Source organism: Polaribacter sp. Z014 (assembly GCF_023555435.1).
Lineage (GTDB): Bacteria > Bacteroidota > Bacteroidia > Flavobacteriales > Flavobacteriaceae > Polaribacter.
Genome location: NZ_JALCZP010000005.1, coordinates 173,014 through 229,445 on the forward strand (window position 1 = coordinate 173,014; position 56,432 = coordinate 229,445).

The window sequence follows — 56,432 nt, forward strand, 5'->3', positions numbered from 1 at the left end:
CATTCATCTATAAATTGTTTAAAAGCAGTGGTATTACCATAATATTTGTCTAAAGCCATGTGAAAAGAAGGATTGTAGCCCCAAGATTCATTGCCGTCAAATTCCATAACTGGTAAAAATTCGATTGCATTAATGCCTAATTCTTCTAAATAATCTAATCTTGCTTTTACAGCATCATAAGAATGCAAGGCATCAAAATCTCTTATTAAAAGTTCGTAAATAACTAGGTCTGTTTTTGCAGGTTTTGTAAAAGAAGTGTTTTGCCAAGCATAAGGAGTGTCTCCTGTTTTTAATAAAGTTACTGCGTGGTTTGTTTTTCCTGTTGGATAACTTGGTAAGTTGGGATATGTAGTTGCGTTTATATATTGATCGTTAGATTCATCTAAAATAACGGTAGAGTATGGGTCTGCAACTCTTAAATCGGCATTAATTATATATTGATACATATAATCTGTTTGCGGAGTTAAACCTGTTAATTCAATCCAAAAACGATCTTTAATACTGTCTTTTTTTAATAAATAAGTATTGTTGATTTGCCAGTTGTTAAAACTACCAATTATATGTACAAACTCCTTATTAGGCGCATAAAACACTAAAGTAGCTTTTGTATTGTCTGATGTGTTTAAGTTAATTCCGTCTTTCATACCTGCAGGAACAGCGGCTTCTGAAACCGTTGGTTTTACAATTGCTTGAAACGTTGTGCTTTTTGTTTCTCCGTTATTTGTAGCTTCTAAAATATAAGTAGTATTTTCTGTTACGGTAGGAGTGAAGCTATATGATGTTATGTTATTTTGTTGATTAATAACAGCTCCATTTGCTTTTAAACTAAAGTTTGATGATAACGAAGTTGTTGCAGCAATTGGTAATGTTTCTCCAGAATTTAATATTGTTTTAGTTGTTGCAGGTGAATTTAAGGTTAATTGATAAGCACCAACCTCAAAATATTGGTCTTGAGATTTTTTATCACCAGAACCATCTTTTGCCTTTACTAACATTCCAATTCGTCCAAGACCTGTTCTGTTATAAAAGGTGGTTGGTGTAAAAGTTATAGAGTAAGTGCCATTGTTATTGTTTGTTAGTTTTTGAGCTTCGTTAGAGCTAGACCAGCTTCCGTTTGTTGGAGAATCCATAGAATTGGCATCCTCATTATCATAAGACCAAGACCATAAATAGATATCTGAAACTCCCCATGAAGCAGCTGTAATATTAGATACTGTAATTGTTATGGGATCAGTTTCATTAAAAGTAGCAGGAGAAACAGAAAAAGTAACATTTTGCACCTGGCTAAAAGTAAAACTGGTTATAAATAAGATTAAAAAAGTAATTTTTTTCATAAAAAAGGCTTTTTAAAGACAAAGGCTACCTTAAGGGTAGCCTTTGTAAAGTTTTATAAAATTATTGAACAGTTACTGTTCCTTTATTATAGTCTACAGTAATCGTATATGTACCATCTCCAGGAGATTTTACATTATTTTCATCTTCTCTAACAATCATACCAGGGTATGTTTTACTCTCTCCCCAATCATTATCCCAAGCTCCTTGTTGCGGTAAGAACTTAAATTCATCTGTAGATGTTAAAGTTTGAGTTAATTCAAACAATCCTTCAGATACTTTTGTGAAAGCAGGAGCTGTTGCATTGTCCCAACCATTTGGAGAACCTACTAAATAAAGATTTGTAGGGATTTCTAAAAGATTAAAAGTTAAAGTATTAAAATCTAGGGTAACCATATAAGTACCTGCATTTTCTACTTTAATATTTTGTTCTTCATCTAATTCTAAAGTTCCAGCAGTCGTTTTATTTTCTCCCCAATCTCCGTCCCAAGAGCCAGATGTTGGTAATAATTTAAATTCATCATTTGCAGAAAAAGCTTGAACTTTTACAAAAACTCCATTTCCAGAGGTGTTAAATTGTTGCGTAGCATCGGCATTATTCCAACCATTGTGAGCACCTACCATAAACATGGTGTCTATGTTTTGTAATCTAAAACTAAGTGTATTAAAGTCTATCATAACCAAATACGTACCTGTTGTTGTAACTTTTATGTTTTGTTCTCCTTCTTGCACTATTTTACCAACATTATTTGGGTCTTCACCATAATCTCCATCCCAAGCGCCAGAAGTTGGTAATAATTTAAACTCATCACCTGCAGAAAAAGCTTGTACTTTAGTAAATACACCATTTCCAGTAGTATAAAGTTTTTGTGTGGCATCAGCATTGTTCCATTCATTATGGGCACCTACCATAAATAAATTATCTGGTATTGCTGCTTTAAAGGCAGTTAAGGCAATGGTTATAGCATCTGAAGTTCTTTCTAAATCTCCTGAAGCCGATTTTGCAATTGCTTTAATTCTAAAATCGAAGTTTGTGGCAACATCTGCAACTCCTCCATTGGCAATTACTAAATCATTTAAGTCTTTATAAGAAATTTCGAATGTTGTAGAAGTTGATGAACCAATATTTGCAAGCGCAGCAAAACTTGTTCCTGCTTCTGCCATTTCTATTTCATAACTAATAGCTAAACTACTTGTCTCTCCAATTTCAGGATCGTCCCAAGTAATAGTTAAAGCTGTTTCATCAGGATTCACATCTGTTAATACTTGAGAAAAAGTATTATCTGGGCTCGTAATTACTGGTGGTTTCACTGCAAATTTAGAAATTTGAAATAAAATTACATTAGACATTGAGCTACCTGTAGATAATCTTACATAGATTGGTGTATCTGTATAAGATTTTACATCCGTATTTTCTAAAGCTTTATTTAATTCAGCAACGGTTATGGTAAAGTTCTTTTTATCTGTTGTACCTAATTGAATAGGAGCATCAAAAGTACTTTCTAAATCCATTTCTACGGTATAGGTTGCAGAAGGATTAATTTCATCGATCCAAGTAATTGTAAACGCAGGGTTATCTAATAATTCTGAATTTAAAAACACGGTACTAATTCCTGGTGTTACTAACTCAAAAACAGCATCTGGACTTGTTATTGTTAAGCTCTCTTCTGTCTCACAAGCACCTAAAAAAAGTGTTAGTGATAAAAATAAGTAGCTTAATCTTTTTATATAAGTTTTCATTTTTTATCTATTTTTAAGTTATTATAAATTTAAAGGAATTAAGATATAACGACCAGTTAAATCATTAAACCAAACATCATAATCATCTTCTACAATTACTGGTATTGCACCACCACCATCGGTTGCTACACCAGAAAAAGAAGTAGAGCTTCCCCATTTAGCACTAGCACCTGTAACAAATTCTACTTCGCCAGGAGTTAAATGTATTTTAGTAGCAAACCAAATATGACCATCAAAAGCAAGAGGTGTCATTGCTGTGTTGGCAATACTAGATCCTTGTATTTCTAATGATGTAGGACTTATAATTCCTGCTTCATTAAAAGATTCTATAGAAAACTCTTTAGAAGCAAAGTTTATTTTAAAAGTATAAAAACCATCAGATTTTACACCAAATCTTCCTGGATCGGCTTCTTGTGTTGCAGGGTTACCAGCAATATCTCCTTCAGTTTCTATTGGGTCTTCGTTATCTGGGTATGTAGTTCCCCATTGATTAGTCCATTCTCCTTTCGTTTCAATAACTTTAAATCTTCCTTCACCATCATCGGCAGAAGATTTTGAGAAATAACCAGTATAGTAAAAAGTATTACTATCTGTTTCGTCTCTAAATAAAGCGGGATTGTTACCTGTAGCTAAATTATCCCAACCAGGTGCAGTTGCATTACCTACTAAATAATAATCATTAAAAGAGTAATTAAAGTAAGGGTATACACTAAATTGAACTGTATTTGATGCAGCTGTTTCGCTATTTTGAGTTCCTAAAGAAGAAACAATTCTTATATAGATGTCTGACCAATTAAATGGATTGATTCCTGCGTTACCTGCCGCCGCATTTACCTCATTGATAGATAATGTAACCGAAGTTTTACCTGAAATAGTAGACGCAGTAACGGGTTCTGTAAAAGCATCATCTTTAGAAAATTGAATGGCATAATTAACAGCCGCTTGAATTCCATAATCGGCTTCATCCCAATTTAAAGTTAAAGCTGGGTTTGATGTATTTACAGCGTCTAATTCTAATTGTGTGAAATTTAATTCAGCTAGAGTAGGAGCTGTTGGTGCTGATATCGTAAATGTATCAGAAGTGTCATCGCAAGATTGGAAAAATAAAAGTATTAGACCAATGATACTAACTGCTGAAAATCTTTTTATGTTTTTCATCATTTGTAATTTGTTTTTAAATTAATACCCAGTATTTTGAGTTAAATTAGGGTTAGAAGCTAAACTTGCAGTAGGTATTGGGTATACTTTCATGTAAGCTGGTAAAGCAATACCGTTGCTACCGTTTCCTTTCCAAGCCCAATTGTAATTACCTCCAGTAAATTTACCAAATCGAATTAAATCTTGTCTTCTGTGTGCTTCCCAATGTAATTCTCTTGCTCTTTCATCTAAAATAAAATCTAACGAAATGTCTGATGCTGTTAGGTTATTTTGAGGATTGTTTGCTCTTGTTCTTAAGGCGTTTATATAAGAGATCATATCTGCATCTGTTCCTCCAGAACCTCCTCTTAAATGAGCTTCTGCGTACATTAAATACACATCTGCTAATCTAAATAAAGGGAAATCTGTATCTACAAAAGTTTGATCTGATCCAAAGGTTCCTGTAGAGGTAGCATTCGAATATTTTTCTATTACATACCCTTGGTCTTTATCAGAAATGTCTGTAATATCAATACTTCTAGTTCCAGAAATAATGGTATTTCTAGTATCTCCAGAAAAAATACCGCCATTAAATAATTCTGCAAATTGTTTTCGAATTCTTAAAGCGCCTCCCCAACCTGCGGCACCAACACCTAAAGGAATTCCGTTTGCTTCTAAACTCCCTATTTCACCATTTACCATTACTGTTGTTGGTCCGTAGTTCTGTGTGATTAAACCATCTGAAATTAAGGGGAAAATAATTTCATTATTAGCAGAGTTCGTGTTGTTATCTGCCATAAATAAATGTGTATAATTGGTTGCTAAAGAAAATCCACCACCTAAAATTTTTGTACATTCAGCTAAACATTCTGTATATTTTGGCTCACCAATATAAACATCTGCATTTAAGTATATTTTAGCTAAAATCATCCACGCAACTGCTTTGTCTGCTCTACCATGTAGATTAGTTCTTGGAGCCATTAAATCTGCATCAATTGCTAATAATTCACTTTCTATAAATGTAAATAATTCCGCTCTATCCGCTTGCGGAGGATTAAAACCAGCAATTGGGTCAGTTTCTATAACCATAGGAGCTTTACCGTACAAGTCCATTAAGTTATAATAAGACAAAGCTCTTAACAAACGGGCTTCTGCTCTATAAGTAACAATGTCTGCTTTTGTATTGGCAGATACGTTTCTTGCATTTAATTTTTCTGGGGTTGTTTCTCTTAAGAAATTGTTAGCAAATGCTACGGTTACCATCGCTCTACTAAACATACCTAATATTACTGGATTTTGTGCAGTCCAAATATTACGTTGAATTTCTCTTGTACCAGGGTCATTCTCATAAGACCAAATCATTTGGTCTGCAGAAAGAGTTTGCAAATACAATAATGTTCTACCATATTGACTAGTACCTGCATCTAAACCTTTAATATTAGAACTTTCTGGACCATCAACTCCGGTTAAAGATAAGTTGGCATAAGTTCCGGCTAATACTTCTAAATAAGCGCTTTCATTTTCAAAAAGTGCTTCGCTTAAAACCGTTTGATCATCTTCTGGTACAATATTTAAATCGTTTGTACAAGAAGTAACTACTGATGTTAACAAAATAACAACGAATAGATTTTTTATTGTTTTTATATATTTTTTCATCTTGTTTTTATTAGAATTTAATATTAGCTCCAACTAAGAAGTTTCTAGATCTAGGATAAATTAAATTATCAATTCCATCAAACACTTCTGGGTCTAAACCAGAGTAGTTTGTTAAAGTAAATACATTTTGAACCCCAGCCCATAAGCGAATACTGCTGTAAGAGAATTTTTTAATTGGGTTGTTAAAAGTATATCCTAGAGTAACATTGTCCATTCTTAAATAAGAAGCATTTTCTATATAAATATCAGAATTTATAACGTTAGACGTTCTTAAGAAATCTGTGTTTAATACAGAGGTAGGCAAGTTTCCTAAAACAGCGTTGTCTTGTAATAATTCGTATTGTGCTCTAGAAGAGTTTACGTTATTATATACATAATTACCAAGGCTTGCTCTTAAGTTAAAACCTAAATCGAAATTTTTGTAATTAAAACTAGATTGAAAACCTAAAGTTACATCTGCATTTGGGTTTTCTTTTAAATAACGATCTTCATCATTAATAATACCATCATCATTTAAATCTGCATATGCTCCTTCTATTGGTTTGCCTGCAGTGTTGTATAGTTGTTTATATACGTGAAAAGAGTTTGGTGCAAAACCTTCTCTTAATAATTGAATGGTATTTCCTGTTCCACCAGAAGTACCACCAGTTCTAACGTCTTGGTTATTTGCAAGCTCTGTAATTTTTCTATCTAAATACGTCGCGTTAAATGTAAAGTTCCAATTATAATCTTCACTTTTAAGGATGTCTCCATTTAAAGTAAACTCTAAACCTTTAATTTGTAATTGACCAATATTCTGAATTGTACTGTTACCAAAGTTTGTACCATCTGCTAAAGCAGCATCAAATAATAAATCATTAGATGTTTTTTGAAATGCACTTACAGATCCACTAAATTTATTATCAAACAAACCATAATCTACACCAAACTCTATAGTTGTTGTTTCTTCCCACTTTAAATTAGGGTTTACAACAGAAGGAATGGTAGATTTTATGGTGGAGTTTCCAAACAAATATCTAGAAGTTTCATTACCAAAACGGTATCTATCTAAATACAAATCATTAACACCAGGTATGTTTTGTTGTCCTGTTAAACCAACACTAGCTCTTAATTTTAAGTTTGAAATTACTTTAGAATCTTTTAAGAAATCTTCATCACTAATGTTCCATGCTAATGCAGCACCACCAAAGTTACCCCATTGATTGTCTGAACTAAAACGAGAAGTACCATCTCTTCTAAAATTTAAAGTAAGTAAATATTTTTGGTTGAATTTAAATTTAGCTCTACCAAAGAAACCAATATTAACAACATCTGGATCTGCAAAAGTTGTAGATATATTTTCTGGGTTATTTCTATTTCCAGAATTGGCACCAAAATTTTCGAATCGTTGATAAGAATAACCAGTGGTAAGATCTACATTAAAGTTATTGTAATCTTTTATATAGTTAAAATAAGTATCAAATAATTTATTACCTCTTTCTTGTGTATTAAATGCATTATTACCCAAATATAAAGCGTTAGACTGTGCAGGTGCTAATTTAGATGTTACATCACTATTTTCTGAATTAATTTTATCGAAACCAACATTTACAACAGCTCTTAATTCTGGTAAAAAATGAAATTTATAATCGAAATTTAAGTTTCCGTATTGTCTAAAAGCATATCCAGTATTGTTTCTTTGCAATAAAGATGCTACCGGGTTGGTTGTTCCATTTGCAATTTCTCCGTTAGAAAAGTGTTGGTAATACCCACCAAACCTAGAAGAAGAATCATACACAGATTGTGTAGGGTCGTAACGTAAAGCAGCACCTATTTGTCCGGAATCTCCAAAACGACTGTCTTCAAAAACTCTGTTATAATTTAGGTTGATTTTTAAATGATCTTTAAATAAAGAAGGATTCATAGATAAGGAAATAGTTTTTCTATCAAACTGAGAAGTTAACAAAGCACCTTCTTGGTTTGCAAAACCTATAGATAATCTTGTAGGTATTGCCCCAAAAATTTGTCCTTTTGCAGTAAGATTATATAAAGAAGACGTTGTAGAACGTAATACTTTATCTTGCCAATTTGTATTAGCACTACCTAAAGCAGCAACATCTCCAGGTCTTTTTGCGGTAATTAAATTTCTATAATCATCAGCAGAAAAAACATTTACTTTATCTAATACTTCTCCAAAAGTATATTGCATATCAAAATCTAACGTAAATTCTTTTCTACCTTTTTTAGTAGTAATGATTATAACACCATTAGAAGCTCTAGAACCATAAATAGCGGTTGCAGAAGCATCTTTTAAAACAGAAAAAGACTCTATGTCATTAGGGTTAATGTTTGCTAATAAACCACGAGAACCAGCAATAGAAGCATCACTATTTTCTATAGGTAAACCATCAATAATAATTAAAGGACTGTTAGAAGCACCGATAGAAGAACCCCCACGAATTGTAATCTGAGATCCAGAACCAGGTGCACCACTTGTAGTAACACTTACCCCAGAAACCCTGCCACTTAATAAATTTTCTGGTGTTACAATGTTTCCTTTTGTAAAATCTTTAGAGGTAATAGACTCTACAGAACCAGTAGCGTCTTTTACAGTAGTTGTACCATAACCTACCACTACAATCTCATCTAACGATTCTGCAGATTCTTCTAATACTACCGTAAGGTTATAATTTGTACCAATAGTAAGCTCTTTATCTGCAAAACCTAAATATCTAAAGACAAGAATGTCTCCTTTATTTATTTTATTAATACTAAAGATTCCATCAAAATCGGTTTGTATACCTTTTGTAGTACCTTTAATTACTACACTAACACCAGGCAAAGGATCACCAGATGTTTTATCTTTTACAACACCTTTAACTGTTTGTTGTGCAAACATGCTAAAAGAAGTAGTTAAAAGAATTCCAATTAACAATAATTTAAATTTTTTCATGTATATTTTGTTAAATTATAACTGTAAATTTGAGTTTGTGATTTTACAATAAATTTACATTCCACTCTGTAAATATACCTATTAGAGAGATATTTACAGCATGATATAAATCACGAAAACGTTTTCGTGTTAACAACTTTCTTTGAGTTATTATTACATAATTAATGAAATTTAACACTAATATTTTACTTTTGATAAATAATGAAGCAAAAAATAACCATAAAAACAATTGCTAAGGAATTAGGTGTTTCTACATCTACTGTTTCAAAAGCTCTAAAAGACAGTCATGAAATTAGTAAAGAAACAAAAGAGAAAATTCAAGCTTTTGCAGATTACTATAATTACAAACCTAATAGTTTAGCATTGCAACTTCGCAATCAGAAAACAAAAGTAATTGGCGTTATTTTACCTAAAATAGTACACCATTTTTTCTCTACAGTTATTATGGGGATAGAAGAAGGAGCTATAGAAAAAGGGTATCATATAATGGTGTGTTTTTCGAATGAATCCTATAAAAAGGAGGTAGAGACTCTAAAAGTTTTATCAAACGGAAGTGTAGATGGTTTAATCGTTTCAATAGCGAATGAAACTCTAGAAAATAAAGACTTTAAACATTTTCAGGATTTAGTATCAGAAGAAATTCCATTAGTATTATTTGATAGAGTTGTAGATGAAATTCTATGCGATAAAGTAGTAGTAGATGATGTTGGAGCTGGGTTTAAAGCTACCAAACATTTGTTAGAAATCGGAAGAAGTAAAATTGCTTTATTAACAACACCAAAACATGTGAATGTAGGTACTTTAAGAAGGCAGGGATATGAAAAAGCTTTGATTGAAGCTTATATTAAAACAGATCCTAAATTAATCATAGAGATTGATGAAAGTATTAATATCTGTAATCAAATAGAAAAAATATTTGAAGAAGATATCGATGGTATTTTTGCGGTAAATGAAATTTATGCAGCAAAGGCAATGAAATTAGCTAAAGATAAAGGTTTAAGGGTTCCTGAAGATATTGCAATCATTGGTTTTACAGATGGTTTAATCTCTAGGTACTCATCTCCATCTATTACCACTGTTGCGCAACATGGTTTTGTTATGGGTAAACAAGCAGTAGAACTTTTAATAGAAAGAATTGAAAAGGATTCTGAAGTTTACAAACCTAAAAAAATTGTTATTTCTAGCGACTTAAAACTACGAGAATCTACGAAAACGTCGTCGTAGATAGTTTTATTACTTTTCCATAAATTCAGATAAAATATCTACTTTTGTTTCATTAATCTGATTTATCAATAAATTACATTCCACAAAATTTATGAATTGATAAGTCTAGTCGCTTATCGTAATAGTTACTTAATAGAATACGATAATGGAAAAGCGTAAGTTAAGCTTCTGGCAAATCTGGAACATGAGTTTTGGATTTCTAGGAATACAATTCGGGTTCGCCTTGCAAGGTGGATTCATGTCAAGAATTTTTCAAACTTTAGGAGCCGGTAAGGAAGAAATTCCGATGCTTTGGATAGCCGCACCTTTAACAGGGTTACTTGTACAACCAATTATTGGTTATATGAGTGATAGAACTTGGAGTATAAAATGGGGGAGAAGAAAACCTTACTTTTTAGTAGGTGCTATTTTAAGTTCTTTAGCACTGTTTTTTGTACCTCATTCTCCTGTTTTATGGGTTGCTGCTGGTTTTTTATGGATTTTAGATGCATCTATAAATGTTTCTATGGAACCCTTTAGAGCTTTAGTAGCAGATAAATTACCACAATCTCAACGATCTTATGGTTTTGTTGTACAAACATTAATTATAGGTATTGGAACTTGGATTGCAAGTAATTTACCTTGGATGGTTTCTCAATTTGGTGTTAGTAATGAAGCGGCATCTGGTGTTGTACCAATGTCTGTAAAAATTGCTTTTGCTATTGGAGCATTTGTTTTTATGGCAAGTATTTTATATACCGTTTTTACAACGGATGAATATCCGCCAGAAGACATGGTAGAATTTGAAAAAGAAAAGGAGAAAAAGAATAATTTTATTCCAGATATCTTAAACAATATTGGCAGCATGCCAACCACAATGAAAAAATTGGGAGTGATTCAGTTTTTCTCATGGTTTGCTTTTTTTACCATGTGGTCTATGGCAAACCCTGCTTTAACAGAACATGTGTTTCATACGCCAGCTCCTATAGAAGCCGCTTTTAATATGGCAGATACGGTACAAGCAGAAGCGTTTAAAATAGCCAATACAAAATTTCAAGAATCATCTAATTCAGTAGGTTCTGCAATGGGAATTTACGGATTGTCTTCAATGGTATTTGCTTTGTTATTAACCTTATATACTTCCAAAAGAAACATCAACAGAAAATATGTACATATGTTTTCTTTAATTATTGGAGGTGCAGGTTTTTTAGCGATGAGTTATGCATCACCAGAAAATTTAAAATATTGTTTTGTATTAATTGGTTTTGCCTGGGGTAGTATATTATCCATGCCATATGCGATGTTATCTAGTTCTGTAGATCCAAAGAAAATGGGAGTAATTATGGGGATCTTTAATATGTTTATTGTAATTCCGCAAATTATTGCCGCATTAGGAGGGATTAATTATGTCTCTAATTTATTAGGAGAAGATGCTATTAATGCTATGACAGTTGCAGGAATTAGTTTAATAATTGCAGGTTTATGTAATTTATTAATTACCAATAAAAACGCAATTAGTTATCAAGAAGAGATTTAAAAATAAAAAGCATATATATTTAATTAGTTGACTTTAAAATTAATTAAATTTCAAAATTAAAATTTAAAAATACATGAAAAAAGGATTTATATTCGATTTGGATGGTGTTATTGTAGACACTGCAAAATACCATTATTTAGCTTGGAAAAAACTAGCAAACGAACTAGGTTTCGAGTTTAGTAAAGAACAAAACGAATTATTTAAAGGCGTAAGCAGAAAACGTTGTTTAGAAATTTTGTTAGAAATTGGTAATAGAGAAGCTACACAAGAAGAGTTTGATACTTGGATGATCGAAAAAAATGTAGATTATTTAAAGTATATCGAAAATATGGATGCTTCAGAAATTTTACCTGATGTACCTAAAGTTTTAGCCTTTTTAAAAGAAAAAAATATTCCTATTGCCTTAGGTTCTGCAAGTAAAAATGCACAACCTATCTTAGAAAAAGTGGGGCTATTGCATTATTTTGATACTATTGTAGATGGTAATAATGTTACGAAAGCAAAACCAGATCCAGAAGTGTTTCTTTTGGCAGCAAAACAGTTAGGAGTAAATGCTGATAATTGTGTGGTTTTTGAAGATGCTGTTGCAGGTATAGAAGCTGCAAATGCTGCAAAAATGATTAGTATAGGTATTGGAGATCAAAAAATACTTTCTGAAGCACAATTTAACTTTTTGGATTTTACAGAAATCAGTACTGATTTTATTCAGGAGTTGATTGATAAATAAGTAGGTCTAGAATAGAAACAATACTAAAAAGAGTCAAGAAACAAGATCAAAAAATAAATTACATAGCAAGAGTCAGTCTAATAGCGTAGCGGTCTAGCATCTTTGCTCTTATATCTTAAAAAAACAAAATGAATCAAGATTATATCATACCAAACGAATGGTCTATTATAGAAGAAGGCTTTAATTCAGAGAAAGTAAAATCATCAGAAAGCTTGTTCAGTATTGGTAATGGCGCCATGGGACAAAGAGCAAATTTTGAAGAAAATTACTCAGGAGAAACTTTTCAAGGGAGTTATATTGGTGGTGTTTATTACCCAGATAAAACACGTGTTGGATGGTGGAAAAATGGATATCCAGAGTATTTTGCAAAGGTATTGAATGCACCAAATTGGATTGGAATTAACGTACTTATCAATGAGGAAAAATTAGATTTAAACACCTGTAAAGAGGTTTCTAAATTTAAGAGAGAGTTAAACATGCAAGAAGGTTGTTTGTCTAGAAGTTTTGAAGCTGTTTTACAAAACGGAATCAAAATTAATGTTGCTACAAAACGTTTTTTAAGTCTAGAAATCGATGAGATTGGTGCTATAAGTTACAATATTACTTTGTTAAATTCCGATGCTAAAATTACATATATTCCTTATATAGATGCAGGAATTACCAATGAAGATACCAATTGGGATGATCAGTTTTGGGATGTTTTAAAAGTTTCTCAAAATAACCAACAATCTTATATTGAGGCAAGAACCATGAAAACACATTTTTATACGTGTACTTTTATGGAATCTCGTTTTTTTATAGATAATAAAGAAGTTGAGGTGAGTGGTAAAAGTGAGCAAACTTCTAACTTAATTTCTTCTACATATCAACAAGATATTAAAGAAAATCAAACATTTACCATTCATAAATTTGGTGGTTATGTGGTGGATAGAGATCATGCTAAAGAAGGATTAGTTGCTGCTGCAAAAGTAGCTTTAGACAAAGCTGTTAGTTTTGGTTTTGATGTTTTATTAGAAAAACAAAAGGAATCTTGGGCACAAATCTGGAGCATGAGCGACATTACCATAGAAGGAGATGTAAAAGCGCAACAAGGAATCCGTTTTAATATTTTTCAATTAAATCAAACGTATTTAGGTACAGATGCTAGTTTAAATATTGGTCCGAAAGGGTTTACAGGAGAAAAATACGGAGGAAGTACTTATTGGGATACAGAAGCATATTGTATTCCTTTTTATATGGCAACCAAAGACCAATCTGTTGCAAGGACCTTGTTAGAATACAGGTACAATCATTTAGATAAAGCGATTGAAAATGCCGGAAAGTTAGGTTTTACTAATGGAGCTGCGTTGTATCCAATGGTAACCATGAATGGTGAAGAATGCCACAACGAATGGGAAATTACTTTCGAAGAAATTCATAGAAATGGAGCCATCGCTTTTGCTATTTATAACTATTATAGATTTACAAATGATTATTCTTACATTCCAGAAAAAGGATTGGAAGTTTTAATTGGTATTGCACGTTTTTGGCAACAAAGAGCCACTTTTTCTTCGGATAAAAACAAATTCATGATTTTGGGTGTTACAGGTCCTAATGAATATGAGAATAACATCAACAATAATTTTTACACGAATTACATTGCTAAATGGTGTATTAATTATGCGTTAGAAAATATCGAAACTGTAAAAACGGATCATGTTTCTGATTACATCAGAATAAAAGAAAAAGTTAATTTCACGGATGAAGAATTGGTGAAATGGAAAAGTGTTGCTGATGGAATGTATTTCCCATATTCAGAAAAAAACAAGGTGTATTTGCAACAAGATGGTTTCTTAGATAAAGAATTAATTACGGTTGCCAATTTAGATAAAAGCCAGAGACCAATAAACCAAAAATGGAGTTGGGACAGAATTTTACGTTCTCCGTACATAAAACAAGCCGATACTTTACAAGGTTTTTATATGTTCGAAGATGATTTTTCTACGGAAGAATTAGAACGTCATTTCGATTTTTACGAACCATTTACAGTACATGAAAGTTCATTGTCTCCTTGTGTACACAGTATTCAGGCTGCAAAATTAGACAGAATGGACCAGGCGTATACGTTCTATTTACGTACTTCTCGTTTAGATTTAGACGATTATAATCACGAAGTAGAAGAAGGGTTACATATTACTTCTATGGCAGGAACTTGGATGAGTATTGTAGAAGGTTTTGGAGGAATGAGAGTAAAAAATAACACGCTTTCTTTTGCGCCTAAAATTCCTAAGGGATGGAAAGCATATTCATTTAAAGTGAATTTTAGACATCAAGTAATTACAGTAAATGTTTCTCAAAAAGGAACTGAATTTATTTTAGCAGGAAAAGAAGCAATAGATATTTTGGTTGATGGAGAACAAGTAACTGTGTCACCAAATAACTAAATATAAATACGAACCTCAAAGGTTTTTAAAACCTTTGAGGTTTACATAATAATCGAATTAAAAATATGGAAAAATATGATGTTTTAGAACCAGACCATTTTTACCATATTTATAATAGAGGAAATAATAAAGAAAATTTATTTGTTGAAGATAGTAATTATTCACATTTTTTAAATTTAGTAAAAAAGCATATTTCACCAATTGCAGATGTATATGTGTACTGTTTGTTGAAAAATCATTTTCATTTATTGATTAAAATAAAGTCAAGAGAAGAGTTATCATTAATTAATAAAATAAATTTAGATAAGTTATCTCAACCTTTTTCTAACTTATTTAATGCTTATACAAAAGCTATAAATAAAAAGTACAACAGAGAAGGAAGTTTGTTTAAAGTTAGATTTAAACGTAATAGAATTACGGATTTAAATTATTTAAGAAATGTAATTTTATATATTCATTTAAATCCTCTTAAACATGGTTTTACAGATAATTATCAAGAATATTTATATTCATCTTATAAATCTATTTTATCATCAAAACCAACAATTTTAAAGAGAGAAGAAGTAATTGTATTATTTGATGATAAAGATAATTTTATTCATGTTCATTATGAAAATGAACAAAGTGATAATTTTGAAGAACTTGAATAAATAGTAACAAAGCAAACCTCAAAGGTTTTTAAAACCTTTGAGGTTTAAATAGGATAAAATGAAACTATTAAAATACATCCTTTTAACTGTTCTTATAATTTTTGTTATCGTATTTTTGTTTTCATGCCAAAAACGAGAACAAAAAAAAATGGAGGTTACTAAAGAAATTACAGCAGTAATAAAAGAAATTGAAAGAGTAGAGCCACCAAATTGGTTTATTGGTTTTAAGGATACTTCACTACAATTATTAGTTAAAGAAGAAAATATTGGGTTTGCAACACCTTCCATTTCTTACGAAGGGGTTTCTATTGAAAAAGTTAACAAAGCTAGAAGTAACAATTATTTATTTATTGATTTAATCATTGATAAATCTACAAATCCAGGTGTATTTAATATTGATTTTAATTTTACTGATGGAGCAAAAAAAACGCATACGTATGAGTTAAAATCAAGAGAGAAAAACGCGGAAGATTATATTGGTTTTAACAGTTCTGATGCTATTTATTTAATTACACCAGATCGTTTTGCAAATGGAGATGATTCTAATAACATTAATTTAGCATTAAAAGAAACAGATATAGATCGTTCTGATAATTATAAGCGCCACGGTGGTGATATACAAGGAATCATAAATCATGTAGATTATATTTACGACTTAGGATTTACAGCTGTTTGGCCAACGCCAGTGTTAATAAATGATATGGCAGAAAGTTCTTATCATGGCTATGCAATTACAGATTTCTATACAGTAGATTCTCGTTTTGGTAATTTATCAGAATATAAAAAATTAGCTGATAAGTTAAGAGAAAAAAATATGAAATTAATCATGGATCAAGTTGCCAATCATTGTGGTATTGGCCATTGGTGGATGGAGGATTTACCTTTTGATGATTGGTTAAACAATCAAAAAAACTATGAAGAGAATATTAATAATTGGAATAATGAAACCAATATAGGATCTAATCATAGAAGAACTACAAATCAAGATATATATGCCGCAAAGGCTGATGTAAAAGGGAATAATGAAGGGTGGTTTTCACCTAAAATGCCAGATTTAAACCAACGGAATCCATTTTTAGCCAAATATATTATTCAAAATAGTATCTGGTGGATAGAAACGTTGGGGTTAGGCGGTATTAGACAAGATACCTATCCATATCCAGATAAAGCCTTTATGAGTAATTGGGCAGGTGCTATTATGCATGAATACCCTAATTTTTCTATCGTTGGAGAAGAATGGAGTTACAACCCCTTAATTGTTGGTTATTGGCAACGAGGAGCTTGTAATAAAGATGGTTATGAGTCTAACTTAAAATCACCTATGGATTTTCCGATGCAAAAAGCTATTGTAGAAGGTTTAAATGATGAAGAATCTTGGGATCAAGGGTTAGTAAAATTGTATGAAGGTTTAGCAAATGATTTTCATTATACAACTCCAAAAGATATTCTAGTTTTTTTAGATAACCATGATAAAACTCGGATATATACAGAACTATGGGAAGATCTTTATAAAGTGAAAATGGGTTTAAGTTATATGTTGACTTTGCCTAGAATTCCACAAATATATTATGGTACAGAAATTTTAATGAGCGATTCTGCAAATCCAGGAGATCATGGTTTAATTAGAAGTGATTTCCCTGGAGGTTGGACAGATGATGTTGTAAATGCTTTTACTGGAGAAGGGTTAAATGAATACCAAAAAGACATGCAATCTTTTATTAAAAAGCTTTTAAACTATCGTAAAAATAGTGCAGCCATTCATGATGGAAAAACAATACATTTTGCGCCTTTAATGGGTGTTTATTTCTTGTTTAGAATAAAAGATGATGAAACCGTAGTGCATATTATCAATAAAAATAAAGAACCTATTACGGTTGATTTAAACCGATTTGAAGAGGTTGGAATGAAAGGAAAAACAGTAAAAAATATTATTACAGACGAAGAGTTTGTATGGGGAAATGAAATTCAATTAACCGATAGAGGTAGTATTATTTTAACAACGAAAATTTAGTTATAAATAAGCAGGTATTCCTTTTTGTAACAAAAACCAAAAGACTTAAAACACATTAATATGAAAACCTATATCATTCTTTTTTTATTATTGTTTATAGCATCTTTTGCTTTTACTCAAAACTCTAAAAGAGTTTTTAAAAAAGCAAGTGTTGATAAAGGAAATTTATTGAAAATTGAAGTGAATGATGGAATTTACCAAATTCAATTTTATAACTCTAAAATTGTAGAAACATCTTTTATTCCAAAAGGAGAAGAATTTAATTCTACTTCTCATGCGGTTGTTTTAAAACCAAATCTGGCAGATGTTCAGTTAAAAGAATCGGAATACTTTGTTGATTTTTCCTCAAAAGGTATTTCCGTAAAAATTCAAAAATCACCTTTTAAAATTTCTTATTTTTATAAGGATAAAGAAATTACATCAGAGAAAAAAGGATATTTTAAATCCAAACATCAACCGTTGGAATCGGTAAAAGGGAATATTGTAGCTAAAAAAACAGAAAAAATTGAATTCAATTTAACTGCTGAGGAAGTTTTATATGGAGCTGGAGCAAGAGCTTTAGGTATGAATAGAAGAGGTTACAGATTACCACTTTATAACAGAGCGCAATATGGCTACGAAACGCATGCAGAGTTAATGAACTTTACAATTCCGTTGGTAATTTCATCAAAAAAATACATGCTGCATTTTGATAATGCACCCATTGGTTATTTAGATTTAGATAGTAAAAAAGACAATTCCTTAACGTATGAAACTATTTCTGGACGAAAAACTTATCAAGTTGTTGTAGGGGATTCTTGGGAAGATTTGGTGAATAATTATACCACTTTAACAGGAAAACAACCTTTGCCTGCACGTTGGACTTTAGGAAATTTTTCAAGTAGATTTGGGTATCATTCTCAGCGAGAAACAGAAGCTACCATAGCTAAATTTCAAGAAGAAAAAATACCAGTAGATGCCGTGATTTTAGATTTGTATTGGTTTGGAAAAGAGTTGCAAGGCACCATGGGGAATCTTGAGGTTTACAAAGACTCTTTTCCTGATATTAAAGCAATGATTTCTAGGCTTAAAGACAAGGGAATTAAAACTGTTTTAATTACAGAACCTTTTATTTTATCCACTTCTAAAAAGTGGAATGAAGCTGAAGAAAAAGAAGTTTTAGCAACAGATTCCATAGGAAATTCAGCTAAATATGATTTCTATTTTGGTAATACAGGTATTGTAGATATTTACAAAAAGGAAGGAAAAGAGTGGTTTTGGAACATTTATAAAGAACTTATAAATCTTGGAGCAAAAGGACTTTGGGGAGATTTAGGAGAACCAGAAGTATTGCCGTCTTGGGTAAATTTCCAGAATAAAAAAGCAGATGAAATTCATAATATTTATGGACATGATTGGGCGCGTTTAATTTTTGAAGGATATCAAAAGGAATTTCCGCAAGAAAGACCGTTTATTTTAATGCGTGCAGGTTCTTCAGGTTCGCAACGTTTTGGTATGATTCCTTGGTCTGGAGATGTAAATAGAACTTGGGGCGGATTGCAATCTCAACCAGAAATTGCCTTACAAATGGGCATGCAAGGTTTGGGGTATATGCATTCTGATTTAGGCGGATTTGCCGGAGATAATTTAGACGATAATTTATACACACGTTGGCTGCAATATGGTGTTTTTCAACCTATTTTTAGACCGCATGCGCAAGAAGGAGTTGCTAGTGAACCTGTTTTTAGAAGTGATAGCGCCAAGGAATTAGCTAAAAAAGCAATTGAATTACGCTACAAATTATTGCCTTATAATTACAATGTGGCTTTTGAAAATAATCAAAAAGGAACACCTTTAATGCGACCTATTTTCTTTGAAGAAGATGATGAAAAGTTGATGAGTAATTCAACAACATACATGTGGGGAAAAGACTTTTTAATTACGCCAATATTAAAAGATGCTGTAAAAACAAAAGAAATTTATTTTCCTAAAACAGCCAATTGGTTTAATTTTTATACGGACGAAAAAGTTGAGGGAGGACAAACAAAAACTGTTCAGTTAAATGAAGAAACGATTCCTACCTATGTAAGAGGAGGTGCATTTATTCCGATGACAAAAATTGTTCAAACAACAGATGATTATATAGGTGATGTTTTAGATCTTCATTATTATTACGATGCATCAGTGCAAAAAAGTGAGGGTTCAATGTATAATGACAATGGTTTACTTTCTAATGCTTTTGAGAAAGGAGCATATGAAATTCTAACCTTTGAATCTGAAATAACAAAACGTTGGTTAGAAATTGATTTAGAAGCAGAGTTAGGTGCTAATTGGAATTCATCAGAAAAAGAAATTAAATTAATCATACATAGTATCAATTGGAATCCTAAAAAGATAAAAATCGATGGAAAAGAAAAACAATTTTCATTAGAAAAAAATACACTTACAATTCCTTTAAAATGGAATACTAAGAAAGAATTAAGAGTAAAAATAGCATTAAAATAATAATCAATTATGAGAAAAATAAATAGCGTTTTATCCGTTTTAATTTTACTATTGGTAATTGGTTGTTCAACAGAAAAAAAATCAAAAAACGACATGAAAAGTGCATCAAAAAAGAAAAAGGAAGTAGTTTATCAGGTATTTACACGTTTGTTTGGTAATACAAACACCACGAATAAACCTTGGGGAACAATTGAAGAAAATGGTGTGGGTAAATTCAACGATTTTACAGATAAAGCCTTGTCTGAAATTAAAGATTTAGGGGTTACTCATATTTGGTATACAGGTGTTCCGCATCATGATGTAATTAGAGATTATACAAAGTTTGGCATTTCTAATGATGATCCAGATATTGTAAAAGGTAGAGCAGGTTCTCCGTATGCAGTGAAAGATTATTACAATGTAAATCCAGATTTAGCCGTAAACGTAGCCAACAGATTAGAAGAATTTGAGGCTTTAGTAGCCCGTTCTCATAAAAATGGATTAAAAGTAATTATTGATATTGTACCAAACCATGTTGCAAGAAATTATCAAAGTTTATCAAATCCTAAAGGGACCAAAGATTTTGGGGCAGATGATGATAAAACAGTGGAATATGATGTAGATAATAATTTTTATTATGTACCAAATGAAGCGTTTCAAGTGCCAGATTTCTTAAATGGATATGCACCGTTAGGCGGAGAAAAAAATAGGTTGTCTGATCATAAATATGTTGAAAACCCTGCAAAATGGACAGGAAATGGATCTCGTGCAGCAAAACCTCATTTTAACGATTGGTATGAAACGGTAAAAGTAAATTATGGTGTTTCTCCAGACGGAAGAAAAGATTTTGATGAATTGCCAAACGGATTTGAAAACGAAGATTACAAAAAACATTTCGAGTTTTGGCAAGATAAAAAAGTACCTAGCTCTTGGATTAAATTTAGAGATATTGCTTTGTATTGGACGGCAAAAGGAATAGACGGATTTAGATATGACATGGCAGAAATGGTGCCTGTAGAGTTTTGGAGTTATATGAATTCTGCTATTAAAATGAAAAATCCAGATGCTTTTTTATTGGCAGAAGTGTATAACCCAAATGAATATAGAAACTACATTCGTTTAGGTAAAATGGATTATTTGTATGACAAAGTACAGTTATATGATACCATTAAGCACATAATGCAAGGGCATGGAAAAACAGATTACATTCCTGGAATTCAAGAAGATTTAAGAGATATAGAGCATAATATGTTACACTTCTTAGAAAACCATGATGAACAAAGAATTGCAAGTCCAGAGTTTGCAGGAGATGCTTTAAAAGCAAAACCAGCTATGGTAGTTTCTGCTACAATTTCTACTTCGCCTACAATGATTTATTTCGGACAAGAATTTGGGGAACCAGCAGCAGAAAATACAGGATTTGGAACTGAGTCTAGAACCTCAATTTTCGATTATATTGGTGTGCCAACGCTTCAAAGATGGGTGAATAATAAGAAATTTGATGGAGGTCAATCTACGGATCAAGAAAAATCTTTAAGAGATTTTCACAAACGCTTATTAAATTTCACCATTAAAAGTGATGCCTTAATGGGCGATTACCAAGACATTCATCATTTTAATAGAGGAAATACAGAGTGGTATAATGAAAGAGTTTTGTCTTTTGTACGTTGGAGTGAAAATGAAAAATTAATTATAGTTTCTAATTTTAATGCACATGATACTTATGGTTTTGAGTTAGGTGTACCACAAGATATTATTGCAAAATGGAAACTAAAAGACGGTGAATATAAAGTGGAAGATCAATTGTATAAAACGTATTCATCAACTTTAAAAGTAGAAAATGGAGAGGCGAGAGTAAGGGTTGATGTAAAACCACTAGAGTCATTTATTTTAAAGCTGAAAGAATAATTCTAAAAGACTACAATACCTTTCAAATATCCTGCAAGGTTTCAAAAACCTTGTAGGTATAAATACATAATCTATCCATGAAAAAAATACTTTTCCTATTCCTTTTAGTAACTATTTTTAGTTGTAAAGAAAATTCATCAACAGAAAAAATAGCAAAACAAACCGTAAAAAAAGAATTTGTTTGGGAAGGAGCAAACATTTATTTTTTGTTGACAGACCGTTTTAATAACGGAGATACCACCAATGATATCAATTTTAATAGAACCAAAGAAACCGGAAAATTACGTGGTTTTAAAGGTGGAGATATCAAAGGAATTACTCAGAAAATAAAAGAAGGATATTTTACAAAATTAGGAATCAATGCCATTTGGATGACGCCAATTGTAGAGCAAATTCATGGAGGTACTGATGAAGGAACCGGTTTGTCTTATGGTTTTCATGGCTATTGGGCTAAAGATTGGACAAAGATTGACCCAAATTTTGGGACTAAAGAAGATTTAAAAGAATTGGTAGTAATTGCACATAAAAATGGCATTCGCGTTTTATTAGATGCGGTTATCAATCACACAGGTCCGGTTACGGATAAAGATCCGGTTTGGCCTTCAGATTGGGTAAGAACTGGTCCGCCCTGTACGTATGATTCTTATGAACATACCATTTCTTGTACGTTGGTAAAAAATTTACCAGACATAAAAACAGAAAGTAATGAGGCTGTAGAATTGCCAAGTCAATTGGTTAAAAAATGGAAAGCAGAAGGACGTTACGAGCAAGAAGTAAAAGAATTAGATGCTTTCTTTACCAGAACAGGACATCCAAGAGCGCCACGTTTTTACATCATAAAATGGTTAACAGATTATATTACAGAATTCGGAATTGATGGTTACAGAGTAGATACTGTAAAGCATACAGAAGAGTCTGTTTGGCAAGAATTTAAGCAAGAATGCGATGCTGCTTTTGCTATTTATAAAAAAAATAATCCGGATAAAGTTTTAGATGAAAATAACTTTTATTTAGTAGGTGAAGTGTATAATTACACCATTTCAGATGGAAAATCTTTTAATCTTGGTGAGAAAAAAATTAACTATTTTGACAATGCTTTTAATAGTTTAATCAATTTTGAGTTAAAATGGAATGTGAAGCAAATGCCAGAAACAGCCGTTTTTCAAAAATATGATTCGCTTTTACATACAGATTTAAAAGGGTATGGCGTCTTAAATTATCTAACCTCTCATGACGATGGGCAACCTTTTGATAAAGATAGAATAATGCCATACAAAACAGCCACAATGTTGTTGCTAACTCCCGGAACTTCTCAAGTGTATTATGGTGATGAATCTGCAAGAGATTTAACCATAGAAGGCACTGAGGGCGATGCAACTTTACGTTCTTTTATGAATTGGAATGACATTCAATCGAAAGCTAAAACGCAGAAAATTTTAAAACATTGGCAAAAATTAGGTCAGTTTAGAGCCAATCATCCAGCGGTAGGAGCAGGGAAGCATGCACTTATTTCTAAAGAAAACGGAGTGGTTTTTTCTAGAGTTAGAAATAATGATAAAATTATTATTGGTATCAATTTACAGAAAGGAATTAAAGAAATACAAGTTTCATCATTATTTAAAAATGGAGAGAAATTGAATGATTTTTATGCTAACCAAGAGGTAGAAGTTAAAGACGGAAAAGTAATAGTAAATTCAGATTTTGATATTATCTTGTTAGAGAAACTTTAGTTTTTGGGCGTTTTAACGGGCTTTCCGCACTCGCTTTTTTTCTGAAAAAGAAAAAAGAGCTCAAACAAATGCTACAATCCCTAACGCAAGCTTGTCTGTGGGCAAATTTTATAAGCCAAAAACAAATAGATTTATTGAATAAAATTTCACAAATTCAAGAGAATAATTATTTAAGAAAAAGAGAAATCAACTTAAATACGATTTAATAAAACAATTAGAATAACTTTGTCGTTTGTAAAGAACGTAAAGTAATCTTATTAAACGGTAAGATTTACTTCGTTTCTCTAACAATGAGAAATAAAGAAAAAGATATGGGAACATTGGTAAATAATTATATTTTTAAAGCTTTAGAGAGCTATCCTTTCGATTTAGAAGAGGTAATGGAAGCCTTAAATTTTGCGTTGTCTTATGACGATAAAAATACAATGGCCTTAACGCTAATGGGGCGTGTTTATGCAGAAAAGTTGTATAAGTATGAAGAAGCCATCGTATATTTTAAACAAGCTTTGGCAGAAAACATTCATGCTTTTGAAGTGTATACACCTTATATAAATACACTTTTATGGAATGAAGATTATAAAGAAGCTGAAGATTTTATAGATTTTGCATTAACCGTAAAAGGATCTGATAAAGCCATTTTATATCTAAAAAAAGCCATTTTAAATGAGCAATTAAAAGACTATAAAACAGCCTTAACCTTTATAAAATTAGCAAAAGAGCATACATTTAATTCAGAATTTATGGCAGATATTGTCATTGAAAAAGATAGAATAAAAGGTAAAATGCCAAAGAAGAAGAAAGTAAAGGCAATTAAAAAACAACCTAATAAAGCTAAGAAGGTTAAAAAATAAGGATAAAGAGGCTGTCTAAAAGGGATTTAATCTTGGCATACTGAACTTGTTTCAGTATCTCAACTTATAGAAGTGAAATCTATATAAGAATCTAGAATAAATTTAGATTGATAAAAAACTCCCTTTTTAGAATTCTTTTTTTATTCAAACAAGGCATCTATAGTTAAAACATCTAGAACTCCATCCGCAAACAAGTTGTTTTTTTCTTCAAATGTTTTAATTGCATTAAGCGTTTCAGTTTTGTATGCACCATCTAAAGAAACCTCGAAACCTTTTTTATTTAATTGTTTTTGAATTTCAAATATCAAAGCATTTTTATGGCCATAATTCATTTTTATATTGGCATTAAACATACTTTTAATTTTGGTATTCACTAATGATTCTTGGTAAGCCTTATAGCTGGTTCCTGTTTTTTCTAAAAATTGTATTTCTTCATTAGACAAACCTTTTGCTTTTAAAAGGAAAGATTTTTCTAATTTGCTCTCATAATATTTAATAGTGGCAAGTTTTTCGGCATAATTTTTAACGGCTAATTTGGTTTTTTCAGAATCATCTTCTGGACTTCTAACATCTATATCATTAGCTGTCCATTCCATTTTTATAAAACTGTTAGTGTTTTCAATAGCTTTATAATAATTCAATACCACTTCTTGATTGTGGTATTCCGTGTCTATTTTTTTAGTGGTTTTATAATCCACATTTGGTGAGTTGTACCTTTTGTATTGTTTATATTTTCCATATCCAATGGTACAAGCAATAATTAATAATAATAAAATAATTAGTTGTTTCATTTAAAGTAGTTGGTGTTATTTATAGACATATCAAAAATAGGAAAAAGTTTCTATTCTAATGTAAAGAAAAGGTAGGCGTATTACCGGTTAGAAGAATCTCTTTCTATAAGTGCAACATCTAATATTCTTTTGGTAAAAGTTTGTTTAACAACTTTTGTTTTTGCGTGCGCTAAGAAAGCAAAAGCAGCCTGTTGTCCTATTTCTGCACTATGCTGGTCTATACTCGTTATAGTTGGTGTTGTCATAGAGGTAAAGGGTTCGTTACCAAAACCTACTAAGGCAATTTCATCTGGTATTTTAATATTATTTTCTTTTAATACTTGTAAAGCTCCTAAAGCAGCATAATCACTTGCTACATAAACAGCATCTGGTCTATTTTTTAAAGATAAAAGCTGTATCATTTTTTCTCTTCCATCCTCTATTGTAAGGCTTCCTTCTATTAATAACTCATCATTTAAAGGTAATTTATTCTTTTTTAAGGCATCAATATAACCTCTAATTCTATTGTTAAAAATTCTAGTATGTTTATATCCACCAATGTGTGCAATTCTTTTACATCCTTTTTTAACAAGGTGCTCTACTATTATATGACTGCTATTATAATCATCAATACCAATATAATCTACATTTAAATCATTTTCTCCTCTATCAAACAGAATTAAAGGGATACTTGCTTTTTTAATTTTTTCAAAATACGTTAAATCTACAGTTTCGTTTGCCATAGACGCGATAATACCATCTACTTGTGTAAATAATAAGGTGTCTATGCTAGCACATTCTTTTTTAAAAGACTCGTTAGATTGTGTAATAATGATACTATAACCTTCCTTATTTAAAACTTCCTCTATATTCTGAATTACAGATGAAAAAAAATTGCTATTTGTTCTAGGAACAATAACACCCACTAATTTACTTTTTCCACTTCTAAGAGCACTTGCCAGATGATTAGGCTGATAATTTAAATTTTCAGCAACCTGCCTAACAGCTTTCTTAGTCTTTTCGCTTATTCTATCATCATTGTGTAGCGCTTTAGAAACAGCAGCTGCAGAGATGTTTAAAACATTGGCAATATCTTTTATGGTAGTTTTCTTTTTGATAATAATTTTTTTTATATATTTGCTTAATCGATTAAGCAAATATAATTCGATATTAATTATAATCAAAACGATAGTTCAATTCTTTCCTTTTGATTTTATTTTTAGAATCTGCTTAAACGTTTAACCAATTAACTATAATATTAAAAAAGGATTAAAATGGCAAAAGTAGTAACATTCGGAGAGATCATGTTAAGATTAGCTCCTCAAGGATTTTTAAGATTTTCACAAGCAAATAATTTTGACGCTGTTTACGGTGGTGGAGAATCTAATGTAGCAGTATCATTAGCAAACTACGGAATAGATGTAGATTTTGTAACACGTTTACCAAAGAATGATATTGGTGAGTGTGCAATGATGGAAATGCGTAAAAGAGGTGTTGGTGTAGATAAGATTGTGTATGGTGGAGACCGTTTAGGAATTTATTTCTTAGAAACTGGTGCTGTATCTAGAGGATCTAAAGTGGTTTATGACAGAGCGCATTCTGCTATTGCAGAAATTGAATCTGGAATGATTGATTGGGATGCAGTTTTTGAAGGATGTGAATGGTTTCATTGGACTGGTATTATCCCTGCAATTTCTCAAGGAGCTGCAGATGTAACTTTAGAAGCTTTAAAAGTGGCAAGTGCAAAAGGAATTACTATTTCTACAGATTTAAACTACCGTGCAAAATTATGGAATTTCTGTGATGCTGCGCATAGAGAAACAATCATGACAGAATTAACGTCTTATTGTGATATCATTTTAGGAAATGAAGAAGATGCAGAAATGCACTTTGGTATTAAGCCTGATGGTGCTGCAGTTCAAACAGCAGGACATGATGTTAAAGCAGAAGCTTTTTTATCTGTTTGTCAGCAAATGATGGAGAAATTTCCAAGAGCTAAAAAAGTAATTACTACTTTAAGAGGTTCTGTTTCTGCATCTCATAATACATGGGCAGGAGTTTTATATGATGGAAAACAAATGTTAGAAACGCGTCAATACCAAATTACAGATATCGTAGATAGAGTAGGTGGTGGAGATTCTTTTATGGGAGGTTTAATCTACGGATTATTAACTTACCCAGATAACGATCAAAATGCTTTAGACTTTGCAGTTGCTGCATCTTGTTTAAAACACACTATTAAAGGTGATGCTAACTTAGTTACTGTTGCAGAGGTAAACAAACTTATGGGTGGTGATGCATCTGGAAGAGTAGCAAGATAAAAATGTTTAATCGTGTAATTGTTTAAGCGTTTAACTGCTAAAAATAATTACACGATTAAAACAATTATATATTTTTAAACATTTACAATAAAACATGAAAAAATCTATAGCTATTATGTGTGGAGGCGGACCTGCCCCTGGTATTAATACCGTTATTAGTACTGTGGCTAAAACCTTTATGAAAGATGGTTATAAGGTTATTGGTGTGCATCATGGATACCAAGGGTTGCTTTCTGAAAATCCTGAATTGGAAATTTTCGATTTTCATCGTGCAGATCGTATTTTTAGTCGTGGTGGATCTAGTCTTATAATGAGCAGATTTAAACCAAAAGACAGTGATTTTAAGGCAGATTTTTTCAAAAAAAATAATGTAAAGTTATTGGTTACTATTGGTGGAGACGATACCGCTTCTACTGCAAATAGATTAACCAAATATTTAAAGGAGCAAGAATTAGATGTTAGACATATTCATGTACCAAAAACAATAGATAACGATTTACCTTTGCCAGATAGAAACCCAACATTTGGTTTTCATACAGCAAAAGATGAAGGTGTACGTATTGGTAATACGGTTTATGAAGATGCTAGAACCAGTGAAAATTGGTTTGTAATGTCTGCAATGGGACGTTCTGCAGGGCATTTAGCATTTGGAATTGCTTCGGCATGTCATTTTCAGATGGTGATTATTCCAGAAATGTTCAACAAAACAACTATTACATTCCAGAAGTTAATCAATATGATTATTTCTTCTATTGTAAAATGTAAAATTATGGGTGTGGAATACGGAGTCGCTTTAATTAGTGAAGGTGTTTTTCACTTCATGGAAGAAGAGGAAATTATTAATTCTGGAATTAATTTCACCTATGATGATCATGGACATCCAGAATTAGGGAATGTTAGTAAATCTCATATATTTAATTATTTACTACAAGTTAAGTTAAAAGAAATTGGATTAGAAATTAAATCTAGACCCGTAGAGCTTGGTTATGAATTAAGATGTTGTAATCCTATTGCTTTCGATTTAACCTTATGTACTTTATTAGGTATTGGAGTTAAAAAATTATTTGATCAAGGTGTTACAGGTTGTATTGTAAGTGCTAATTCTAATGGAGATATTTCACCTTTATATCTAAAAGATTTTGAAGATGAAAATGGTAAAATTCCACCAAGATTAGTAGATATCAATTCTGATATGGCACAATTATTCATAGAAAACTTATTCTTCTTAAAAGAAAAGGATTATGAAAATGCAAAAAAGTATGTTTCAAATCCTGAAGTGTATGATTTCAAAAAAATATTAAACTGGAGTTAAAATTGTTTAAGGGTTTAATTGCTAAATTGTGTAACTTTAACATTCAAGTACAATTCAACAATTACACGATCAAACAAATACACAAATAAACGATTACACAAATAAACATTAAAAAAATGGCACAATTTTCAAGATTAGAAGTAGCACAAGTAATGAAAGAAACAGGAATGATTCCTTTATTTTTTCATAACGACATAGAATTAAGTAAAAAAGTATTAAAAGCATGTTACGATGGTGGAGCTCGTTTAATGGAGTTTACAGCTCGTGGAGATTTTGCTCACGAAGTTTTTGGTGAGTTAACAAAATATGCTATTGCAGAATTACCAGGTATGATAATGGGTGTAGGTTCTGTAACAGATGCAGGTGCAGCATCATTATACATGGCATTAGGAGCAAACTTTGTTGTAACTCCTGTTTTAAGAGAAGATATTGCAATTGCATGTAACCGTAAAAAAGTTTTATGGTCTCCTGGTTGTGGTACCTTAACAGAAATTACTAGAGCAGAAGAATTAGGATGTGAAATCGTTAAATTATTCCCTGGTGATATTTATGGACCTCAATTTGTAAAAGGAGTTAAAGGGCCTCAACCTTGGACAAGCGTTATGCCAACAGGTGGAGTTTCTCCAACAGAAGAAAATTTAAAAGGTTGGTTTGATGCAGGTGTAACTTGTGTTGGAATGGGATCTAAATTAATTTCTAAAGAAATTATAGCAAATAAAGATTATGCGAAATTAGAAAAAGATGTGAGAGCAGCTTTAGCTATTGTAAAAGCAGTAAGAAAATAGTCTAAACTATTTTATACAAAAAAGCTCCAGCTGAAAAGTTGGAGCTTTTTTTTGTCTTTACAATTTAATATGGTCTATACTTTTTTGCATTTCATCTACACCTAATCCTTTTTGACCAACCATCGATAGATAACTCTAATTAATAATCTTAAATTTGTATAAAATAAACGTAAAACCTCCTAAAATGGCTAAGAATTTAAAAGTATTATTGATTGAAGATAATCTAATTGAAATTATGAAAATGAAAAGAACACTTTCATTGTTAAAATTAGAACACACTATGCAAGAAGCTAAAAATGGTGAAGAAGCATTAGAAATTTTACAAGATAAAAGTAACTTTCCTGATTTAATTTTATTAGATTTAAACATGCCAAAAATGAGTGGTATAGAATTTTTATCAATCTTAAAAAATAATAAAGAGATACAACATATACCTACTGTTATTTTAACCACTTCAGATAATCAAAAAGATCTAGAAGAATGTTATAAAATAGGGGTTTCTGGTTACGTTTTAAAGCCTTTAAAATATGATGATTATGTTAAAAAGATTGAAGCCGTATTATCTTATTGGAGCATAAATGAATTAAAAAAATATTAATATGAAGGGAGTCGTTTTTACAGAGTTTTTAGATTTAGTAGAAGAAAAGTTTGGTTTAGAGATGGTAGATAAAATTATTTCTCAATCTAAATTAGAATCAGAAGGGGTATATACATCAATTGGCACCTATAGTTTTTCTGAAATGCTACAATTGGTTACTAATTTAAGTGGTAATACAGGTATTTCTACAGATGATTTACTTTTAGTTTATGCAGAACACTTTTTCGGATTGATAGAAAGAAGTTACCCAGGTCTTTTGGCAACGTATAAAGACCCTATAGAAATGTTAGCATCTATTGAAAATCATATACATGTAGAAGTTCAAAAAATATATCCAGATGCAGAACTGCCTACATTTATTGTAGAAGAAAAAACGGATAACTCTATAATTATGATTTATAAATCTAGTAGAGCAATGCATCATTTTGGATTAGGCTTAATGAATAAAACTTTTGAGCATTTTAATACTAAAGCATCTATCGTTTTAGAAAAAATTAAAGAAGATGGTACAGAAGTAAGGTTTATTGTTAATAAAATTTAAATAGGTCTATTTTCTACAAAAATTTTTTTTTAAGCAGAAAATAAATTAAATTTATGTGCTATACCGTAAAAGAAGTAAAAAATGACTATTCCCCTAAAAGAAAATCAAGATCAAATAGGAATATTACAACGCGCTCTAAAACGTGAAAAAGCTGCAAGGAAAGCGGCAGAAAAAATCCTTGAAGATAAATCTAGAGAACTATATTCTAAATCTCAAGAATTAGAAGAACTTTTAAATGAGAAATCATCTACACTAGAAGGAGTTTTTAAAAACATTAATGATGCATATTTAGTTATGGATCTGTTTGGTAATGTTTTACAGATGAATGAAATTGCTGTAGACCTTTTTGGGTATGATATAGAAAAAGAAAAGTTTAATTTAACTGATATTGTATACCAAGATGATATTGAATATACCTATAATGCTTTTAAAGATTTATACGAAAAAGGATTTTTTAATAGATATACTTCTAGAGTTTATACCAAAAGTAAAGAAGTAAAATGGCTACAAGTAAATGCAACACTTATTTATAATAAAGAAAATAAAGCTGTTGCTGCACAAGGTATTGTTAGAGATATTACAAAACAAAAAGCTTCCGAAGATTTAATTATTGAATCTGAAAATAGATTAGCTGCACTTGTCTTAAATTTAAATAGTGGTATTATTTTAGAAGATGAAAATAGAAAAATAATATTATCCAATACCAAATTTTGTGAATTATTTAAAATAGATGCGCTACCCAAAGATTTAAAGGGGATGGATTGTAAAATGGCATCAGAGCAAAATAAAGTTTTATTTAAAGAATCATCTACTTTTGTAGAAAGAATGGATGAAATAGTAGCTAATAAAAAACCTGTTTTTGGCGAACAATTAGAAATGATAGACGGTATAATTCTCGAAAGAAATTATACACCTATTTTTATTGGAGATAAATTAAAAGGCTATTTATGGACGTTTAGAGATATTACCCTAGAAAAAAAATACAGTTTAAGCTTAGAAGTAGAAAAAGAGAAATATAGCAGCATAATTGCTAATATGAATTTAGGGCTCGTAGAGATTAATAAGGAGGAGCAAATTTCGATGGTTAATCAAAGTTTTATAGAAATGTCTGGTTATGCTAAAGAAGAGTTAATAGGAAAAGTAGGACGTGATATTTTTACATTTAACGGAGATTTAGATATTATAAATGATCAAAAAGTAAAACGTCTTAATGGAGAGTCTTCTTCTTATGAATTAAAAACTAAAAATAAAAAGGGAGAAATTAAATATTGGTTGGTAAGTGCTGCACCTAATTATAATTTGTTTGGAGAAAATGTGGGGTCAATAGCATTAAATTTAGATATCACTAAATTTAAAAGATTGCAATTTCAAAAGGAACAAATTTTAAAAGAGTTAGAAAAAAGAAATACAGAATTGCATGAGTATGCGCATATTGTTTCGCACGATTTAAAATCTCCGCTAAGAAGTATAGATGCATTAGTTACTTGGATAAAATTAGATAACGAAGGTAAATTTGATGAAATAACACTTCAAAACTTCGATCTGTTAAATACCACATTAGAAACCATGGAAAAATTAATTTCTGATGTTTTAGAATACTCAAGTGCTGGTACTGCTGTTACAGAAGATGAAGATGTAGACTTAAATATTACGTTGTCTAATTTAAAAAAGTTTTTATTTATTCCAGAAAATATATCTGTAAATGTAATTCATAAATTACCAATCGTTAGAGGAGATAAAACCAAGTTTCATCAATTATTTCAAAATTTTATAAGTAATGCTATTAAATTTTGTGATAAAGAAATAGGTCTTGTAGAAATAGATTACACAGACAAAGGAAGCTTTCATCAATTCTCTGTAAAAGATAATGGTATAGGTATAGAAAAAAAATATCATAGTAAAATATTTGAAGTGTTTACTTCGTTAAATAAAAGGGAAGATTCTACAGGAATAGGATTATCTATTGTTAGAAAAATAATTGATTTACACGAAGGAAAAATCTGGTTAGAAAGTGAACCAAACATTGGTACTACTTTTTACTTCACCATAAAAAAGAATTAAATGAAAACTGTACAACTTAAAAAGTATAAAAATACTGATTGGAAATATTTATCAGAAAAAATAGATTTAATAGCACCGTTAGTTCTTGTTTTTGGTAATCGATATTTATTAGAAGAAGAAACTATTCTTGATGAGGTTAGAGACTTATTTAAAGATGGTCATATTGTGTTTGGTTCTGCTTGTGGAGATATTTCATCAGAATCTATAGATGATGAAACCATAACAATTACAGCTATTGAATTCGAAAAAAGTACTTTTGTTATAAAAACAGCAAATATTTTAAACGCAGATCCAAACCACAAAATTGATAGTTTTGCTATAGGTAAAGACTTAATAAGTCAGTTGCCAAAAGAAGGTTTAAAACACGTTTTTGTACTTTCTGAAGGAAGTTTTATAAACGGTAGCCAATTAACGAGAGGAATGAATGCCGCTACAGACAATAACTTGTTAATTACAGGTGCTTTGTGTGGAGATGATGCACGATTTGAAAAAACAATTTCTTCTTACAACGAAAACCCTAAACCAGGAGAAATGGTGGCTATAGGATTGTATGGAGAAACCTTAGAAATTACTTTTTCTATTAATGGCGGTTGGACTCCTTTTGGACCAGAAAGAGTGGTCACCAAATCTAAAGGGAATATTTTATATGAATTAGATAATTTACCGGCTTTAGATTTGTATAAGAAATACTTAGGAGAAAAATCTAAAGAATTGCCAGGAGCAGCATTGTTATATCCTCTAAATGTAAAATCTGAAGATGGTACTAATACAATTGTGCGAAGTATATTAAATATAGACGAAGAAGAGAATTCTATGATTTTAGCGGGTGATATTGTAGAAGATACTAAAGTGCAATTAATGATGACTAATGTAGATAACATTGTAAATGCAGCAGAAAAAGCAGCTGTAAGTGCTTTAGAATTTAGAAAGAAGAAACCAGAATTAGCAATTTTAGTAAGTTGTATTGGTAGAAAATTAGTTTTAGACCAAAGAGTAGAAGAAGAAGTAGAAGAGGTAATAGAAGTTGTTGGTGATACTGCAACGATAACAGGGTTGTATTCTTATGGCGAAATAGCGCCTTTTATTGGAGAAAATAGTTGTCAATTACACAACCAAACCATGACAGTTACATTAATAAGCGAGTAATGAATTCTCTATTAAAAAGACAAATAAGAAAATTTCTTCCCAAAGAATTACAGTCTAACAAAGAATTAGACCAATTCTTAGAGGCTATAGATAAATCTTACAGTATTTCAGAAGAACAGTTTTTAATGTTGCAAAGAGCAACTAAATTCAGTTCAGACGAACTGTATAGTGCTAATGAACAATTAAGAGAAGAGTCTGACTCTCAGAAAAATATAATTTCAAAATTAGAAAGTGTAATCGATAAATTACAGTTTTATGATTTAAAAGATGATCGTCCAATGGAGAATTCAGATTCTTTAAAATTGGTAGATTTTATTGATAATCAGACAAGAGAAATAATACGTATCAATCAACAAAAAGATATCCTTTTAAAGAATTTAGAACATCAAAATCAAGAATTAAAAGAGTACACACAAATGTTTTCTCATGATTTAAGAACTCCTTTACAAAGTGTAGAAGCCTTAACAACTTGGTTACAGGAAGACTATTTAGATCTTATAGATGAAAGTGGAAATGAAAAGCTAGAACTTATTAAAGAAAATGTAGAAAGAATGGATATTATTGTAAAAGGAATTTTACAATATTCATCAATAGGTAATGCTTATAGTGATTTAATAGATATAAGTTTAGCTGCTTTAGTTGATACAATTATACAAGATATTGATAAAAAAGAGAATGTTACTTTTATTATTCCAAAAAAATTGCCAACTATTAAAGGAGATGAATACAGACTTGAAAAGTTATTTTCTCACTTAATAGATAATGCTATAAAATTTAACAATAAAGAAAATATTATAGTTGAAATTGGTTTTAAAGAAGAAGAAGACTTCTGGAATTTCTATATTAAAGATAATGGAATAGGTATTGAAGAAAGATATTTTGATAAAATATTTGTTACATTCCAAAAATTAGAGGACGATTATAGCTCATCTGGAATTGGATTATCGATTGTTAAAAAAGTAATTGAGCTATATAAAGGTGAAATTTCTATAGAATCTACACCAAAAGTAGGTTCTACTTTTTATTTTAGTTTAAAAAAATAACCATGGAGCAACCAAATTTAGAATATATAGAACAATTAGCAAGAGGCGATGATTCTATTAAAGCAGAGTTAATAAAAGTAATTAAAACAGAGTTTCCAGAAGAGAAAAAAGATTACTATAACAGCTTAGAAAATAAAGAGTTTAAAAAAATTGAAGAAAATGTTCATAAACTTAAACATAAAATTAGTATTTTAGGTCTCGAAAAGAGCTACGAAATTGCTAATGAGTTTGAACATAATCTTCGAGAACTAAGTTTAGAGAAGGAAGAAGATTTTGAGAAGATTTTAAAAACAATTACGGCGTATATAGAAACTATATAAGTTTTATGAATTGTATTATTATTGATGATGAAAAAATGGCAAGGGTTATAATTAAAACCTTATGCAATGAAATAGATTCTTTAAACCTTTTAGAAGAGTTTCCAAGTGCCATAGAAGCAATAAAGTATTTGAATGAGAATAAGGTAGACTTAATCTTTTTAGATATTCATATGCCTAATTTTAGTGGTTTAGATTTTATTAAAAGTTTAAAAAACCCACCAAAAATTATTTTAACTACTTCAGATCCTAAATTTGCTATAGAAGCTTTTGAGTATGACTTTATTGTAGATTATTTATTAAAACCGGTAGAGTTACCTCGTTTTAAAAAAGCAATTGATAAAGCTGAAAGAAAAAATTTAGCATCAAATGAAGTAAAAAAAGAAACTTCTAAACCCATAGATATTGAAAACGATTTTTACGTAAACATAGATCGTAGATTGATAAAAATAGATTTACCTAGTATTTATTTAATAGAAGCCAAAGGAGATTATATTAAAATAAAAACAGAAACAAAAGATTATAAAGTACATTCTACTCTTAAGAAAATTGAAGAAAAACTACCAGATTCTCTATTCCTTAAAATACATCGTTCTTATATTATCAATATTAAAAAAATTATAGATATTGAAGACAATAGTGTCTTAATAAAGAAAGACGTTATTCCTGTTAGTAGGTCTAAACGACCAGAATTGATGAAAAGATTAGATTTACTTTAATTATTTATCTAAACAAGCCTTACCATTCATCTATAGTTAAAGTGTAAGTGGCTAAAATTCAATAATTTTACTTTAGTTAGTGCTTATTTTTGTGGTATAATGAAATATATCATAAAAAATTTATTGCTAATTTCTACTTTTATAGTAGCTACAAACTTAAACGCTCAAACAAACAAAGCCGATGGATTTGGTGTTGGAGAAGGCGTAAGGTTTAATAAGAGTCAATTATCTAAAAGTAATATAACAAATGCTTTAATAGATTATTTACCAGAAACAGGAAGTAATCATACAGAAACGGCATTTGTTTTTAAACCTAAAGGACTCTCTGAAAATTTAAATATTAAAGAGACTTTTTCCGTAAGTTATTATCAGGGTAAAAATAAAGTATCTTCTGTTATAGCAACCAAATCGGATGGAGTTGTTTATGATCATTCAAAAATTATTTATGACAGATTAAATAATGATCGTTTAGATAGTATTAGTACTATACTTGTAAAAGAGCATCAAGTAATTAAATCTAAAATAAGTAGTGTTTCTGGTCAAATTACATATACATTACGCTTTTCTATTAGAGTTGATACAAAAGAAAATGAATTATTTAGTTTCTGGAATATAGACCAATACCCAACTGGTAATTATCATAACTATATAATTTTTGGAACATCCTTTTCTCAAGTTTTATCAATAGCAAATTTTATTATAGACAAACATTCATCTAAAGATGGATTAAAAAGTACCTTAGAAACAAGTGTTTTACCAAATGTTTTTGTTAAATCTGGTAGCTATGTTAATGGTATTCTAAACCTAAATATTGTAAATAGAACACAAGAAAAGTCAGTTAATTTTGTTGGTAATATTGCCGAAACAGAATTAACAGCACATATTAAAGCAGCCAATGTTTTTTCACTTTCAGGAAACTATAATGAAGTATTATCTATAGAAACAGGTGTTTTATTTGATATTGGTTTTTATTTAGAAACAACTTCTTCTAAGCAAAAAGATGCTTTATACGTGGCAGATGGACCTTGGGGTTTAGATTATTTGAAAGAGTATGTAACGGTTTCTAATTTTGAAGTAAACTTATCTGAAAGAGAAGAAGATGATGCTATTTATGAAGTGGATAGGAGCGTAAAGGTAATAGGAGAAGTAAAAGGAAATATTAATTTATTTAGACACCTTTTACCTAGAAATGAAAGTTTAAGTGTTGAGGGGTATAATTTTATAAATTTCAATATTAAAAATAATGAACCGGTAGAAGTCGTTATTATGACGAATGAAAATAGAGACTGGGAGCATAGGTTACGATATACGATTCCTGAAAATTCAGCAGAGAAAACATATACCATTTCATTGTTAGATTTTGTAGATGATGCGGGGAAGAAGGTTATGGTTTCAAGTATTAAAACAATAGTATTTTCAGTAATAGGTGATTACACATATTATAAGCCTTTTAGTTTAGATATAAATAAGATAGCATTTACTCTAAACAATAATTTAAATGAGGAAAGTTTTACAAAAGAGCTTAGCGAAAAATTATTAAACTATCCAAATCCTTTTACAAATTCTACAACAATACAGTTACCTAAAGTAGCTAAATATATTCAAATTAATGTATATAATTTAATGGGTAGAATTGTAGATGCTCAGAAAATTAATACAAATTCTTCTTCTTCTAAAAAAGTACAATACAATGCTCTTCAATTAAAAAAAGGAGTTTATAAATACAGGCTTATTGACGATGAAAATAATCAACATTCTGGAACCTTTATCGTCAACTAGTCCCCCAATACAAAGTAGGAATGTTGTTGGGCAAAAGAGAAATCTTTTGCCCTTATTTTTTGTACAAAGGTTTTTTTAAGAAGATCCATTTAAATCGTAACCCAAACTCAGTATACGTAAAACTAGCTGTGGTTGTTGCAGATGCAGCAGTAGAAGCTATATTACTTTGCAAACCATAGATGTTTATTAATGCACGTTCAGAAAATTTATATCCTAATTTAGCCTGAACTCTATAGGTGCTTTGAGAGTCATCATTTTCTATATATTGTAGACCAGTGGCTGCAGTTAAACCATAAAACCATTCTTTTTTCTTAGCGGCAGCTTCATCTTTTATTAGATCAACAAAAATCTCTACGGCATTAAATTTACTAGGACTAAAATAATTATCTTTAGAGTCTTTAAAAGAAATATTTTGATAATTAAGACCTGCTTTTATAGATGGTTTCGCAAAGATATTATAGTAAAGAGACGTAAATAAGAGGTTTCTAACGTTTTCATCACTTTGCCATGTATAATAATACTGCGTAAACCAACCGAGGTTAAAGTTTGTATTTAAACTATAATTTAAAATAAGATTATTTTGTACAATTTCATCATTTAATAACGCGGCATTAAAATTCTGAACATCTCTTTTGTAACCTAAATCTAAACTTTGAAGCTTAAATGGTTTTATATTAACAGAAATATCTGTTAATAATTGAGTGTACTTTTCAGCTTCTGAATCGGAAGACGTAACACCAAAACTACCTTTTAAGGTAACATTATTTAATATTTGATAAGAAACACCTAATAATAAATTATTGGTAGTAGCTTTTAATGAGTCAATTTGATTATTAAGGGTTGTTCTATAATTATAATTGGCTAAAATTTTAAACTTTGTAGAAAAAGGAATTTCCGCTTTTACATCGTAAGCATTTGCTTCGTTATCTCCATTATCATAAGAATAAGAAAATTTGGTTTCTACAAAAGGGGTAAAGCTTAAATCTAATTGTTTTATAAAGTTAGAAGCATCTTTCTGTTTTTCATAAAAAGTAAGTGTGTTTTCTGCACTTTTATAAGCATTGTTATAGTAACCAGAGGCTTTCAGGGCATTTGCTTTTCCAAGATTACCATCAAACGAAGCGCTGTCTTTTTTTAAGATTAAATTATAATCTGCTATACTCTTCTTAAAATCACTTTTATAAATATTAAGAGTAGCTCTTAAAGAAAGCATCCAGTTTTCTGGTTTTTCATTGTTGTCTAATAATTTATCAATTTCAGTTTCGGCAGGTGTATATTTTTTATTCCAAATTAATGCTTGAATATATCTTTCTGTGGTTTGATTTTTTAAGGTTTCAGGGGTGTTTTTATCAATGTTTTTTAGCGCTGTTTTACTTATAGTTAATGCCGTTTTATCATCAGTATCTAGGTGATAAGCTAAAGAAATTCCGTTTAAAGAGGTTAGTTTATCTTCTGGTTTTTTACCTATAATTTCATAAGTGCTTTTCGCTTTTTCTATTTGTTTAGAAATTAAATACAAATTAGCAAGGTTTAGTAATGTTTCCTTATCGTCTTTGAAAGAAGTAAAATTTTCTTTTAAAATTGTTTCTGCTTCCTCATATTTTTGATCCGTTACTTTTTTACTCGCCAATCCTAATCTCATATATTTCTTAGAAACCAATGCATTAGGGTTTCCAGGGAGTACTTCTAAAGCTTTATCTACGTAGATTAAAGCATCTTCAAATTCTTTTAAATTAGATAAAGTATTCGCATAACCTAACAATGCAGGAAAGCTTTTATCATTTTCTTTTAGTAAAGTTTGATAAAAAGATTTTGCATCAGGATAATTTTTATTCCAAAGTAAAGATTCTGCATAATTCAGTTTCACTTCAAAATCTGTGGGATAATCTTTTAGTAAATTTGTAAAAAGTGTTACCGCAGCTGTTGCCTTTCCATTTAAACCAATGGCTCTTCCGTAACAAAGTCTTGCCGTTTTGTTTGTAGGGTATTCTTTTAGGATATCTTTAAAAAAAACTTCAGCTTCTTTGTATTTACCTGTTTCTAAGTAGGTAAAACCTTCTTGCATATCTTGACTAAAGCTTTGTATACTCAAGAAAAGAAAGAAGAAAAGAGTAGAATATATTATTTTCATAGGTTTAAATTTAGCTTTGGCAAGTTAAGCAATAGTAATTAATCTTTTATCGATATAAAAGTGTTTTTCAACGTGAAAAGGAATTATTTTTGAAGAAACTAGGTGATATTTGTTTTTAGTAAGATTTTGGGTTATCTAGAAAATAGTAATAGAATATTGATGATTGTAAAGAAATTTATGATTAATTTGAGAACGTAAAAATAGCTCAATAAAAAGAGGAATAATATGCAAGCAATTATACGATTTGTGAAAAACGGAATTAAACCGGAACAGTTATTTATGTTAAGTGTTCTTCTTGTAAATGGAGGAAACTATTTATACAATTTGGTTTTAGGACGTGTTTTAGGGCCAGAAAAATTTGCAGATGCAGCTATCTTAATTACATTTTTATTGGTATTGTCTTTTGTGGCAATGACTTTTCAATTGGTAACAGCTAAATTTTCTGTACTTTTTGAAGATACTATTTTTACCGGCTTTATTTCTAAAATTTATAAAAATGCTTTATTTACCGGAATCTTTTTAGGAATTGCTATTATTGTTTTTTCAACGCAATTGCAGCATTTCTTTAAAACAACTTCTTCTACAATGTTTGTTATTTTTGGATTTGGAGTTCCGTTTTATTTTTTAATGAGTGTAAATAGAGGCGTTTTTCAAGGAAAACAAGAATTAAAATCTTTATCAATTACGTATCAATCAGAAATGATTAGTCGTTTAATATTAACCTTCGCATTATTATATTTTTTAGATATTGATTCTTCTTTAATTATAGCAATCGGTATTTTTTGTTCTTTTGTTTTTGGATTAATTCCGTTTAAAAGCAGCCATATTTCTTTACTTAAACCTTTTAGTTTAGAGGCAGATAATAAAAAGTTGGTAAAGAACTTCTTTGTTATTACAGCTTTTTACGAGTTAACACAAATCATTATTAACAACAGTGATATTTTATTAGTAAAACATTATTTTGAATCTTATGAGGCTGGTTTATACGCTTCATTAGCACTTATTGGTAGAGTTGTCTATTTTATTGCTTGGATGTTTGTAATGTTACTTTTACCAAAAGTTGTTCAATTAAAAAAAGAAGGCAAAGATACGTTACCAATCTTGTTAAAATACGTTGTTTATATTGGTTTTATTGCTGCTGTAATCGTTATTAGTTGCTTTTTATTTCCTGATGAAATAATTAAAATTTTATTTGGTAGTGAATACTTATCAGTTGCATCATTATTATGGAAATATGCTTCTGCGACAGGAATTTTTGCCATCTCAAATATATTTGCATATTATTATTTGTCGTTAGATAAATATGTGCCTGTTGTACTTTCTGGAATTTTTGGAATGTTACAAATAGTTTTGGTTGTGCTGTATCATGAAACATTAGAGCAAGTTGTTCATGTGCAAATTATAGCAATGGTTTTACTTTTAATAGTGCAACTTAGTTTCTTCTTTTTTAAAGATTCTAAAGCTACAAAAGCCATTAAAGAAACTAAAGAATAATAATATCTAAACCTATTTTCCAATCATCTATATATAATGGTCTTTGAGCCGTTTTAGTATAAAAAATAAAAGTAAAAACCTGAAATTTGAATCATAATTAAAAATTCACAATATGAAATTAGCCCTCGTAACTGCATATCCACCAAGTAAAGTAACTTTAAACGAATACGCATATCACTTAGTAAAAAGTTTTAGGCAAAGTGAAAAAGTAACAGAATTAATTCTTTTAACGGATGAAACTCCAGAAGGAAAAGATATTAATTTTACGGAGAAAGGATGTAAAATTACGGTGAAAGAATGTTGGAAATTTAATAGCTACGGTAATACAAATAATGTTATAAAAGCAATTAATGAAACCAAACCAGATGCTGTTTTATTCAACTTGCAATTTATGAAGTTTGGAGATAAGAAAGTTGTTGCTGCATTAGGGTTAACATTGCCTTTAATTTGTAAAATGAAAGGAATTCCTACCATCGTTTTATTACATAATATTTTAGAACAAGTAGATTTAGATAGTGCTGGATTTACTTCTAATAAATTGGCTCAAAAAATATATAATTTTATTGGTACATCCTTAACCAGATTGATTTTAAAAGCAGATTTAGTTACGGTAACCATGGATAAATATGTTACTACCTTAGAAGATAAATACAAGGTTGATAATGTAAAAATGATTCCTCATGGAACTTTTGAAATTCCTGATAATCCATCACAAAAATTGCCAGAAGGTCCTTTAAAAATTATGGCTTTTGGTAAATTCGGAACCTACAAAAAAGTAGAAGCTATGATTGAAGCTGTAGAAATTGTAAGAAAAGAAACTGGCTTAGATTTAGAAATTGTAATTGCCGGAACAGACAATCCTAACGTACCCGGTTATTTAGAAAATGCTAAAGAAACGTATAAACATGTACCACAACTTACGTTTACTGGGTATGTAGAAGAAAATGAAGTAGAACCGTTGTTTACAGAAAGTGCTGTAGTTGTTTTTCCTTATACGTCTACAACAGGTAGTTCTGGAGTATTACACCAAGCAGGTAGTTATGGTAGAGCAGTAGTAATGCCAAATTTAGGAGATTTAGCCACTTTAATTGAAGATGAAGGATATAGAGGAGAGTTTTTTGAACCAGAAAGTGTAACAAGTTTAGCAAACGCCATTAAAGCGATTGTAACTAATGATGCCTATAGAATTGAATTAGGTGAAGCTAATTATAAAGCTGCAACTGCTTTTCCTATGGAAAGAATTACGAATATGTATTTAGAAGAATTTGATAAAATTATAGCTAAAAAGAAGTAATCATTATTCTTTAGAAATATATTTATAAGATAATTTCTTTGCACCAGAACTGGTGATAAAACCAAATTTTTTCTGAGGGTTTGTTCTCCAAGGAAGACTTCCTAAAACTTCTTTGGGTACAACATCAAAATCATATAAAGTCCATGACATAAAAGGAATTGAGTTTTTTGTCATGATGCTTTGTATTTCTTTATAATAGTTTGCTTGTTTTTCTTCAGAGCCCACAAATGGTCTCCAAAAACCACCATAAGAAGATAAACCAAACTCTTGTAAAACGATTGGTTTGTCTTTTATTTCTTCTTTTAATTTTAGGTATTCACTTTCAAGTTGCTCTATATCTTCATAATAATGAAAAGAGACTACATCTACCTTATCTTTTAAAATAGTGGCGCTTTTTGTATTAGACCAACCAATAGTTACAGGATGTTTTTTATCTATTTTTTTTATTAAGATAATCATAAAATCTAACCAAGCGGTTACATTTACTTCGCCTCTAGAAGCAAAATCTAAGTTCGGTTCATTTTTAACATCCCAGGCTAAAATAGCCGGATGATCTTTAAATGTTTCTACAATTTTTTCGGCATGTCTTTGGTTCAATGTCCAATCTAAAACATCATAATTTCCGTAAAAATCAAACAAAGTAACTACAACTTTTAAGTCTTCTGCGAACGCCGTATCTAAAACTTTTTTTAGTTTTTCTAACTTCTCAAATTTTACATTTGCTTTTCCAAAATCTTCGTAAGGCACAAATATTCTTATAGAATTTAAACCGGCTTTTTTAATAATTCTAAAATCGTTTTTAATAATATTGATGTCAAATGCATCCCCATACATATTCCAAGGAGTCGCTTGCGGATAATAGTTAATCCCTTTTATATTTGTAAAATTTAATGGATTTTTTTGAGAGGTATCCTTAAATTTAGCAGTACTTTCTTTTACCATATGTCTTACCCGCCAAAAACCATCTTCTAGCAATAAAACGTATCTATAAGTGGAGACTTCAGTAGATTCTAAAATTAATTTTTTGTCTTTAAAAATTTTTTTATACTCTAAAGCATTAGAATCTTTTAAAACAATTAATTGCCCATCTTCACTAAAAAACTCGAGATCTAAGTTGTGTTCTAAGGTCGTAGACTCTATAGACGTTTTATGTAATTTATTGTAATCTAATATGTTGTATATGTTTTTTCGAGAGCTTTTAGTAAAATAATCTTCAATTCCTACTCTAGTATTGGTTTTATAGGCAACTTGTTTTACGTACCAAGCGTCTAAATAATCATTCTGAACAGCAATTATTTTTTCTTGACTTATTTTTCTTCCTTTGTTTCCATCATTTTTCCAAGTAACTTTAGGTAGATATTGTTCTACTTGTTTTACCTCTGTGTGCAACATTTTACTTCTGTCTGCACCTGTATTTAAAAAACTGTACAAAGAGCTTACTAAGAATAAAAGAATTCCTATTATAAATAAATAAGTAAGCATTAAAACACCTCTAAGAATTCGTTTGTTCGTTTTTACCATAATTTAAAACTTTTAAATTCTTTTTTAATTCCTGCAGTTTCAATAACAATTTTATACAAATTATTTTCGAAAATATTGGGATCTAAATAAAACGTAGCAAACCCATTTAAAGATTCTTTAAAAAGCTCTTTAGTAAGAGTGTTATTTTTATAAATAGATAATTTTACAGAGAGTCCATCCGGAATTATTTGCTTCATAAAACTTTTTAAGGGTCCTACTTTTATGCTTCTATTATGTGCTGTAAAAGAAACAGTATAATCTTCAATTACTTTTTTGTACTTAATTGTTATGGCGTTACTTTCTGAAATACCTATAAAATATGCTTTCACTTTCCATACTTCTTCAAAATCTGGATGAATAATTTTTGCATGAGCAACACCATTTATTGTAGTACCAGTGGTTTTTAAAATATCTCCCTTTTTATTGGTGATATAAAACTCTATATAACTCCCATCACTTACAATATTTCTGTTTTTGTCTTTTATGATGGACGTGTAAAAGGTTGTAATTTGATTACCATCTGCATATTCATGATTTCTGCTTGCAAAAAGTTTAAAATTGGTAGCAATAGCAGGCATAATATTTACGTCAAATTCTTTAGAATTTAAACCATAAGATTCTGATGAAATAATCATTCTTCCACTTTTTTTAGGAGAAAAGATGTTTTTATAGCCTATTAATTTATCGGTTAAAATAGGTTGAGATTTTTCTGATTTCAAAAATTGATACTTTACATCAACTTTACTATGATCTAAAATAGGGTTGTCTAAACTATCTGTGGGTATTACCACTAACATGGTGTAATCTAAACCACCGGCATCTATACTTGGTGGCCCTACATAGGTTTCTATAGTGGTTGGTTGCTGTTGCGAAAGAATGGATATATTACCAGAAATTTCTTCTGAAGAATTTATAATGCTCCAAGATAATACACCTCTTTTTTTTGACATAAAAGAGGGGATTTTAAACGTGTTTTTTTTGGCTATAACTTTAGGTGTTAAAACGGTAGCTCCATAACTATTAGCACAATATAATTGAATAAGCGAGTCATTTTTTACAAGAAACTCGAGCGTAATTTTATCACCCACAATAAAAGTCTTTTTTGTAGATATTAAAGAAATACCAGAATGCGTCGCAGTTGTTTCTTGTGCAAGAAAAGAAATCACTACGAACTGAAACAGTATCAGAAAAAAAACTTGTTTTAACTTCATTATTTTGGATTACCGATATACATACTTAATTCTATTCTTACATAACTAAAAAGTGGATGTGTTACTTTTTGTAAGTTACCAATGGTTTGATTTTTTATTCTGTTTGGCATTATTTTAAAGGCAATATCTTTATTTGGCAAACCGTTTACAAAACAAAAACTCATGTTATCATTAATGGTTTTTATAACTGGGTTTAGCGGTATTGGATAGTTAAAACGCAGTTTTCTTTCTTGTCGTATTCCTTCTTTTAAAAACAGGTTGTCTACCCAAATCATTTCTTTTTTCTCATTGTAAAATGTAATAATTAATTGAGGAACCGTAATTTCTTGAATTCCACTATTAAATAAAGTTCCGCTAATAACATTAGGTGTAATATTCATTTCACTTAAAACAATGTCTTTAAAAAGATCAGAATTTGTGGTGTTTCCTGCAGCTTGTAAATTAAATTTTGTGGGTTGTTCACTTAATTCTACAGGCGTAAATTCATCTGGATTAAATGTTTTTGGAATAGAATCTTTTGTTTTAGACCACGCAATACCTTCAAAATTAATTCTAAAAGCACTAATTTCTTTCGGCATTAATTTGTGTTTTAAAATGTGTTTTGCATTGTAAGTAGCCAATTCTTTATTATCATCATTATAAAGCGTTCCTTTTAAGACTACGTCTGATGGAACATTGTCTATATTTTGTACTTCACCAATAATAGCATACCGTTTGTTAAATTTTATCAATTTAGCAGATACAATTTCTAAAACAGGTTGTTTTAACACATCTTCATGATGGGTTTGTTCTGTGGTAATTCTTCTTCTTCCTTGGTTAAAATAACCCGTAGAATTCTTAGAGTATAATTGATCTGGCGGTAAATCTATAGATTTTCTTGTAGGTTTTAAATACCATTTTCTGTTTCTTTTAACCGCTGTTTTAAATTCTGTTTTCGATAATTTTTCAAGAGGAGTAATCCATTTTGTTTCTACTTTTAAAGTAGCCATACTATCTGTTTGTTTTATAATTTCTGTAGTAATAGCATCTAATTTTGCATAAGAACTTAATAAACCATCTGTAACCGATATTTCTAATAAATATTGATCACGTGTAAGTTGATCTTCTGGGTCTATATAGGTAAAACTTTTATTCAATTCTTTAAAATCGACAGCGTCATAATACGCTTTTACCACATTTTCTGGAGACCTTTGGGTATCATTTTTAATGTAAAACATATAGCAGGCATACGCAATAACAAGTATTAATATTACTGCCCAAATATGAAGTGCTTTTAAAACAATTCTAGGAAATTTATTATATTCTACTTTAAATTTAAAGTAAACCGGTACCGCTTTTATTTTTGTTTTTAAACTGTTTACAAATAAGGATTGTACATTTAAAATAAAGGCAATAAGCACGGTTAAAAAAGGAATAATTCCCCAAATTATTTTTACCCATGCAGGTACATCTTCTTTTGGTAAAATAGAAGAAATAGGAGGTACGTTTAATTTTTCCCAAACCATAATACCATTTTCTAACTGAGATAAACGCTGCCATCCGCAGAAAAATAATACCGGATCATAAAATTTATCATTCGAAAAAATATATTTTAAATTGTATTTCTCTGGAGTTGTTAAAAACTGTTGCAAAGAACCAATACCAGCAACTCCTTTAAATTTAGAATTTTCTAAGCGCTCTATGGGTCTTGTGGTTAATTCTGGTAATCGTCTTGCAGAGTGGTAATTACCATCTACACTCAAAGCATTTGTTTGTGCAGCTAACCATGCCATTTGATCTCCAAAACCTAACGTTAAATACCGCCATTGATCATGAGAATCTTGACTCAAAAAATTAACAATAGGCAACATTTTTATTTTTTGAGGTTGTGACGGTCTAAAGTATCCTAAGCTCATAGTAAAAATGACCATAGAAACATAAGCGCCTGCTAAAAGGCCTCCTATTAATCTATGATAAACGGCGCCAAACCGATCTTGTATTAACGTTTTTAAATCACCTTCTACAAACCTATAAATAAATTCGCCAAAAATAGGAATAGACATAATGGTAGCCCAAAGTGTAAATCTATCTAGCGTTAAAATATTAAAGGCATTTTCACCTAAAAGTATTTTGGGTATTGGGGTTGTTCCTCCTGTACCTAAAATAACCAACATGGTAAAAGAGATACCAAAACAGATATATCTTTTACTAAAATATCTATAGAATAAATAAGGAAGCACAAACAATAAAAGTCCCCATGGAATTGTAAAAAATACCAAACCAGATGAGGTTACTTCTATAAAACTATCTCTAGAACCATGCGGAATTGGTACTTGAGTAATTGGATTTAATTTAGAGTTCATCCAATATGGGAAAATGCAAAATATAATAAGTAGTAAAGCAGAAAAACCAAATGTTAAGTTTCGTTTTAATTGTTTCATAAACGTTTTTAGAAACAATAAGAATGTAACATCTTTATAAGAACCTGCTTCTTCTTTAGCTACATCCATAATTACAGTACCAATTAGAGGAAAAATAAAAAATAACATTCCAAAAATGGGGGTAACATGATGAGAGGTTACGGTAACGGCAATTAAAGAAAGCGATGTAAAGAAAAATTTATATTTACCTGTTTTAAGCCATAAATAAATTTCTGGTAAGGAATGCATTAAAACGGAAACTCCAATAATACTGGGCAATTGCCCAAAAATATGTAAGGTTTCTACAAAAGAGGAAGAAAATACGGCTAAAATAGCCGCATAACCAGCAACAGTTCTATTTGCTGTTATTAGTAAAGAATATCTATAAGCCCCCGTAACAAAGAGTAAAATAGCAATTAGGGCAACCGTAAACATTCCAAATTTTAGCCCTCCTATTAAAGATAATGCGCCAATTGTTTGATGTACTAAAGGCGGATAACTTTGTACCGTAAAACCAGTGTACCACTTATAGTTCCAAGGTTCAAACCAATGATGTGCATAATGATCTGCAAAAAACAAATGAATTAAAGCATCATAAGTAGTTTCTAGTGTAAAGAAAATAGTAGATCCATGAAAAAGTACTGCCAAAAGAATTGCAGTAATTAAGTATTTATTAGATTTTTCTTTCATTAACAGAAGTCGGGCTTATAATGATGTAAAGATAAATATTTTTAAGGATAATTTTTTATATTAGTCTAAAGTAAACTACCTTTCAACTGAGTTAAACTACCTTTAATAACTAATTTAAAAGTAAGGTAATAAAACTAAAGTATTTTTGCAGTGTAATTAATTAATAAAAAAACCCCAGACATGAAAATATTAGCAATAGATGATCAGAAATTAGTTTTAATTCCATTAGAAGTTAGATTAAAAGAAATGGGGTATGAAGTAATTACAGAAACTGATGGTGTAAAAGGAATTGAATTATTTAATTCTTTTCAGCCAGATTTAGTTATTGTTGATATTAATATGCCTACCATTTCTGGGTTAGAAGTTGTAAGACATATTAGAGAAGTAAAAAAATCTGACACCCCAATTATGATTTTATCTGGTAATACAGATGATGAAATGATTACCAAAGGTTTTGAGCTAGGAGTAAATGATTACATGAAAAAGCCATTAAGTTTAACAGAGGTTGGCTTAAGAACAAAAAGATTAATTGGTGCTCCAGAAAATATGGATAGCACAAAAAAATACTCAAACACCATTATTCAAGAAAGATGTGTAGGTGTTGTAATTCCTTGTTATAACGAAGAAGAAAGATTGTTAAGTAAAGAGTTTACAGATTATATAGATAAAAACTCTGGCTATCATTTGTGTTTTGTAAACGATGGAAGTAAAGACAAAACATTAGAAGTTTTAAATACACTAAGAAAAGGTAGAGAAGATTTTATTACCGTGTACGATTGTGAAAAAAATGGAGGTAAAGCAGAAGCGGTAAGACAAGGAATGTTATACATGGCTAAACAAGAAGATTTAGACTTTATAGGATTTTTAGATGCCGATTTATCTACAGATTTAGCCGATTTTGACGATTTAGTTACCACTATTGAAGGGAATGCAAAGTATAAAATAGTAAGTGGTTCTAGAATTAGTAGAATGGGGGCGAATATTACTAAAGAATCTGCAAGGAAAATTATTAGTATGACGATTAATTTTATCATCAGAAAAATACTTTCTATGGACTTTAAGGATACACAATGTGGAGCAAAAATATTTCATAAAGATGTTATTGATATTTCTTTTGGTGATAAATTTGTAACACAATGGATTTTTGATGTTGAAATTTTTAGAAGAATAACACTTCATTATGGATTGGATAAAGCAAAAGAAATGTTATGTGAGCAACCCTTAAAAAGATGGATTCATGCAGATGGTTCTAAACTATCTATGAAAGATTCTGTAAAAATAGTGGGGCAATTAGGTCAAATAGCTTGGTTTTATAGAAAAGGAAAGAAAAAATAGTTTGTTAAAAATAAAGGAACTGTTGGTCTAAAATGCATTAACAGTGCTTAAAATTATTAAAAAAAGGAAATATGAAGAAAGGGATCATCGTTGTTTTTGGTAAGAGCGATATGGATGTTTTAGAAAATTTCTATTTAAAATCATTCTTTAATAAACAATATAAAATATGTCTTGTAAATAATGGCAATGATAATAAAATATTAAAATTTCTTTTTAAGTTAAAAGAATCTTCTAAATTTGATATTTCTATTTTAAATTTACGAAAAGAAAAGACATCCATGTCTGCAGTAAAAGCGGGTGTACGATTTTTGTCTAAAACAGAAGATATTAATTTGATTGTTCACACATCACCAAAAAATATTTTCAACAAAACGCTAATGAAGAAAATGAGGAAGATATCTGCGGAAGATTTGGTTCATAAAATAGATGAAAGAGTACTATTAAGAAAAGTCTATGATCTTAAAGAATTAATAAACGGCTAATAAAAAAAATATGGGGAATTTGGATACAAAAGACAATCGACTATTTAGAATTGAAGGACAAGTGCAAAATTATGATTGGGGTGGAGAAAGCTTCATTCCTAATTTAGTTTCACAACCGATAGTACCAAACACCACGTATGCAGAATATTGGTTAGGGGCGCATTTAAAAGCACCATCTAAAGTAATTACAGATAAAGGCAGCGTTTCTTTAGAGCAGTTTTTAGATCAAAATAGAACAGAGAACTTAGGGGAAGAGGTGGCAACCGACTTCGGTAAATTACCCTATTTGTTTAAAGTTTTAGATGTTAGTAAAATGCTTTCTATACAAGTACACCCTAGTATTGCTGCGGCTAAAATAGGGTATAAAAAAGAAAACGAACAAGGAATTCCATTAACAGCAAGTAATAGAAATTTTAAAGACGAAAATCACAAGCCAGAAATAATGGTGGCTTTAACAGATTTTTGGTTGTTACATGGTTTTTTAGAACAAGAAAAATTAGTAAAAAACTTAAAAGAAACAGTAGAATTAAGTTTCTTATTAAACACTTTTTTAGAAGAAGGGTATTTAGGACTTTATAAAAAGGTAATGGAATATAGCCAAGAAGAGGTAAATACAATTTTAAGACCTTTGGTAAAAAGAATTCTACCTAAATATAGAAAGAATGAGTTAGCGAAATCTTCGCCAGCATTTTGGGCAGCAAAATCATTAAACAATAAAGATACTGAAGATATTGATAAAGGAATCTTTTCTATTTACTTTTTTAATATTTTAAATTTAAGCAGGGGAGAAGCTATTTTTCAGGATGCAGGCGTGCCACATGCGTATTTAGAAGGTGTAAATATGGAGTTAATGGCAAATTCAGACAATGTTTTAAGAGCTGGATTAACAAGCAAGCATATAGATGTTGCCGAATTGATTAAAAACACAAAATTCGAAGAAACGATTCCGAATATTTTACTTGGTGATGAAAATAAAGCAAACGGAGAAGTTGTTTTTAAAACCAAGGCTAAAGATTTTGAACTAAGTAAAATTGAATTGACAAAAACGGTCACTCATACTGCTACTTCAAATTCTGTAGAAATATTAATGGCTTTAAAAGGAGCTGCCACTGTTACCCAAAATAAGGAGTCTATTTCTTTAGATAAAGGAGAATCTGTGCTTATTAAAGCGAATACAACTTATCAGATTACGACAACCTCTGAGGTAGAAATTTATAAGGCAAGTGTGCCAAAATAAAATTAGAATCTAATTTAAAATTGTTTTAGAGTTTTTTACTCTAAAACAATTTTCTGATCCTAAGAATTTCGGGTTTCCTGCTTCTTCAGACCAAAAACCTTCTAAAATATCTTTGTTTAAACATTTATAAACCACCACTCCTTTATATATTTTATCTTCAAAGCCTACATATGTAAAGTTGATCACAAGAATGTTATTTTTAAAAAATCCTGTACCAGATTGTTCTTGAGATTCACTAATATTCCATTTGGCAATAATTCTTTCATTTTCATCTAAAGATAAATGAAGTTCTCCTTTATACGTGTTTTTATCAGCATCTTGATTGCTGCCAATAATAGAAAAAGTGCCTACTACATCTTGAATTGTCATTTTTTAGAAAGATGAACCCTTTAAGGTAATTGGTTTATAGTAATAGAAGATCATCGCTATCACAATCTTGATAATTAACAGGAACTTCTTTATAATTATCATCGAATGCTACAGGATAGATATCCCATGTACCTAATACATCATTACTAGAAATAGATGTATTTACATTTGCATAAAGATGAGTGTCAAGGTCAAATTTAGAGTCTTCATTAGTGCAAGCAGTACATAAAAGATACGCTAAGAAGAATACATGGTAAAACCTAAATTTCATGTTTTTTTAATTTTTTTATAAATATAAAACTACTTTTTAAAAGAATAGATTGTTTTTCTGTATTTAGTGATAATTTAGAATCTAGAGCGAATGTTGCGTTAGTAGATGCTTTATTTGTTCTAAAAATTAGAACTGTTTGCAGATGTAAACATATTTCTACCTTTTTAAAAAATTGTTCTTGATGGGGAGCATTATAAATAAGGTGTTTTTCAAGGAAACGAAAAGAAAGACAATAAATTCGGTGCTGTTTTCTATTTGTTAGACTGTTGCAATTTTATGCAGAGGCAAATGGTGTTAGTATGCTATAATAAGCAAGTCTTTCTTTATAAGGTAATACCAATTTTTTTCAAAATCAGAAAAATAGTACTACGGATAAAATAAAAACTTTAAAAAATGAGATCAAAAATTAATCATATTTTAGAAAAATTGGTGTTTTCTAGTTTGTTTTGGCAGGTGTTATCTAGATTTATTATAAGAAACCTGCTTTACGGCTGGTGTAAAGTGCTGCTAATTAGAAGAGTAGTTTTGTTGTTATAATTGAGCTTTATTAGAAAAAGGTGAGGACAATTTTTAAAAATGAGTAGTAAATAAGTAGTTTTTTAAGTTAAATAATTAGCTTTGTATGTTAAAAATTCTATATTTGCGAAGAAAGAAAAAGGATTGCTACCCCCCTAAAGGTTCTATATAAGAGTTATGTTACTGTAAATCTTATGGTTAACCAATTATCCAGCTTTTTATTGAAAATGAGACTTTTTGTTAATTAAAGAGTTTCTAATAACGTTGTCATTTTTAAGTATTAAATTTTAATTTACTACTGAAATGTGATTTTCGGCGGCGAAGCCATATTTTTTGGGATAATTACTTCCAATTTTGGTTTTCAAATTTGCTGAAATTAACAGTAGCATACATAGTTTAAAAATTAGAAATATCTTAGTTGTAATAGGTTCGGCTTGTTTAAAAAAAAAAAAGAACCTCTGCTATAATCAATTTGTATTCTTTTATATAAAAAAGATGCTTTAAGGTTGCTTTTAAGATATTAATAGCTAAAACGATACGTTTTATTGTTATAAATAAGCTTTATTAGAAGAAAATGAGGATAATTGAAAAAAAGAAGAAGTAAGTTAATAATTTACGATAGTTAAAATAATTGCTTTTTAGGTTAAAATAATTGCTATTTAAGTTTAAAGTTTTACATTTCTTTGTCTCGAATAAGGATTGCCACCCCCCTAAGGTTCCATTTAAGAATTATATTATTGTAAGTCTTTTGGTTAACCAATTTCCTATCTTTTTATTGAAAATGAGACTTTTTATTACCTAAAAAGTTCCTGTAAACGTTGTCGTTTTTATGTATTAAATTTTTATTTACTACTAAAATGTGATTTTCGATGGCGAAGCCATAACTATTTGGGAAAAGTGTTTCCAATTTTGTTTTTTGAATTTATTAAAATTAACAATAAAATAAATAGCTTAAAAATTAAAAGTAGCGAAGTCATAATATGTTAGGCTTGTTTTTAAAAAACAATGATTAAAATAAGATAGTATGAATTTACCAAAAAAAACAACAAAAGATAAGCAGTGGTTTGCCGTATTTACTAGACCTAAAGCAGAAAAAAAAGTAGAAGAAAGACTTTCTAAGGCTGGGTTCGACGTTTTTTTACCTTTACAAACCGTGGTAAAACAATGGAGTGATCGTAAAAAGAAAATGCAAGTGCCCTTAATCAATTCTTATGTGTTTGTGCAAGCAACTCAAAAAGAATTATTAGCGGTTTATCCCATAATAGGTGTTGTTTCTATTTTAAAGTATTTGGGTACATACGCAGTTGTTAAGGATACCGAGATTGAAAATTTAAGAATTCTATCTAACAATACAAATCTTGTTTCAACTATTTGTACCAGAACAAATAGAATGGCCAAAGGAACAAAAGTTACCATTTTAGAAGGCCCTTTTAAAGGATTACATGGTACCTATTTAACCCATGCAGGAAAAAATAAGGTAATTATAGAAATGGAGACTTTAGGTGCTTGTGTAGAAGTTACGTTACCTATTCATAGTATGGAAAAGAATTTAATAAAGCAAGAGAATGCCATAGTTTTAGATGGCAGAAACTAGTACAATGCGTTTCATTTAGAAACATAATGTTTTTAATATTTTTAAATGGTAAATAAAAGAAACGTATTATTTCTAAATAATTTAGGCAACTAAAACGATACATGAAAGAAGCAAAACGCGTAGCAAAAAATACGGGAATTTTATACGCTCAAATGGCTATTACAGTGTTGATGTCTTTGTACACAACACGTTTAATTCTAGCCGCCTTAGGTGCCGAAGATTTTGGGATTTTTAATGTAGTAGGTGGTGCAATTGTAATGTTAACCTTTTTAAATGCGGCAATGGCGGCAGCTTCACAGCGGTTCATGTCTTTTGCGCAAGGAGAAGGTAATTTTAAAAAGCAAAAAAGTATTTTTAACATTAGCCTCGTATTACATTTTTTTATTGCTATTGCTGTTGTTGTTTTATTAGAAATTGTTGGATATTTTCTGTTTGATGGTATTTTAAAAATTGACATAGAACGGATAGGTGTTGCAAAACTTATCTATCAATTTTTAATTGTAAGTACGTTTTTCACCATAATATCCGTACCGTATGATGCAATTATTAATGCGCACGAAAACATGTTATTTGTAGCTATTTTGCGTATAGCGGAAACGATATTTAAGTTAGGCATCGCCTTATTTATTACCTATACGAGTTTCGATAAATTATATATGTATGGGCTTTTAATGGCTTCGCTATCCGTCTTATTATTAATTATACGTCAAATTTATTGCCATAAAAAATATGAAGAAGTAGACATTAATATAAAAAAATATTTTAACAAACCATTATTTAAAGAAATGACTGGTTTTGCAGGGTGGAGCTTTTTGGGTTCTTCTAGTAGTTTAATTACAAATTATGGGCAAAGTATTGTTATTAATATGTTTTTTGGCACTGGTGTAAATGCAGCCCAAGGAGTTGCGGGACAAGTAAGTGGTCAACTAGGAGCTTTTGCAGGCACTATGATGAAAGCCTTAAACCCATTAATAGCAAAAAGTGAAGGTGCCGGCAATAGAAGTTTAATGTTAAAAGCGTCTTTTATAGGGAGTAAGGTTTCGTTTTTTTTGTTAACCATTTTTTACGTACCAGTTATTCTTGAAATGCCTTATATTTTTGGGTTCTGGTTAAAAGAAGTACCTGAATTTGCTGTTATATTTTGCCAATTATTGCTAGTTAGAAATTTAATAGAACAGCTCTTTCTTACCTTATCATCTTCTATTGCTGCTGTAGGAAATATTAGGAAATTTGAAACTTATGTTTCCATACTAAATTTTACACCGTTAATAGCAACTTATGTTTTATTCTATTTTGGCTTCCCTCCATATACCTTGTATTTCGTCTATATAATTTTCGCTGTTTGTAATGCAGGTCTTATTTTATATTTCGCAAAAAAAGAGTGTGGTTTATCTGTCTCGGAATATCTAAAGGATGTGGTGTTTAAAAGCATTTTATCTTTTATAATTTTAATATTAATTACATCAATTCCTAATTATTTTTTAATAGAAGGTTTTATTAGGTTGGCTATAGTTTTAGTTGTTAGTACCTGTTTCTTTTTTATGGTAGTTTGGTCTGTTGGTATAACAACTTACGAGAAAGATATGGTAAGGAGTATCATCAATAACTTTTACTCTAAATACAAAACAAAATAATAAATGAAAGATTATTCTATTTTCGTAAACTCATCTGACGCATATGCTGATTTATGGCCTGTTTTTTTTGATTTATTTCATATGTATTGGCCAGAGTATAATGGGGTTATTTATTTGAATACTGAAAGTAAAACGCATACCCATGCAAAATTAAACTTAGTGTGCACAAACATTGGGGTACAAGATAGTTTTGGTAAGGCGTTTAGAAAAGGGCTTGATTTAGTTGAAACCGATTCTGTTTTACTGATGATGATAGATTTTATTTTTATGGCGGATGTAAACAATGAAAAAATAATAGAATATTTTAACTATTTTAAAGATCATAATTTAGATTCATTTTGTTTAAATCATCAGAGTTATAACAAATTAGAAAAAACCAGTTCTAATGATATTTATATGGTAGTGCCTCCTTCAAAAGACATGTTTTCATATCAAATTGCTTTTTGGAAAAAAACAGTACTTTATAAAATGGCTTTACCTCACGAAAACCCTTGGACTTCAGAATGGTATGGTGCAAAAAGAGCTAATAAAATAAAATTAAAGCTTGCTTGTCTTTCTAAGG

At 30.1% G+C, this 56,432-nt stretch carries 41 protein-coding genes (1 of these 41 running past the window's edge); 29 read left to right on the forward strand and 12 right to left on the reverse strand.

The features are described 5' to 3' along the window. The 5 genes from MPF19_RS09045 to MPF19_RS09065 form a co-directional block, all read right to left on the reverse strand. On the reverse strand, nt 1-1,334 hold the start of the coding sequence (locus MPF19_RS09045) for an alpha-amylase family glycosyl hydrolase (RefSeq protein ID WP_249987882.1). 1,435 nt of this gene lie to the left of the window's left edge; 1,334 of the gene's 2,769 nt are visible here — the first part of the coding sequence; the start codon lies at nt 1,332-1,334; its stop codon lies off the left edge, out of view. A 61-nt stretch (nt 1,335-1,395) separates the two neighbouring features. Then, entirely contained in the window at nt 1,396-3,072 is a 1,677-nt protein-coding gene (locus MPF19_RS09050) for a SusE domain-containing protein (RefSeq protein WP_249987883.1), read from the reverse strand. Nucleotides 3,073-3,093: 21 nt separating this feature from the next. Next, a complete protein-coding gene (locus tag MPF19_RS09055) occupies nt 3,094-4,233 on the reverse strand; it encodes a SusE domain-containing protein (RefSeq protein ID WP_203392171.1) in 1,140 nt (379 codons plus the stop codon). A gap of 18 nt (nt 4,234-4,251) precedes the next feature. Continuing rightward, nucleotides 4,252-5,865 (reverse strand): RagB/SusD family nutrient uptake outer membrane protein, encoded by a 1,614-nt coding sequence (locus MPF19_RS09060; RefSeq protein WP_203392172.1) that lies wholly within the window; start codon nt 5,863-5,865, stop codon nt 4,252-4,254. A 10-nt stretch (nt 5,866-5,875) separates the two neighbouring features. Further along, the gene (locus MPF19_RS09065) at nt 5,876-8,797 is read right to left on the reverse strand and encodes a SusC/RagA family TonB-linked outer membrane protein (RefSeq protein ID WP_203392173.1); all 2,922 of its coding nucleotides are present in this window, start codon (nt 8,795-8,797) and stop codon (nt 5,876-5,878) included. A gap of 201 nt (nt 8,798-8,998) precedes the next feature. On the opposite strand from MPF19_RS09065, the gene MPF19_RS09070 reads away from it, so the two are divergent. The 10 genes from MPF19_RS09070 (at nt 8,999) to MPF19_RS09115 (ending at nt 24,300) form a co-directional block, all read left to right on the forward strand. Beyond that, nucleotides 8,999-10,021, forward strand: a complete 1,023-nt coding sequence (locus tag MPF19_RS09070) for a LacI family DNA-binding transcriptional regulator (RefSeq protein ID WP_249987884.1) — start codon at nt 8,999-9,001, stop codon at nt 10,019-10,021. Between the two features lie 145 nt (nt 10,022-10,166). Next, nucleotides 10,167-11,537, forward strand: a complete 1,371-nt coding sequence (locus tag MPF19_RS09075; protein WP_203392175.1) for an MFS transporter — start codon at nt 10,167-10,169, stop codon at nt 11,535-11,537. A gap of 73 nt (nt 11,538-11,610) precedes the next feature. Continuing rightward, the gene (pgmB, locus tag MPF19_RS09080; protein ID WP_249987886.1) at nt 11,611-12,264 is read left to right on the forward strand and encodes a beta-phosphoglucomutase; all 654 of its coding nucleotides are present in this window, start codon (nt 11,611-11,613) and stop codon (nt 12,262-12,264) included. A 128-nt stretch (nt 12,265-12,392) separates the two neighbouring features. Next, nucleotides 12,393-14,687 carry a maltose phosphorylase MdxK gene (gene mdxK, locus MPF19_RS09085; RefSeq protein WP_249987888.1) on the forward strand — a complete coding sequence of 765 codons (2,295 nt, stop codon included), beginning with the start codon at nt 12,393-12,395 and terminating at the stop codon, nt 14,685-14,687. 65 nt (nt 14,688-14,752) lie between these two features. Beyond that, nucleotides 14,753-15,337, forward strand: a complete 585-nt coding sequence (locus MPF19_RS09090; protein ID WP_203392178.1) for a transposase — start codon at nt 14,753-14,755, stop codon at nt 15,335-15,337. 148 nt (nt 15,338-15,485) lie between these two features. Then, entirely contained in the window at nt 15,486-17,348 is a 1,863-nt protein-coding gene (locus tag MPF19_RS09095) for a glycoside hydrolase family 13 protein (RefSeq protein WP_249987890.1), read from the forward strand. Between the two features lie 60 nt (nt 17,349-17,408). Next, a complete protein-coding gene (locus MPF19_RS09100; RefSeq protein WP_249987892.1) occupies nt 17,409-19,832 on the forward strand; it encodes a TIM-barrel domain-containing protein in 2,424 nt (807 codons plus the stop codon). A gap of 9 nt (nt 19,833-19,841) precedes the next feature. Continuing rightward, nucleotides 19,842-21,719, forward strand: a complete 1,878-nt coding sequence (locus MPF19_RS09105) for an alpha-amylase family glycosyl hydrolase (protein WP_249987894.1) — start codon at nt 19,842-19,844, stop codon at nt 21,717-21,719. 77 nt (nt 21,720-21,796) lie between these two features. Beyond that, nucleotides 21,797-23,449: an alpha-amylase family glycosyl hydrolase gene (locus tag MPF19_RS09110; protein ID WP_249987896.1), complete on the forward strand. Its 1,653-nt coding sequence runs from the start codon at nt 21,797-21,799 to the stop codon at nt 23,447-23,449. A gap of 290 nt (nt 23,450-23,739) precedes the next feature. Beyond that, nucleotides 23,740-24,300: a tetratricopeptide repeat protein gene (locus tag MPF19_RS09115; protein ID WP_249987898.1), complete on the forward strand. Its 561-nt coding sequence runs from the start codon at nt 23,740-23,742 to the stop codon at nt 24,298-24,300. 140 nt (nt 24,301-24,440) lie between these two features. Here the strand turns inward: MPF19_RS09115 and MPF19_RS09120 are convergent, their stop codons facing one another. Both MPF19_RS09120 and MPF19_RS09125 read right to left on the reverse strand, forming a co-directional pair. Further along, on the reverse strand, nt 24,441-25,091 hold the full coding sequence (locus MPF19_RS09120) for a peptidoglycan-binding domain-containing protein (RefSeq protein ID WP_203392183.1): 651 nt from the start codon (nt 25,089-25,091) through the stop codon (nt 24,441-24,443). An 80-nt stretch (nt 25,092-25,171) separates the two neighbouring features. Next, nucleotides 25,172-26,191 carry a LacI family DNA-binding transcriptional regulator gene (locus MPF19_RS09125; protein WP_502925150.1) on the reverse strand — a complete coding sequence of 340 codons (1,020 nt, stop codon included), beginning with the start codon at nt 26,189-26,191 and terminating at the stop codon, nt 25,172-25,174. A gap of 153 nt (nt 26,192-26,344) precedes the next feature. Here MPF19_RS09125 and MPF19_RS09130 point away from each other — a divergent pair, with 153 nt between their 5' ends. From MPF19_RS09130 to MPF19_RS09180, 11 genes are all read left to right on the forward strand, one after another. Continuing rightward, entirely contained in the window at nt 26,345-27,391 is a 1,047-nt protein-coding gene (locus tag MPF19_RS09130; protein WP_203392184.1) for a sugar kinase, read from the forward strand. A gap of 94 nt (nt 27,392-27,485) precedes the next feature. Then, on the forward strand, nt 27,486-28,703 hold the full coding sequence (locus MPF19_RS09135) for a 6-phosphofructokinase (protein ID WP_203392185.1): 1,218 nt from the start codon (nt 27,486-27,488) through the stop codon (nt 28,701-28,703). A gap of 116 nt (nt 28,704-28,819) precedes the next feature. Continuing rightward, nucleotides 28,820-29,488 (forward strand): bifunctional 4-hydroxy-2-oxoglutarate aldolase/2-dehydro-3-deoxy-phosphogluconate aldolase, encoded by a 669-nt coding sequence (locus MPF19_RS09140; protein ID WP_203392186.1) that lies wholly within the window; start codon nt 28,820-28,822, stop codon nt 29,486-29,488. Nucleotides 29,489-29,672: 184 nt separating this feature from the next. Continuing rightward, nucleotides 29,673-30,086 (forward strand): response regulator, encoded by a 414-nt coding sequence (locus MPF19_RS09145; RefSeq protein WP_203392187.1) that lies wholly within the window; start codon nt 29,673-29,675, stop codon nt 30,084-30,086. A gap of 1 nt (nt 30,087) precedes the next feature. After that, nucleotides 30,088-30,627 carry a heme NO-binding domain-containing protein gene (locus MPF19_RS09150; protein WP_203392188.1) on the forward strand — a complete coding sequence of 180 codons (540 nt, stop codon included), beginning with the start codon at nt 30,088-30,090 and terminating at the stop codon, nt 30,625-30,627. Nucleotides 30,628-30,708: 81 nt separating this feature from the next. Beyond that, nucleotides 30,709-32,688 carry a PAS domain-containing sensor histidine kinase gene (locus tag MPF19_RS09155; protein WP_249987900.1) on the forward strand — a complete coding sequence of 660 codons (1,980 nt, stop codon included), beginning with the start codon at nt 30,709-30,711 and terminating at the stop codon, nt 32,686-32,688. Further along, nucleotides 32,689-33,834 (forward strand): FIST signal transduction protein, encoded by a 1,146-nt coding sequence (locus MPF19_RS09160; protein ID WP_249987902.1) that lies wholly within the window; start codon nt 32,689-32,691, stop codon nt 33,832-33,834. Beyond that, entirely contained in the window at nt 33,834-34,877 is a 1,044-nt protein-coding gene (locus MPF19_RS09165; protein WP_203392191.1) for a sensor histidine kinase, read from the forward strand. The genes MPF19_RS09160 and MPF19_RS09165 overlap by 1 nt, the downstream gene beginning before the upstream one ends. A gap of 2 nt (nt 34,878-34,879) precedes the next feature. Next, complete coding sequence (locus MPF19_RS09170) at nt 34,880-35,197, forward strand: Hpt domain-containing protein (RefSeq protein WP_203392192.1); 318 nt, start codon at nt 34,880-34,882, stop codon at nt 35,195-35,197. A 5-nt stretch (nt 35,198-35,202) separates the two neighbouring features. Next, on the forward strand, nt 35,203-35,913 hold the full coding sequence (locus tag MPF19_RS09175; protein ID WP_249987904.1) for a LytR/AlgR family response regulator transcription factor: 711 nt from the start codon (nt 35,203-35,205) through the stop codon (nt 35,911-35,913). 99 nt (nt 35,914-36,012) lie between these two features. Beyond that, complete coding sequence (locus tag MPF19_RS09180; RefSeq protein ID WP_249987905.1) at nt 36,013-37,692, forward strand: T9SS type A sorting domain-containing protein; 1,680 nt, start codon at nt 36,013-36,015, stop codon at nt 37,690-37,692. A gap of 52 nt (nt 37,693-37,744) precedes the next feature. On the opposite strand, the gene MPF19_RS09185 is transcribed toward MPF19_RS09180, so the two are convergent. Next, complete coding sequence (locus MPF19_RS09185; RefSeq protein ID WP_249987907.1) at nt 37,745-39,823, reverse strand: tetratricopeptide repeat protein; 2,079 nt, start codon at nt 39,821-39,823, stop codon at nt 37,745-37,747. A gap of 225 nt (nt 39,824-40,048) precedes the next feature. Between MPF19_RS09185 and MPF19_RS09190 the strand changes: the two genes are divergently transcribed. Continuing rightward, nucleotides 40,049-41,317: an oligosaccharide flippase family protein gene (locus MPF19_RS09190; RefSeq protein ID WP_249987909.1), complete on the forward strand. Its 1,269-nt coding sequence runs from the start codon at nt 40,049-40,051 to the stop codon at nt 41,315-41,317. A gap of 112 nt (nt 41,318-41,429) precedes the next feature. Next, the gene (locus tag MPF19_RS09195) at nt 41,430-42,611 is read left to right on the forward strand and encodes a glycosyltransferase (protein ID WP_249987911.1); all 1,182 of its coding nucleotides are present in this window, start codon (nt 41,430-41,432) and stop codon (nt 42,609-42,611) included. Nucleotides 42,612-42,614: 3 nt separating this feature from the next. Here MPF19_RS09195 and MPF19_RS09200 read toward each other — a convergent pair whose 3' ends face one another. From MPF19_RS09200 to MPF19_RS09210, 3 genes are read right to left on the reverse strand one after another with little or no spacing between them, the layout of a single operon-like run. Then, a complete protein-coding gene (locus MPF19_RS09200; protein WP_249987913.1) occupies nt 42,615-44,132 on the reverse strand; it encodes a glycoside hydrolase family 2 TIM barrel-domain containing protein in 1,518 nt (505 codons plus the stop codon). Further along, on the reverse strand, nt 44,126-45,343 hold the full coding sequence (locus MPF19_RS09205; RefSeq protein ID WP_249987914.1) for a hypothetical protein: 1,218 nt from the start codon (nt 45,341-45,343) through the stop codon (nt 44,126-44,128). Before MPF19_RS09205 ends, MPF19_RS09200 begins: the two co-directional genes overlap by 7 nt. Then, nucleotides 45,343-48,432, reverse strand: coding sequence for a putative glycosyltransferase family protein (locus tag MPF19_RS09210; RefSeq protein WP_249987916.1), 3,090 nt, complete (start codon nt 48,430-48,432; stop codon nt 45,343-45,345). Before MPF19_RS09210 ends, MPF19_RS09205 begins: the two co-directional genes overlap by 1 nt. A 180-nt stretch (nt 48,433-48,612) precedes the next feature. Here MPF19_RS09210 and MPF19_RS09215 point away from each other — a divergent pair, with 180 nt between their 5' ends. The 3 genes from MPF19_RS09215 (at nt 48,613) to manA (ending at nt 51,486) form a co-directional block, all read left to right on the forward strand. Further along, nucleotides 48,613-49,767 (forward strand): response regulator, encoded by a 1,155-nt coding sequence (locus MPF19_RS09215; protein WP_249987918.1) that lies wholly within the window; start codon nt 48,613-48,615, stop codon nt 49,765-49,767. Nucleotides 49,768-49,838: 71 nt separating this feature from the next. Continuing rightward, nucleotides 49,839-50,249, forward strand: a complete 411-nt coding sequence (locus MPF19_RS09220; RefSeq protein ID WP_249987919.1) for a hypothetical protein — start codon at nt 49,839-49,841, stop codon at nt 50,247-50,249. 10 nt (nt 50,250-50,259) lie between these two features. Beyond that, the gene (gene manA / locus MPF19_RS09225; protein WP_249987921.1) at nt 50,260-51,486 is read left to right on the forward strand and encodes a mannose-6-phosphate isomerase, class I; all 1,227 of its coding nucleotides are present in this window, start codon (nt 50,260-50,262) and stop codon (nt 51,484-51,486) included. Between the two features lie 9 nt (nt 51,487-51,495). Here manA and MPF19_RS09230 read toward each other — a convergent pair whose 3' ends face one another. Continuing rightward, nucleotides 51,496-51,855 (reverse strand): hypothetical protein, encoded by a 360-nt coding sequence (locus MPF19_RS09230; RefSeq protein ID WP_249987923.1) that lies wholly within the window; start codon nt 51,853-51,855, stop codon nt 51,496-51,498. 1,811 nt (nt 51,856-53,666) lie between these two features. On the opposite strand from MPF19_RS09230, the gene MPF19_RS09235 reads away from it, so the two are divergent. From MPF19_RS09235 to MPF19_RS09245, 3 genes are all read left to right on the forward strand, one after another. After that, nucleotides 53,667-54,236 (forward strand): UpxY family transcription antiterminator, encoded by a 570-nt coding sequence (locus tag MPF19_RS09235; protein ID WP_249987924.1) that lies wholly within the window; start codon nt 53,667-53,669, stop codon nt 54,234-54,236. Between the two features lie 101 nt (nt 54,237-54,337). Further along, the gene (locus MPF19_RS09240) at nt 54,338-55,870 is read left to right on the forward strand and encodes an MATE family efflux transporter (protein WP_249987926.1); all 1,533 of its coding nucleotides are present in this window, start codon (nt 54,338-54,340) and stop codon (nt 55,868-55,870) included. Nucleotides 55,871-55,873: 3 nt separating this feature from the next. Then, a partial coding sequence (locus MPF19_RS09245) for a hypothetical protein (protein ID WP_249987927.1) occupies nt 55,874-56,432 on the forward strand: 559 nt, incomplete at its 3' end.

Bases quoted from the DNA above. Each gene is read 5' to 3' on its own strand.
- MPF19_RS09050 (WP_249987883.1), bottom strand. From the start codon at position 3,072: ATGAAAACTTATATAAAAAGATTAAGCTACTTATTTTTATCACTAACA.
- MPF19_RS09055 (WP_203392171.1), bottom strand. From the start codon at position 4,233: ATGATGAAAAACATAAAAAGATTTTCAGCAGTTAGTATCATTGGTCTA.
- MPF19_RS09060 (WP_203392172.1), bottom strand. From the start codon at position 5,865: ATGAAAAAATATATAAAAACAATAAAAAATCTATTCGTTGTTATTTTG.
- MPF19_RS09065 (WP_203392173.1), bottom strand. From the start codon at position 8,797: ATGAAAAAATTTAAATTATTGTTAATTGGAATTCTTTTAACTACTTCT.
- MPF19_RS09070 (WP_249987884.1), top strand. From the start codon at position 8,999: ATGAAGCAAAAAATAACCATAAAAACAATTGCTAAGGAATTAGGTGTT.
- MPF19_RS09075 (WP_203392175.1), top strand. From the start codon at position 10,167: ATGGAAAAGCGTAAGTTAAGCTTCTGGCAAATCTGGAACATGAGTTTT.
- pgmB (WP_249987886.1), top strand. From the start codon at position 11,611: ATGAAAAAAGGATTTATATTCGATTTGGATGGTGTTATTGTAGACACT.
- mdxK (WP_249987888.1), top strand. From the start codon at position 12,393: ATGAATCAAGATTATATCATACCAAACGAATGGTCTATTATAGAAGAA.
- MPF19_RS09090 (WP_203392178.1), top strand. From the start codon at position 14,753: ATGGAAAAATATGATGTTTTAGAACCAGACCATTTTTACCATATTTAT.
- MPF19_RS09095 (WP_249987890.1), top strand. From the start codon at position 15,486: ATGGAGGTTACTAAAGAAATTACAGCAGTAATAAAAGAAATTGAAAGA.
- MPF19_RS09100 (WP_249987892.1), top strand. From the start codon at position 17,409: ATGAAAACCTATATCATTCTTTTTTTATTATTGTTTATAGCATCTTTT.
- MPF19_RS09105 (WP_249987894.1), top strand. From the start codon at position 19,842: ATGAGAAAAATAAATAGCGTTTTATCCGTTTTAATTTTACTATTGGTA.
- MPF19_RS09110 (WP_249987896.1), top strand. From the start codon at position 21,797: ATGAAAAAAATACTTTTCCTATTCCTTTTAGTAACTATTTTTAGTTGT.
- MPF19_RS09115 (WP_249987898.1), top strand. From the start codon at position 23,740: ATGAGAAATAAAGAAAAAGATATGGGAACATTGGTAAATAATTATATT.
- MPF19_RS09120 (WP_203392183.1), bottom strand. From the start codon at position 25,091: ATGAAACAACTAATTATTTTATTATTATTAATTATTGCTTGTACCATT.
- MPF19_RS09130 (WP_203392184.1), top strand. From the start codon at position 26,345: ATGGCAAAAGTAGTAACATTCGGAGAGATCATGTTAAGATTAGCTCCT.
- MPF19_RS09135 (WP_203392185.1), top strand. From the start codon at position 27,486: ATGAAAAAATCTATAGCTATTATGTGTGGAGGCGGACCTGCCCCTGGT.
- MPF19_RS09140 (WP_203392186.1), top strand. From the start codon at position 28,820: ATGGCACAATTTTCAAGATTAGAAGTAGCACAAGTAATGAAAGAAACA.
- MPF19_RS09145 (WP_203392187.1), top strand. From the start codon at position 29,673: ATGGCTAAGAATTTAAAAGTATTATTGATTGAAGATAATCTAATTGAA.
- MPF19_RS09150 (WP_203392188.1), top strand. From the start codon at position 30,088: ATGAAGGGAGTCGTTTTTACAGAGTTTTTAGATTTAGTAGAAGAAAAG.
- MPF19_RS09155 (WP_249987900.1), top strand. From the start codon at position 30,709: ATGACTATTCCCCTAAAAGAAAATCAAGATCAAATAGGAATATTACAA.
- MPF19_RS09160 (WP_249987902.1), top strand. From the start codon at position 32,689: ATGAAAACTGTACAACTTAAAAAGTATAAAAATACTGATTGGAAATAT.
- MPF19_RS09165 (WP_203392191.1), top strand. From the start codon at position 33,834: ATGAATTCTCTATTAAAAAGACAAATAAGAAAATTTCTTCCCAAAGAA.
- MPF19_RS09170 (WP_203392192.1), top strand. From the start codon at position 34,880: ATGGAGCAACCAAATTTAGAATATATAGAACAATTAGCAAGAGGCGAT.
- MPF19_RS09175 (WP_249987904.1), top strand. From the start codon at position 35,203: ATGAATTGTATTATTATTGATGATGAAAAAATGGCAAGGGTTATAATT.
- MPF19_RS09180 (WP_249987905.1), top strand. From the start codon at position 36,013: ATGAAATATATCATAAAAAATTTATTGCTAATTTCTACTTTTATAGTA.
- MPF19_RS09185 (WP_249987907.1), bottom strand. From the start codon at position 39,823: ATGAAAATAATATATTCTACTCTTTTCTTCTTTCTTTTCTTGAGTATA.
- MPF19_RS09190 (WP_249987909.1), top strand. From the start codon at position 40,049: ATGCAAGCAATTATACGATTTGTGAAAAACGGAATTAAACCGGAACAG.
- MPF19_RS09195 (WP_249987911.1), top strand. From the start codon at position 41,430: ATGAAATTAGCCCTCGTAACTGCATATCCACCAAGTAAAGTAACTTTA.
- MPF19_RS09200 (WP_249987913.1), bottom strand. From the start codon at position 44,132: ATGGTAAAAACGAACAAACGAATTCTTAGAGGTGTTTTAATGCTTACT.
- MPF19_RS09205 (WP_249987914.1), bottom strand. From the start codon at position 45,343: ATGAAGTTAAAACAAGTTTTTTTTCTGATACTGTTTCAGTTCGTAGTG.
- MPF19_RS09210 (WP_249987916.1), bottom strand. From the start codon at position 48,432: ATGAAAGAAAAATCTAATAAATACTTAATTACTGCAATTCTTTTGGCA.
- MPF19_RS09215 (WP_249987918.1), top strand. From the start codon at position 48,613: ATGAAAATATTAGCAATAGATGATCAGAAATTAGTTTTAATTCCATTA.
- MPF19_RS09220 (WP_249987919.1), top strand. From the start codon at position 49,839: ATGAAGAAAGGGATCATCGTTGTTTTTGGTAAGAGCGATATGGATGTT.
- manA (WP_249987921.1), top strand. From the start codon at position 50,260: ATGGGGAATTTGGATACAAAAGACAATCGACTATTTAGAATTGAAGGA.
- MPF19_RS09230 (WP_249987923.1), bottom strand. From the start codon at position 51,855: ATGACAATTCAAGATGTAGTAGGCACTTTTTCTATTATTGGCAGCAAT.
- MPF19_RS09235 (WP_249987924.1), top strand. From the start codon at position 53,667: ATGAATTTACCAAAAAAAACAACAAAAGATAAGCAGTGGTTTGCCGTA.
- MPF19_RS09240 (WP_249987926.1), top strand. From the start codon at position 54,338: ATGAAAGAAGCAAAACGCGTAGCAAAAAATACGGGAATTTTATACGCT.